General features: G+C 65.1%; 63 protein-coding genes and 1 pseudogene (1 of these 64 only partly in view). 13 read left to right on the top strand and 51 right to left on the bottom strand.

The genetic code is table 11. The features are described from left to right. From truB to NTV05_00920, 4 genes are all read left to right on the top strand, one after another. Positions 1-432, top strand: the 3' portion of a protein-coding gene (truB, locus tag NTV05_00935; protein ID MCX6542959.1) for a tRNA pseudouridine(55) synthase TruB. 501 nt of this gene lie to the left of the window's left edge; only the last 432 of its 933 coding nucleotides appear in the window; its start codon lies beyond the left edge, outside the window; its stop codon occupies positions 430-432. Positions 433-527: 95 nt separating this feature from the next. Beyond that, on the top strand, positions 528-797 hold the full coding sequence (rpsO, locus tag NTV05_00930) for a 30S ribosomal protein S15 (GenBank protein MCX6542958.1): 270 nt from the start codon (positions 528-530) through the stop codon (positions 795-797). Positions 798-911: 114 nt separating this feature from the next. Then, positions 912-3,152, top strand: coding sequence for a polyribonucleotide nucleotidyltransferase (gene pnp / locus NTV05_00925; GenBank protein ID MCX6542957.1), 2,241 nt, complete (start codon positions 912-914; stop codon positions 3,150-3,152). Between the two features lie 76 nt (positions 3,153-3,228). Further along, entirely contained in the window at positions 3,229-3,627 is a 399-nt protein-coding gene (locus NTV05_00920; protein MCX6542956.1) for a cupredoxin domain-containing protein, read from the top strand. Between the two features lie 143 nt (positions 3,628-3,770). Here NTV05_00920 and NTV05_00915 read toward each other — a convergent pair whose 3' ends face one another. From NTV05_00915 to NTV05_00900, 4 genes are read right to left on the bottom strand one after another with little or no spacing between them, the layout of a single operon-like run. Next, positions 3,771-4,961 carry a M48 family metalloprotease gene (locus tag NTV05_00915; GenBank protein MCX6542955.1) on the bottom strand — a complete coding sequence of 397 codons (1,191 nt, stop codon included), beginning with the start codon at positions 4,959-4,961 and terminating at the stop codon, positions 3,771-3,773. 42 nt (positions 4,962-5,003) lie between these two features. Beyond that, positions 5,004-5,858 carry a DUF4097 family beta strand repeat-containing protein gene (locus NTV05_00910; GenBank protein ID MCX6542954.1) on the bottom strand — a complete coding sequence of 285 codons (855 nt, stop codon included), beginning with the start codon at positions 5,856-5,858 and terminating at the stop codon, positions 5,004-5,006. Between the two features lie 60 nt (positions 5,859-5,918). Further along, on the bottom strand, positions 5,919-9,641 hold the full coding sequence (smc, locus tag NTV05_00905) for a chromosome segregation protein SMC (GenBank protein ID MCX6542953.1): 3,723 nt from the start codon (positions 9,639-9,641) through the stop codon (positions 5,919-5,921). 7 nt (positions 9,642-9,648) lie between these two features. Next, entirely contained in the window at positions 9,649-11,271 is a 1,623-nt protein-coding gene (locus NTV05_00900) for a S41 family peptidase (protein MCX6542952.1), read from the bottom strand. Positions 11,272-11,476: 205 nt separating this feature from the next. Here NTV05_00900 and tatA point away from each other — a divergent pair, with 205 nt between their 5' ends. Genes tatA through NTV05_00885 form a run of 3 tightly spaced genes read left to right on the top strand, consistent with a single transcriptional unit; the run spans position 11,477 to position 13,641 of the window. Continuing rightward, positions 11,477-11,737, top strand: a complete 261-nt coding sequence (gene tatA / locus NTV05_00895) for a twin-arginine translocase TatA/TatE family subunit (GenBank protein ID MCX6542951.1) — start codon at positions 11,477-11,479, stop codon at positions 11,735-11,737. Between the two features lie 19 nt (positions 11,738-11,756). Beyond that, on the top strand, positions 11,757-12,605 hold the full coding sequence (gene tatC, locus NTV05_00890; GenBank protein ID MCX6542950.1) for a twin-arginine translocase subunit TatC: 849 nt from the start codon (positions 11,757-11,759) through the stop codon (positions 12,603-12,605). Between the two features lies 1 nt (position 12,606). Beyond that, positions 12,607-13,641, top strand: coding sequence for a hypothetical protein (locus NTV05_00885; protein MCX6542949.1), 1,035 nt, complete (start codon positions 12,607-12,609; stop codon positions 13,639-13,641). Here the strand turns inward: NTV05_00885 and proS are convergent. Beyond that, positions 13,638-15,098 (bottom strand): proline--tRNA ligase, encoded by a 1,461-nt coding sequence (proS, locus tag NTV05_00880; GenBank protein ID MCX6542948.1) that lies wholly within the window; start codon positions 15,096-15,098, stop codon positions 13,638-13,640. The genes NTV05_00885 and proS overlap by 4 nt on opposite strands. A 194-nt stretch (positions 15,099-15,292) precedes the next feature. Here proS and aroB point away from each other — a divergent pair, with 194 nt between their 5' ends. Beyond that, positions 15,293-16,399, top strand: coding sequence for a 3-dehydroquinate synthase (aroB, locus tag NTV05_00875; GenBank protein ID MCX6542947.1), 1,107 nt, complete (start codon positions 15,293-15,295; stop codon positions 16,397-16,399). Here aroB and NTV05_00870 read toward each other — a convergent pair. From NTV05_00870 to pilB, 15 genes and pseudogenes are all read right to left on the bottom strand, one after another. Next, complete coding sequence (locus NTV05_00870; protein ID MCX6542946.1) at positions 16,396-16,995, bottom strand: hypothetical protein; 600 nt, start codon at positions 16,993-16,995, stop codon at positions 16,396-16,398. The two genes, aroB and NTV05_00870, sit on opposite strands and share 4 nt — an antisense overlap. 84 nt (positions 16,996-17,079) lie before the next feature. Continuing rightward, positions 17,080-17,835, bottom strand: a complete 756-nt coding sequence (locus NTV05_00865; GenBank protein ID MCX6542945.1) for a pilus assembly PilX N-terminal domain-containing protein — start codon at positions 17,833-17,835, stop codon at positions 17,080-17,082. Further along, the gene (locus tag NTV05_00860; GenBank protein ID MCX6542944.1) at positions 17,807-18,979 is read right to left on the bottom strand and encodes a hypothetical protein; all 1,173 of its coding nucleotides are present in this window, start codon (positions 18,977-18,979) and stop codon (positions 17,807-17,809) included. Before NTV05_00860 ends, NTV05_00865 begins: the two co-directional genes overlap by 29 nt. Next, positions 18,973-19,488, bottom strand: coding sequence for a hypothetical protein (locus NTV05_00855; GenBank protein ID MCX6542943.1), 516 nt, complete (start codon positions 19,486-19,488; stop codon positions 18,973-18,975). The genes NTV05_00860 and NTV05_00855 overlap by 7 nt, the downstream gene beginning before the upstream one ends. 259 nt (positions 19,489-19,747) lie before the next feature. Continuing rightward, positions 19,748-20,512 (bottom strand): prepilin peptidase, encoded by a 765-nt coding sequence (locus tag NTV05_00850; protein MCX6542942.1) that lies wholly within the window; start codon positions 20,510-20,512, stop codon positions 19,748-19,750. Then, positions 20,512-21,459 carry a hypothetical protein gene (locus tag NTV05_00845; protein MCX6542941.1) on the bottom strand — a complete coding sequence of 316 codons (948 nt, stop codon included), beginning with the start codon at positions 21,457-21,459 and terminating at the stop codon, positions 20,512-20,514. Before NTV05_00845 ends, NTV05_00850 begins: the two co-directional genes overlap by 1 nt. Beyond that, complete coding sequence (locus tag NTV05_00840; protein MCX6542940.1) at positions 21,456-22,268, bottom strand: ABC transporter permease subunit; 813 nt, start codon at positions 22,266-22,268, stop codon at positions 21,456-21,458. Before NTV05_00840 ends, NTV05_00845 begins: the two co-directional genes overlap by 4 nt. Then, positions 22,268-23,236 (bottom strand): ABC transporter ATP-binding protein, encoded by a 969-nt coding sequence (locus NTV05_00835; protein MCX6542939.1) that lies wholly within the window; start codon positions 23,234-23,236, stop codon positions 22,268-22,270. Before NTV05_00835 ends, NTV05_00840 begins: the two co-directional genes overlap by 1 nt. A 3-nt stretch (positions 23,237-23,239) precedes the next feature. Further along, entirely contained in the window at positions 23,240-24,466 is a 1,227-nt protein-coding gene (locus NTV05_00830; protein ID MCX6542938.1) for a thioredoxin domain-containing protein, read from the bottom strand. 578 nt (positions 24,467-25,044) lie between these two features. Then, positions 25,045-25,128 (bottom strand): annotated as a pseudogene (locus NTV05_00825) (prepilin-type N-terminal cleavage/methylation domain-containing protein). A 291-nt stretch (positions 25,129-25,419) separates the two neighbouring features. Next, positions 25,420-26,835 (bottom strand): sigma-54 dependent transcriptional regulator, encoded by a 1,416-nt coding sequence (locus NTV05_00820; GenBank protein MCX6542937.1) that lies wholly within the window; start codon positions 26,833-26,835, stop codon positions 25,420-25,422. Between the two features lie 6 nt (positions 26,836-26,841). Beyond that, positions 26,842-28,518 (bottom strand): ATP-binding protein, encoded by a 1,677-nt coding sequence (locus tag NTV05_00815; GenBank protein MCX6542936.1) that lies wholly within the window; start codon positions 28,516-28,518, stop codon positions 26,842-26,844. Between the two features lie 13 nt (positions 28,519-28,531). Then, the gene (locus NTV05_00810) at positions 28,532-29,746 is read right to left on the bottom strand and encodes a type II secretion system F family protein (GenBank protein MCX6542935.1); all 1,215 of its coding nucleotides are present in this window, start codon (positions 29,744-29,746) and stop codon (positions 28,532-28,534) included. 16 nt (positions 29,747-29,762) lie between these two features. Continuing rightward, positions 29,763-30,869, bottom strand: coding sequence for a type IV pilus twitching motility protein PilT (locus NTV05_00805; protein ID MCX6542934.1), 1,107 nt, complete (start codon positions 30,867-30,869; stop codon positions 29,763-29,765). 42 nt (positions 30,870-30,911) lie between these two features. Next, positions 30,912-32,651, bottom strand: a complete 1,740-nt coding sequence (gene pilB / locus NTV05_00800) for a type IV-A pilus assembly ATPase PilB (protein MCX6542933.1) — start codon at positions 32,649-32,651, stop codon at positions 30,912-30,914. Between the two features lie 327 nt (positions 32,652-32,978). On the opposite strand from pilB, the gene NTV05_00795 reads away from it, so the two are divergent. The 5 genes from NTV05_00795 to fusA all read left to right on the top strand — a co-directional run bounded on the left by NTV05_00795 (position 32,979) and on the right by fusA (position 39,872). Next, positions 32,979-33,722: a YIP1 family protein gene (locus tag NTV05_00795; GenBank protein MCX6542932.1), complete on the top strand. Its 744-nt coding sequence runs from the start codon at positions 32,979-32,981 to the stop codon at positions 33,720-33,722. After that, positions 33,719-35,050: an efflux RND transporter periplasmic adaptor subunit gene (locus NTV05_00790; protein MCX6542931.1), complete on the top strand. Its 1,332-nt coding sequence runs from the start codon at positions 33,719-33,721 to the stop codon at positions 35,048-35,050. The genes NTV05_00795 and NTV05_00790 overlap by 4 nt, the downstream gene beginning before the upstream one ends. Positions 35,051-35,054: 4 nt before the next feature. Next, entirely contained in the window at positions 35,055-36,278 is a 1,224-nt protein-coding gene (locus NTV05_00785) for an ABC transporter permease (GenBank protein ID MCX6542930.1), read from the top strand. Next, on the top strand, positions 36,278-37,591 hold the full coding sequence (locus NTV05_00780; protein ID MCX6542929.1) for an ABC transporter permease: 1,314 nt from the start codon (positions 36,278-36,280) through the stop codon (positions 37,589-37,591). The genes NTV05_00785 and NTV05_00780 overlap by 1 nt, the downstream gene beginning before the upstream one ends. A 181-nt stretch (positions 37,592-37,772) precedes the next feature. After that, positions 37,773-39,872 carry an elongation factor G gene (gene fusA, locus NTV05_00775; GenBank protein MCX6542928.1) on the top strand — a complete coding sequence of 700 codons (2,100 nt, stop codon included), beginning with the start codon at positions 37,773-37,775 and terminating at the stop codon, positions 39,870-39,872. Positions 39,873-39,883: 11 nt separating this feature from the next. On the opposite strand, the gene rplQ is transcribed toward fusA, so the two are convergent. The 31 genes from rplQ to NTV05_00620 form a co-directional block, all read right to left on the bottom strand. Then, a complete protein-coding gene (gene rplQ / locus NTV05_00770; protein ID MCX6542927.1) occupies positions 39,884-40,492 on the bottom strand; it encodes a 50S ribosomal protein L17 in 609 nt (202 codons plus the stop codon). A gap of 109 nt (positions 40,493-40,601) precedes the next feature. Continuing rightward, entirely contained in the window at positions 40,602-41,588 is a 987-nt protein-coding gene (locus NTV05_00765) for a DNA-directed RNA polymerase subunit alpha (GenBank protein ID MCX6542926.1), read from the bottom strand. Between the two features lie 84 nt (positions 41,589-41,672). Beyond that, complete coding sequence (rpsD, locus tag NTV05_00760; GenBank protein ID MCX6542925.1) at positions 41,673-42,302, bottom strand: 30S ribosomal protein S4; 630 nt, start codon at positions 42,300-42,302, stop codon at positions 41,673-41,675. Positions 42,303-42,335: 33 nt separating this feature from the next. Further along, entirely contained in the window at positions 42,336-42,770 is a 435-nt protein-coding gene (gene rpsK / locus NTV05_00755) for a 30S ribosomal protein S11 (GenBank protein ID MCX6542924.1), read from the bottom strand. 4 nt (positions 42,771-42,774) lie between these two features. After that, entirely contained in the window at positions 42,775-43,149 is a 375-nt protein-coding gene (gene rpsM, locus NTV05_00750; GenBank protein MCX6542923.1) for a 30S ribosomal protein S13, read from the bottom strand. A 4-nt stretch (positions 43,150-43,153) separates the two neighbouring features. Next, positions 43,154-43,267 carry a 50S ribosomal protein L36 gene (rpmJ, locus tag NTV05_00745; protein MCX6542922.1) on the bottom strand — a complete coding sequence of 38 codons (114 nt, stop codon included), beginning with the start codon at positions 43,265-43,267 and terminating at the stop codon, positions 43,154-43,156. Positions 43,268-43,345: 78 nt separating this feature from the next. Then, a complete protein-coding gene (infA, locus tag NTV05_00740; protein ID MCX6542921.1) occupies positions 43,346-43,564 on the bottom strand; it encodes a translation initiation factor IF-1 in 219 nt (72 codons plus the stop codon). Positions 43,565-43,593: 29 nt separating this feature from the next. Further along, the gene (gene map, locus NTV05_00735) at positions 43,594-44,379 is read right to left on the bottom strand and encodes a type I methionyl aminopeptidase (GenBank protein ID MCX6542920.1); all 786 of its coding nucleotides are present in this window, start codon (positions 44,377-44,379) and stop codon (positions 43,594-43,596) included. Positions 44,380-44,435: 56 nt separating this feature from the next. Beyond that, positions 44,436-45,824, bottom strand: a complete 1,389-nt coding sequence (gene secY, locus NTV05_00730; protein ID MCX6542919.1) for a preprotein translocase subunit SecY — start codon at positions 45,822-45,824, stop codon at positions 44,436-44,438. A 27-nt stretch (positions 45,825-45,851) separates the two neighbouring features. Further along, complete coding sequence (gene rplO, locus NTV05_00725) at positions 45,852-46,292, bottom strand: 50S ribosomal protein L15 (GenBank protein ID MCX6542918.1); 441 nt, start codon at positions 46,290-46,292, stop codon at positions 45,852-45,854. Between the two features lie 22 nt (positions 46,293-46,314). Then, positions 46,315-46,509, bottom strand: a complete 195-nt coding sequence (gene rpmD / locus NTV05_00720) for a 50S ribosomal protein L30 (protein MCX6542917.1) — start codon at positions 46,507-46,509, stop codon at positions 46,315-46,317. A gap of 90 nt (positions 46,510-46,599) precedes the next feature. Then, entirely contained in the window at positions 46,600-47,106 is a 507-nt protein-coding gene (rpsE, locus tag NTV05_00715) for a 30S ribosomal protein S5 (GenBank protein ID MCX6542916.1), read from the bottom strand. Further along, complete coding sequence (gene rplR / locus NTV05_00710) at positions 47,107-47,481, bottom strand: 50S ribosomal protein L18 (GenBank protein MCX6542915.1); 375 nt, start codon at positions 47,479-47,481, stop codon at positions 47,107-47,109. It lies immediately after the preceding gene. Between the two features lie 132 nt (positions 47,482-47,613). Beyond that, positions 47,614-48,150 carry a 50S ribosomal protein L6 gene (rplF, locus tag NTV05_00705; GenBank protein ID MCX6542914.1) on the bottom strand — a complete coding sequence of 179 codons (537 nt, stop codon included), beginning with the start codon at positions 48,148-48,150 and terminating at the stop codon, positions 47,614-47,616. 21 nt (positions 48,151-48,171) lie between these two features. Continuing rightward, positions 48,172-48,585 carry a 30S ribosomal protein S8 gene (gene rpsH, locus NTV05_00700; GenBank protein ID MCX6542913.1) on the bottom strand — a complete coding sequence of 138 codons (414 nt, stop codon included), beginning with the start codon at positions 48,583-48,585 and terminating at the stop codon, positions 48,172-48,174. A gap of 24 nt (positions 48,586-48,609) precedes the next feature. Next, positions 48,610-48,795: a type Z 30S ribosomal protein S14 gene (locus tag NTV05_00695; GenBank protein MCX6542912.1), complete on the bottom strand. Its 186-nt coding sequence runs from the start codon at positions 48,793-48,795 to the stop codon at positions 48,610-48,612. 5 nt (positions 48,796-48,800) lie between these two features. Then, complete coding sequence (gene rplE, locus NTV05_00690; GenBank protein ID MCX6542911.1) at positions 48,801-49,343, bottom strand: 50S ribosomal protein L5; 543 nt, start codon at positions 49,341-49,343, stop codon at positions 48,801-48,803. Then, on the bottom strand, positions 49,340-49,672 hold the full coding sequence (rplX, locus tag NTV05_00685; GenBank protein MCX6542910.1) for a 50S ribosomal protein L24: 333 nt from the start codon (positions 49,670-49,672) through the stop codon (positions 49,340-49,342). Before rplX ends, rplE begins: the two co-directional genes overlap by 4 nt. A gap of 4 nt (positions 49,673-49,676) precedes the next feature. Beyond that, entirely contained in the window at positions 49,677-50,045 is a 369-nt protein-coding gene (rplN, locus tag NTV05_00680; GenBank protein ID MCX6542909.1) for a 50S ribosomal protein L14, read from the bottom strand. A gap of 12 nt (positions 50,046-50,057) precedes the next feature. Further along, positions 50,058-50,321 carry a 30S ribosomal protein S17 gene (gene rpsQ, locus NTV05_00675; protein MCX6542908.1) on the bottom strand — a complete coding sequence of 88 codons (264 nt, stop codon included), beginning with the start codon at positions 50,319-50,321 and terminating at the stop codon, positions 50,058-50,060. Between the two features lie 6 nt (positions 50,322-50,327). Continuing rightward, on the bottom strand, positions 50,328-50,513 hold the full coding sequence (gene rpmC / locus NTV05_00670) for a 50S ribosomal protein L29 (protein ID MCX6542907.1): 186 nt from the start codon (positions 50,511-50,513) through the stop codon (positions 50,328-50,330). A gap of 1 nt (position 50,514) precedes the next feature. Then, a complete protein-coding gene (gene rplP / locus NTV05_00665; GenBank protein ID MCX6542906.1) occupies positions 50,515-50,937 on the bottom strand; it encodes a 50S ribosomal protein L16 in 423 nt (140 codons plus the stop codon). An 18-nt stretch (positions 50,938-50,955) separates the two neighbouring features. Further along, entirely contained in the window at positions 50,956-51,642 is a 687-nt protein-coding gene (gene rpsC / locus NTV05_00660) for a 30S ribosomal protein S3 (protein ID MCX6542905.1), read from the bottom strand. A gap of 9 nt (positions 51,643-51,651) precedes the next feature. Continuing rightward, positions 51,652-52,083, bottom strand: a complete 432-nt coding sequence (gene rplV, locus NTV05_00655) for a 50S ribosomal protein L22 (GenBank protein MCX6542904.1) — start codon at positions 52,081-52,083, stop codon at positions 51,652-51,654. A gap of 2 nt (positions 52,084-52,085) precedes the next feature. Beyond that, positions 52,086-52,406, bottom strand: coding sequence for a 30S ribosomal protein S19 (rpsS, locus tag NTV05_00650; protein MCX6542903.1), 321 nt, complete (start codon positions 52,404-52,406; stop codon positions 52,086-52,088). Positions 52,407-52,430: 24 nt separating this feature from the next. Further along, positions 52,431-53,255 (bottom strand): 50S ribosomal protein L2, encoded by an 825-nt coding sequence (rplB, locus tag NTV05_00645; protein ID MCX6542902.1) that lies wholly within the window; start codon positions 53,253-53,255, stop codon positions 52,431-52,433. A 13-nt stretch (positions 53,256-53,268) separates the two neighbouring features. Further along, entirely contained in the window at positions 53,269-53,559 is a 291-nt protein-coding gene (locus NTV05_00640) for a 50S ribosomal protein L23 (GenBank protein ID MCX6542901.1), read from the bottom strand. After that, positions 53,556-54,176 (bottom strand): 50S ribosomal protein L4, encoded by a 621-nt coding sequence (gene rplD / locus NTV05_00635; protein MCX6542900.1) that lies wholly within the window; start codon positions 54,174-54,176, stop codon positions 53,556-53,558. The genes NTV05_00640 and rplD overlap by 4 nt, the downstream gene beginning before the upstream one ends. Positions 54,177-54,178: 2 nt before the next feature. Next, a complete protein-coding gene (gene rplC, locus NTV05_00630; GenBank protein ID MCX6542899.1) occupies positions 54,179-54,856 on the bottom strand; it encodes a 50S ribosomal protein L3 in 678 nt (225 codons plus the stop codon). A gap of 2 nt (positions 54,857-54,858) precedes the next feature. Further along, positions 54,859-55,194 carry a 30S ribosomal protein S10 gene (gene rpsJ / locus NTV05_00625; protein ID MCX6542898.1) on the bottom strand — a complete coding sequence of 112 codons (336 nt, stop codon included), beginning with the start codon at positions 55,192-55,194 and terminating at the stop codon, positions 54,859-54,861. A 129-nt stretch (positions 55,195-55,323) separates the two neighbouring features. Next, a partial coding sequence (locus NTV05_00620; GenBank protein ID MCX6542897.1) for a hypothetical protein occupies positions 55,324-55,410 on the bottom strand: 87 nt, incomplete at its 5' end.

The raw sequence follows: 55,410 nt of genomic DNA, 5'->3' as shown, positions 1-55,410 counted from the left end.
ATGGAGGGCGACCTGGTCGACATCCGTCTCACGTGTTCAGCGGGCTTCTACGTCCGGTCGCTCGCCCACGACATGGGCGTCTCACTGGGAACGGGAGCCTCTGTTGAGAGCCTTCGCCGGACACGAAGCGGAGCGTTCGGCCTGGATTCGGCGGTGACGCTGGATGCTGTGCCGGATCAGCGGGAGACCCTGCTGACGCGGATGATCCCCCTCGACACGCTGCTACAAGAGTTCCCGGCCGTCGTCGTCACCGAGGCCGGAGTGCAATACGTGAGGCATGGGCGCAATATCGGACCGTCAGAGCTTCGCGACGCGGCCAGCGGGCGACCATGGCCCGATCGCGTGAGGCTGGTCGGACCCGACGGGGCCCTGCTGGCCATCGCGGAGCCGGCACCGGGGCCGGTTTTGCATCCGGCGGTCGTGGTGATGTAACATATTCCTTTTGAAGGTGCAGGAAATTCTGTGACGGCGGTGCCGGGCCGAGTCGGGAGACGAGGATCTGGACCGTTCGTGGAGGCGAAACTGACGTGGCCCTGACCAAAGAGCGAAAGACCGATCTCATCAAGTCGTTTGAGACGCACGACGGCGACACCGGTTCCCCCGAAGTCCAGATTGCGATCCTGAGCGAGCGCATCAACTACCTGACCGAGCACTTCAAGGTCCACGCTAAGGACCATCACTCGCGCCGCGGCCTGCTGATGCTGGTCGGCCACCGTCGGCGCCTCCTGGACTACGTCAGAGGCAAGGATAACGCGCGGTACGTGACGATTATCCAGCGCCTTGGCATACGCAAGTAGGTGGCCGGGCCGGCAGGCAGGTGTTTCCCGTCGGCGGCCGTCTCGTGCCTGGGATCCGTACGCGACGGTGGCAGGTTTCGGGACTGACGATTCCTTTGCAGAAAGACAGACATCATGCATAAGAAAGAACTGACGCTCGGTGGCCAGACGCTGTCGATCGAAACGGGCCGGCTCGCCAAGCAAGCGAATGGCTCGGTCATCGTCCGCTACGGCGACACGGTCGTGCTGGTCACGGCGTGCAAGGCCGCCAACCAACGCGTCGGCATCGACTTCCTGCCGCTCACGGTCGACTACAAGGAGTACACGTACGCGTCGGGTCGGATTCCGGGCGGTTTCTTCAAGCGCGAAGGCAAGTCCACCGAGAAGGAAGTGCTGACCAGCCGCGTGATTGACCGGCCGCTCCGGCCTCTGTTCCCGTCGGGCTGGCATTATGAGACGCAGATCATCGCGCTGGTGCTGTCGGCCGACAAGAACTACGACCCGGACGTGCTGGCCCTGACTGGCGCCTCGGCGGCGCTGGCAATCTCGGACATTCCGTTCCAGAAGACCCTGGCCGGCGTGCGCGTGGGCATGGTCGATGACGCACTGGTCATCAACCCGACCTACGAACAGCGCAAGCGCAGCCTGCTCGATCTGGTGGTCGCCGGCACGCGCGACAGCATCGTGATGGTCGAGGCCGGCGCGAAGGAGATCAGCGAAGAGCACATCGTCAAGGCGCTCGAGGCGGCCCACGCGGCCATCAAGGAAATGGTGGACGCGATCGACGAGCTCGCGAAGGTGTGCGGCAAGCCCAAGGCGACTGTCGAGACCCCGGCAATCGGCCCCGACTTCTATCGCGAGGTCGAAGAGCAGATCTTCGTCCCGCTCAGCGAGGCCATGCACGTCCGGGGCAAGCTCGAGAGTTACGAGCGCGTCGACCAGGTGCTCGACGACCTGGTGGCGTCGATTCCGGAAGAGGAAGTCCAGCGGAAGACCGAAGCCAAAGTCATCTTCAAGGAACTCAAGGAAAAGGTCCTGCGGGAAGAGATTCTGGAACGCGGGCTGCGGCTCGACGGTCGCGCGTTCGACGAGATTCGCCCGATCTGGTGCGAAGTCGGCCTGCTGCCCCGGACGCACGGATCGGCCGTGTTCACGCGCGGCGAGACCCAGGCGCTCGTCACCACGACGCTCGGCACCTCGGACGACCAGCAGAAGATCGAGACCGTCGACGGCGAGACCTATCGGCGGTTCATGCTGCACTACAACTTCCCGCCCTTCTCGGTCGGTGAAGTGGGCTTCATGCGCGGTCCCGGTCGTCGCGAGATCGGGCACGGCGCGCTGGCCGAGCGGGCGCTGCTGCCCATGATGCCGGCGGAGGACAGGTTCCCATACACGGTTCGCGTGGTCTCCGACATCCTCGAATCGAACGGGTCCTCGTCGATGGCCAGCGTGTGCGGCGGGACGCTGTCGATGATGGATGCCGGCGTGCCGCTCAAGGCGGCCGTCGCGGGCATTGCGATGGGCCTCGTCATGAACGAGACGACCGGTAAGTACGCCGTGTTGACCGACATCGCGGGCGCCGAGGATCACTACGGCGACATGGACTTCAAGGTGGCCGGCACGGCGGAAGGCGTCACGGCCCTGCAGATGGATATCAAGGTCACCGGCGTCACGACCGCGGTGATGACCGCGGCGCTGGCGCAGGCGCGCAAGGGCCGTCTCGAGATCCTCGAGAAGATGAGACAGACGCTGGCGGCGCCGCGCGCCGATGTGTCCTCGTGCGCGCCGCGCATCGTCACGATCAGGATTCCGGTTGACAAGATCCGCGACGTCATCGGGCCGGGCGGCAAGATGATCCGGAGCATCATCGAGCGGACCGGCGTGAAGATCGACGTCGAAGACGACGGCCAGGTGAACGTGGCCTCGGCCGACGACGCGTCGGCCCGCAAAGCGATTGGGATCATCCAGGAGCTCACGGCGACGGCCGAACTCAACAAGACGTACATGGGCAAGGTCCAGCGCATCACGGATTTTGGCGCGTTCGTCGAGATTATGGCCGGCACCGACGGTCTTTTGCACGTCTCGGAAATCGCGCGTCATCGAGTCAAGGATGTCCGCGAGGAGCTCGAGGAAGGCCAGCAACTGCTGGTCAAGGTCATCAGCATTGATCCGTCCGGGAAGATCCGCTTGAGCCGCAAGGCGCTGCTCGAGGAAGAGGGCGGGCCTGCCGCCGAGGATGGCGGAGAACCGACCCCGGCGCCGTCGGATGGCAGCGCGCCGCCGCGAACGGATCGCGAACAGGGGCATGGGGGCCATCACGATCGCGAACGCGGCGGACGGCCTGGTGGGCCTCCGCGCGGACGGGACCGACGGTAGGAAGGCTTGTCAACCGGTAGAATCGGTACTGCGGCCGTGTGACCGCGCCGGGCGTCTCAATGAGAGGAGGCTGCCGATGACACTGCACGTGCTGGCTCGCCGGATTTTAGTTCTGATCGTGCCTCTGGCCGTGGCGGCCGCCGTGATTGCCGGCGGGGCCCGGCCGGCCGACGCTCAGGAACCCGCTCGCCACGTACTCGTCATCAAGGTCAGGAAGTACCAGTTCTCCGTCCCTCGAATCGAAGTCGCACAGGGCGATGTCGTCCAGGTCACGCTGGTTGCCGAAGACGTGCCGCACAGCTTCACGGTGGACGAGTACCGCATCGCGAAGCGCGCGTCGCCGGGCAAGCCCGTCACGTTCGAGTTCCGGGCCGATCGCGCCGGCACATTCCCGTTCTACTGCAACCTGACAAGCGATGACGCCGGCTGCAAGCAGACGCGCGGCCAGTTGATCGTCTCCGCACGCCGGCCATAGAGGCGATCCTCGTGTCCACCCTGCAATAGGGCAACCCGAGGGGATCGCCCCTCCCTGGATTCGTCATTCCGGCCAGTCATTCCGCCGTCGCCTTGACGCGATAGAGGGGGCGAAGGCGAAACGCCGGTAGTTTTCCGATCCGATCACGACTCGGTGGATTGTCGGGCGGCCCAGGCGCGGGCAAACGCCAGCCGGTCGCTCAGCGGCGGATGTGTGTAGAAGAACAGGCGGGCGAACGTCGAAGGGGCCTCCTCCGCCAGGTTGGAGGCACCCAGCCGCTTCATCGCGGTGATGAACGCGGCGGGACTGCGCGTGGTGTCGAGCGCAAACTGGTCGGCGCGGCGCTCCCGCCAACGCGAAATGGCATTCAGCAGAGGCAGCGAGAGTGCCGACACGCACATCGCCGTCAACAGCAGCAATGGCAGCCCCGCCGGGTCGGCTTCGCCCAGGAGACCGAGCCACGGGACCAATCGGCCGAGGACGATGTTGCCGGCCCAGAAGCCGAGACCGACGAAGACCGCCTCGAGCCCGAGCGCCCACCAGAGGTCGCGGGACACGTGATGAGACAGCTCGTGGGCGAGGATGACCTCGATCTCGTCCTCCGAGTAATCTTTGACCAGCGTGTCGGACAGCAGGATCCGTCGTGTCCGGCCGAATCCTGTCAATGCCGCGTTCGCGCGCGACGTCCTGTCGCTGAGCCGCCATTCGTAGATGTCGGTCGCTCCGGTGCCGACGCGCTGACACAACGCCGTCAGCCGCTTTCGCAGCGAGTCGTCCTGGAGCGGGTTGAGCTTGAAGAACAGCGGAATGAGCACCACTGGTGCCAGCCACGTCAGGATGACGCTGACCACGACAGCCCCCGCCGTCGCGACGAGCCACCATCCGTCGCGCCAGAGCGTCAACGTGAGATAGACGAATCCGGCCGAGAGTCCCCAGAACAGCAGGCCAATCGCCAGGGCCTTGAGATGATCCCGACCCCACTCACCGACCGTCTGGCGCGACAGGCCGTACCGCCGTTCGAGGACAAAACCGGTGAACAACGCCAGCGGGAAGGCGACGATCTCGTGGGCGAGCGCAACGGCGAGCGCGCAGAGAAAGGCCACCGTCGGCACAAACACGAAATCGGGCAGGGCCGACGCGTTCAGCGGGGTGGTGGCCCAATCGGCCAAATGGTGCGGCCCGCCCGGCCCCAGAAGCCCGGCAGCCCAGCCTCGCAACCGGAGGGACCCGCCCGTCACGAGCAGCAGCGCCAGCAGCGAGACAGCCCACGCCGCCGCTATGATGGCGGAGCGGCGACGAAGTCGATGGAATCGTGTGGCTTTATCCTCGTTCATGCGTCGCAGGGCCGTGTCAGAACGAGGGAGCCCCGGGCCGGCCTACTTGCGGCTGTCCCTGGCCTTCTCCTCGTCGCCAGCTCCGGCCAATCTTACTCGAATGCCCCCGTTGACGGTCTCGAGTCTGAGCAAGGCGCCGCCCCCATTGATCTTGCCGTCCACGCGACGCGAGTTGCTGCCGGAGTCCTTCTCGAACGGCAGGTCCGTCACGGAAACGCCGCCGTGCACGCACCGCGCGGCAACTGTCGCCTTGGCGCCAGCCGGAAGCCTGAGCTCGATCCCGCCGTTTGTTGTTTCGAGCCTCACGCCGTCCGGTCCAAGGCTGGCCATCTGGATGTCGAGACCGCCGTTGGTCGAGGAGACGTCCACAGAATTCCCGAGTCCACGAGCCTTGACGCCTCCGTTCGTGGTTTCGGCCGTCACACCGCCCATCATGCCGGTGACCTCAATCACGCCGTTCACGTTCTGCAGGTTGACCTTGACGGACCGCGGCACGCGCAGCGTGAACTTGACGCCGACAGCGTTGCGAGAGCGGGGATGCCTGGCCTCGAGTCTGAGCCGGCCTGGCGTCGCGTCTTCCTTGATTTCGACCTGCTTGAGAGACTCCTTAGCGGCTTCCTCTGTCGCGCCTCGGGCCGTAATCGTCGCCTTCACATCGACGGTGTCGCCATCGACGGCTTCCACCGTGATCGGCCCGTTCGTATTCACGAGTTCGAGGGCCGCGGCGGGCCCATCGAGCTTGAACGTCTTGGCGTAGACCCGTTCGGCTTTGGCCCTGCCGCCGCCGAACTCCCCATCCATCTGGTTGATGACCACGTCGCAGGCCACGAGGCTGGCGGCGGCTCCCATCACGATCGCGGCCGAGCACATTCGTCGAATCTGGCGCAGGTACGGCATGGATCCCTCCCCACCCAATTTTGACGACTCCCGCAATCCGGATGTTCCCGAACCTGCCATTCAGTTGAGCTTGACGGAGATCAGCTTCGACACGCCGGGTTCCTCCATGGTCACGCCATACAGCCGGTCGGCAATCTCCATGGTCTTCCGGTTGTGAGTAATCAGGATGAACTGGGTCTGCGCCTGCATGACCCTCAAAAGATCGAGGAACCTGCCGGTATTGGCGTCGTCGAGCGGCGCGTCAATCTCGTCGAGCACGCAGAACGGGCTTGGCTTGAACCGGAAGATGGCGAACATCAGTGCGATCGCGGTCAACGCCTTCTCGCCGCCCGACAGCAATTGGACGTTCTGGAGGCGCTTGCCCGGCGGCTGCGCGATGATCTCGATGCCGCTCTCGAGGACGTCGTCTTCGTCGAGCAGCGCCAGACTGGCTCGGCCTCCGCCGAACAATGACACGAACATGTCCTGGAAGTGCAGATTGATCGCATGAAACGCTTCGCGGAACCGTTCGCGGGTCGTGTGGTCGATCTTCTTGATGGCCTCGCCGGTCGAGGCGATCGAATCGATCAGGTCCTTCCGCTGCGTCGTGAGGAACGAGTGCCGCGACTCGAGTTCGTCATACTGCTCGATGGCCATCATGTTGACCGGGCCGAGCTTGTCTATCTTGCGCCGGAGTTCGGTGATGGCGTCTTCGGGTGTCAGCGCACGCGGCGCCGGCTCTGCCACCGGCGTGCCCTCCACGGGGGCCGCTCCCGTGTCGGCGGGCGCCTGGATCCGCTCGCCGTCCTCCGCCGTTTCGTCCTCAGGTTCGTCGGCGTAGATCGCCCGCCAGTCGGGACTCACCTCCCCGTCCCGTTCCAGTTGCTCGACTTCGGTCACGACCGACGCGAGATCGGTCTGGAGCGTCTCGACGCAGAGAGACGTGAGATGCGTCAGGTCGCTCTCGGCCTTGGCGCGCCCAATCTCGGCCTCTGACAACGACGACCGCACCCCGTCCAGCGCTCGCCTGGCCTCGCGGATGGTCGATTCCTGCTGGTCGCCCTGCTGCCGGACGAGCCCCGCCGCGTCGTCGGCGCTCCGCACCGTCTCGCGCGCGGCGTCCAGCGCCGCCAACGCGATGTCGAGGGCTCGCGTAGCCTCGACCAGTTCCTGACGGAGACGATCCTGTTCGCCGCCGATCTGCTGCTGCTCTTCGCGTCTGGCCAGGAGTCGGGCTTCGATTTCCCGGCAGGCTTCCTCGAGGCGTCCGGCTTCGAGCGAGACGGTCGCCGCCCGTTCGACCAGCCGTGCGTGTTCCGCCATCGCGTCTCTGACGAGTTCGCCTCGCAGTCGTGACTCGTCGCGTGCATCGAACAGACGGCGCTGGGCCGCGCCGAGTTTCTCATCAACCAGGCGCTGCTCGTCGGCCAGACGCGCCACCGACTGCCTGGCTTCCGCCTGTCTCGCCTCGAGACCGGCGATCTCTTCGTCTCCGCGGCGAATGTCGAGCGCCACGACCGATCGCTTCTGATCCACGCGCTGGGCCTGCTCGGACGCCTGCGCCACTCGCAGTTCGAATTCGACGATCGCCTTCTCGTAGACGTGGACCTCGTCAGACATCGCGTCAATCGCGGCCGTCGCCTCTGCCGCGCGGCGATCGACATCGGCAAGTGTCGATGCCGACCTCGCCACATGGGCGCGCTCGATCTCGAGGCGTTCGCGGGTCTGCCGGATGTCGCCCTTGGTCTGGAGGATGCCCCCCTGATCGTGGTGTCCGGCCCCACCCCACACCAGATTCGCGCCGCGACAGACCTCGCCGGCTCGTGTCGCGACGGGCATGGTGGTCTGACGTGCCGCCGCGACCGCCTCGGCAAACGTCTCGGCAATCCAACCGCCGGTGACAAACGGGCGCAGGGCTCCGGCACAGGCCCCGGACACCGAGACCACCGCGTCGAGTGGCGTCAGGCCTGGCAACGCTTCTGCCGGCGTTCGTCCGGCCGGGATCGCCGGTGCCCCATCGACGACCACGAACCCACAACGCCCGGCGCCTCTCGTGCTGACCAGACCCAGGGCGCGCTCCGCCTCCTCATGGGTGGGCACGACCACGAACTGCAGCGTATCTCCCAGGCACGCCTCCACGGCGTGCTCGAAGCCGGGCTTGACGTCGAGATAGTCGGCCACCGAACCAAGATGACGGACCTCGCCCGCCGACTCGGCCAGCACGAGTCGGGCGGCGTCGCCGTAGGCGGTGCGGGCGGATTCGAAACGTTCGAGCGAATCGAGTCGGGCCGCCAGGCCCGCCAGTTCCTGCTCGGCGTCGCGGAGCGTCTGGCCCGCGCGTTCCCGCTCTGCCTTCAGGCCAGTCAACTCGACGTCGCGGGCCCTGCGTGCCCCGTTGACCGCATCCAGCCTGAGGCTGGCTCCGGCAAGCGACGTCGCGGCGCCGTCGTGGTCGGCCTGTGCCCGGGCCGCTTCGACGTCCAGATCGGAGACTTCCGCGGTCCAGCGGGCAATATCCCGCGACACGCGCTCACTGGCGCTGCTGGCGTTGTCGATCGCGTGCTGAAGCGCCGACGCGGCACTGGCGGCGGCGAACTGCTCGCTTCGCGCCGCCTCGACATCGGCTTCGAGGCCTTCAAGCACGCCCTGGACGGCGGCGTGGGCCTGATTGGCCTCAGCGAGCGCGGCCGCGGCCGACTCGCGGTCCTGTGCGGCGCGTTCAGCTTCCTGCTGTTTGGCGGCCGCCCCTTCGGAAGCCGGTCCCCGCCGCAAGCCGAGCGTCTCGATTTCCCCCGCGATGTCGGTCGCGCGCCGGCCGAGCGACGTAACCTGCTCCTCGTCGTTCTGAATGCGCTGCTCGAGACGCCCAATCTCGACTTCGTGGGTATGCGCGGCGTCGCGCGCAGTGCGGGCCGCGCTCTCCAGTTGCACCAGTTCGAGGCGAAACCGTTCAAGTTCGGATTCCAGATGCGCCAGGTGTCCGGAAGCGCCGACTTCGGCCTCTTTGATCTGGACGATGCGCGCTTCGGCGGACCGAATTGCCTGGGCCAGCACGCGCTGGCGCCTCGCCACCTGCACCTTCTCCCACCGCCGCAATTCGTCGCGCAGCCGCTGGTGGCGCCGGGCCTTGGCCGCCTGCCGCTTCAGCACGCCGCGCTGCTTCTCGATCTCGAAAACGATGTCGTCGATTCGCGTCAGGTTCTGCTGTGACGCTTCGAGTTTCAGTTCCGCCGCCCGGCGGCGAGCCTTGTACTTCGTGACGCCGGCCGCCTCCTCGATCAGTTGACGCCGGTCTGTCGGTCGCGAACTCAGGATGAGGCCGATCTTCCCCTGCTCGATAATCGCGTAGGCCTTGGCCCCCAGCCCCGTGTCCATCAGCAATTCGTGGACGTCCCGCAATCGCACGATCTCGCCGTTGATCAGATACTCGCTCTCGCCAGACCGGTACAGGCGGCGGGTCACCTCGACCTCGCGCACCATCGGCCGTCCTTCGTCATCGACCAGATCTGGCGTCGTGCCCGTCCCGCGCTCGGGCAGGACCGGGACGCCGGCCAGCATCAGGCGAACCTCCGCCGCGGCGTTCGGCTTGCGGGCGTCGCTGCCGCCGAAGATCACATCCTCCATGCGATCGCCGCGCAGGCTCTTGGCGCTCTGCTCGCCGAGCACCCACACGATCGCATCAGCGACGTTGCTCTTGCCGCAGCCGTTCGGGCCGACGATCCCCGTGACGCCACGGTCGAACGACAGCTCGGAACGGTCACAGAAGGACTTGAAACCGGTGATTTCCAGACGCTGCAAACGCATCGGGCCGCTATTTCTCTCCAGGCGTGGACTTGGCGTGGGCCATCCTGGCCAACCGCTCGGCCTCCGGGAAGAGGCCCAGGGCGAGTTGTGCCTGAGGGTCGGTGGCAATCAGGTGACGCCGGGCGTCGCTGACGGTCCACAGGTTGAGGTCGATCTCGTAGCGAATCATCGACTTGATGAACACGAGATCCTGGGCAAAGGCGGTTTCGTCAATCTTGACGTGCTCGGCCTGCAGGTACTGGCGGAAATCCTCGACCATGGCGTCATCAACGACAAAATCCTTTGCCACGGACTTGCGGTCGTGGGATGCCGCGGCGATGCGCGTGTCGCCCACCGCAGAAAACTTCTGAGCGTAGAACGAAAACGACTGGCGCGCGTAGAGCGATCGTCCGAATCGCGACGGGTTGAATCCTTCGATCGGGCCCTCGAGACGATGATCGGGTTCGATGCCGCCGCCGCCGTACACCTTGCGCCCGGAGTCTGTGTAGCGCAACTGCGCCGACGGGTGTTCGCGCTCCACACTCTGGTCTTTCATGCCGTAGTTGAGGTACTCGTCAAATGTGCCGTCCCACGGGCGCTGAATCAGCCGTCCGCTCGGAGTGTAGTAGCGCGCCGTGGTCAACGCCAGGCCCGCTCCCTCGCTGATCCGGTAGACCGACTGCACGAGCGCCTTGCCGAACGTCGTCTCGCCAACGATGAGCCCGCGATCGTGGTCCTGCAGGGCACCGCTCACGATCTCCGCCGCGCTGGCGCTGCCGCGGTTCGTCAGCACGATCAGCGGCACCGCCGTGTACTCGCTCTTGTCGGCGGCGCGGAAGTCCTGATCGGAATTCGGCACGCGGCCGCGCGTGTACACGACCATCTGGCCGGGCTGGAGGAACTTGCTCGACACCTTGATGGCCTGATCCAGCGGCCCGCCGGGATTGAGGCGCAGGTCGAGCATCAGCCGCTTCATGCCCTTCTCAGTGAGCGCCTTGAGCGTTGCGGTCAGGTCGTTGTCGGTCTGCTGCGCGAAATCCTGCAGGCGGATGTACCCCGTGGTCTCATCAATCATGAACGAGGCGGGAATGGTCGGGATGTTGATCTCGTCGCGCGGCACGTCGAGTTCGATCAACTGGTCGAAGCCCCGGCGCTTGAGCGACAGGTGCACCAGCGTGCCTCTGGGACCGCGCATCCGTTTGGCCGCCTGGTCGGAGGTCCACCCCTTCGCGCTGTCGCCGTCGACCTTGGCGATGACGTCCCCGCGGCGCACGCCCTTCTTGTAAGCGGGCGAGCCCTCGAACAGAGCCACCGCGGTCACGTCGCCGTCGATCGTCTGGATCGTGATCCCCAGACCGAAGTACCGCCCGCCCTGCCGTTCCTGCATCTGCGCATACGTGCGCGGATCGAGAAACGTGGAATGCGGATCCAGCGTCTGCAGCATGCCGGCGATGGAACTGTAAACCACGCGATCGGCCGGCGTCTTCTCGACGTAGGTCGTCTCGATGAGCCGAACCGCGGTCGTGTAGGCGCGATAGCGCTCGGGCAGCCGCTCCTGGCTCACGACCGTGGATCGGCCCACCCAGCCGCCCGCCACGGCCGACACCACGAGCACCAAGAACACCAACACCACCAGTCGCGTTGTCCGCATGAGGAAATCGTACCAGATAACTGCTGGTGCGGCAACGAGTTCGCCTCGATCCAGCCGCGCCGCCTCCTTGACCGTTCGGTGCCAGGGTTCCTATAATTGAGTTGGTGCTCTTGCGATCCTCATTCCCGTGACCCGTGGGGTTCGGACGGTCAGACGCTGGCCACCCGAGGCCGGGCATGCGGCGCAGGAACCCATTGGAGTTGTCATGGGTCCCATCGGCATGCCGGAGTTGATCGTCATCCTGGTCATCGCGCTGATCATCTTCGGACCGCGGAAGCTGCCCGAGCTCGGCCGATCGCTCGGTAAGAGCATCGCCGAGTTCAAGCGTGCTTCGAATGATCTGAAGAATACGCTCGAAGAGGAAATCCGAGTCGAGGAGGGAAAAGCGACGTCCACCGCGAGGCAGGTCCCTCCCGCCGAGCACGTGACGCCACCGTCTGGGCCGACGTCCGGCCAGATCTCGTAGATCGCCCTAGCGCCGATCGATGGACCTGCCATTTCGCCGTCACCCGCCGACCGAGATCGGCCCGCCCCGCTCTGCCCTGCTCGCGCCGGTTGATCCGGATTATCCGGATGAGGCCGACGATGACGGCGCCGGGAAGATGTCGTTTCTCGAACATCTGGACGAACTCCGGAAACGGCTGACCGTGTCGGCGATCGCCCTGGCCGTGGGTGTGGCCATCGCGTTCCTCTTCATCAACCGCATCTTCGACTTCATCATGCTGCCGCTCGCCAGCGCGATGCCGAAGGGATCGAGCCTGATCGCCACCGAGCCGACCGAGGCCTTCATGCTGTACATGAAGATCGCGTTGCTGGCCGGCGTCGTCATCTCCGCGCCCGCGATTACGTGGCAGCTGTGGCTGTTTGTCGCGCCTGGACTCTACTCGAAGGAGAAGCGCTTCGCGATACCCTTCGTCTTCCTGGCGTCGGTGTGTTTCGTGGCCGGCGCGGCCTTCTCGCACTACTTCGTCTTTCCGTGGGCGTGGGCATTCCTGTCCAACTTCAAGCCCGAGTACATGCTGTTCATGCCGAAGATCGAGGCGGTCTTCTCGCTGTACTCGGTGATGCTGCTCGCCATGGGCATCATCTTCGAGATGCCCGCGGTCGTCTTTCTGCTGGCACGCATGGGCCTGGCCACTCCGGGCTTCCTGTGGCGCAATCTCAAGTACGCCATCCTCATCATCTTCATCGTCGCGGCGGTCATCACGCCGAGCGGCGACATGATGACGCAGACGCTGATGGCCGCTCCCATGATCGGGCTCTACCTCATCAGCATCATCATCGCCTGGGTGTTCGGGAAGAAGCGGAAGGTCGAGGCGACCGAAGAGGAGTAGGGTGACGATTCGCAAGTCGGCCGCTTCGGAGATCCGACAGGTTCTCGCACATTTGAGCGACGCCGACCCCCTGGCGCGGGAGGCCGCGCTGGCCCGCCTCAGCGTGGCGGGTGTCCGCGCGGTGCCGCATCTGCTCGATGCGCTGGATTCGACGACCTCTCCGGTGGCGCGGGCGCTCGTGTTGAAGGCGCTCGAAGCCTCTGGCGACAGGCGATCGGTCGATGCGGCGCTCGGGGTGCTGCACTCGCGCGCCACCGACCCCAAGGTCGCCTCGGCAGCCGTTCGATTGCTCGGCAGCCACCTTGACGCGGCGGAATCCGATCGCGCCCTCGACGCGCTGAGTGCGATTGTGCTGGATCCGGCGTACCGGCAGGCCCTCCGCCTCGAGGCCCTCGCCGAGCTCGAGCGCCTGCCCGCCCGGCTGATTGCGCCCATCCGGAAGTGGCTCGAGGCTGATCCGGACGAAGCGATCCGGCGCCGCGCCGGAGTTCAGGGCGCCTCAGACGAGACGAAGCCAGACGATCAACTGGCGCGGCTTGACCTGGTGGCCGACGGTCAGCCCGCCGATCCCGCGGCGTTGAGACGGTGGGTGCAGGCCGCCGGGGGCGACGCGTCACTCTCGACGCTGCACCGCCTGGTCGAGACGGCCCGCGCGCGGGAACAGCAGGCGCCATCGGCGGCAGACGGCGATGAATGGCGCGCGGTGCGCGGCGTGATCCACCTGGCGCTGGCAACTCGAGGCAGCCGCGTCGCGATCTACGACCTGCGCGAATCGCTGGCCCAGGCCAACGCCCCACTATCCGACGATTTCGTGGCGGCGCTGCGCCTGGTGGGTGACGCGACGTGTCTCGAACCCATCGTGGCCGCGATCGCCCGGATGCCCATCGACATTGAGACACGGGATCACCGGAGCCGTGACGGCCTGGTGGACGCGGGCCGCGCCATCGTCGCCCGAGAAGGGTTGACCCGACGGCACGCGGCCGTGAAGAAGATGCTGAAAGCGTGGCCTGACGCGGGCGCTCAAGTGTTTTCTTAGTACGCTTTCGCGAACCGGGCGTCCGCCACCGCCGGCTTGCCGCACTTGATGCACGTGCCACCCGCCGGCCCGCCCTCCATCGGCAAATTGCGTATCGTGGCCTGAGTCTCCGTCTTGATTTCCGCCTCGCACGCGTCGGTGCCGCACCACGGCGACACGACAAAGCCGGGACGGCCGTCCATGATCTGCTTGAACTCGTCGTACGAGGACGTTTCGGTCGTGTGATCGCGCTGGAACGCCAGCGCCCGATCGAACAGGTTCTGCTGGATCGCGTCGAGCAGGTCCTTGACGCGGCCGGTCAGTCCGTCCATCGGCGTCGGAATCTTCTCGCGTGTGTCGCGCCGGGCGAGCATCACCTGGTGCTTCTCGATGTCCTTCGGCCCGATTTCGAGCCGCACCGGCACGCCGCGCAGTTCCCACTCGGAGAACTTCCAGCCTGGCGTGTAGGCGTCGCGGTCATCGAGCATCACGCGCATCCCGCCGGCGACCAGCGCGGCCTTGATCTCCTGCGCCCGCGGCAGGACGGTCTCGCGCCAGTTCCCGCGAGGGATCGGCACAATGACGACCTGGTACGGCGCCACGCGCGGCGGCAGCACCAGGCCCGTCTCGTCGCCGTGCACCATGATGACGGCGCCGATCAGCCGCGTCGTCATGCCCCACGATGTGCCCCAGATGTACTGCAGCGACTTGTCGCGCGCCTGAAACTGAATGTTGAACGCCTTGGCGAAGTTCTGGCCGAGGTTGTGAGACGTTCCGGCCTGCAGCGCACGCCCGTCGCCCATCAGCGCCTCGATCGAGTACGTGCGCGACGCCCCGGCGAACTTCTCGCTGTTTGACTTGCGGCCAGCCACGACTGGCATCGCCAGTTCGGTTTCGCAGAACTCTTTGTACAGCGCCAGAATCTTCAGCGTCTCTTCTTCGGCCTCTTCCGCCGTCTCGTGCGCCGTGTGGCCTTCCTGCCACAAGAACTCGGTGGTGCGCAGGAACAGGCGCGTCACCTTCTCCCAGCGAATGATGTTGGCCCACTGGTTGATCAACACGGGCAGGTCACGCCACGACTGGATCCACTTGGCGTACATCGTCCCGATGATCGCTTCAGACGTCGGGCGCAGCAACAGCGGTTCGTCGAGCTCCTCGGTGCCGCCTTTCGTCACCCAAGCCACCTGCGGGGCAAACCCCTCGACGTGCTCCGCCTCCTTCATCAGGAGGCTCTTGGGAATCAGCAGCGGGAAATACGCGTTGACGTGGCCCGTGGCCTTGATGCGATCGTCCAGCCCGCGCTGGATGAACTCCCAGATGGCGTAGCCGTACGGCCTGATCACCATGCAGCCCTTGACCGGCGAGTAGTCGGCCAACTCGGCACGACGGACCAGATCCGTGTACCACCTGGAGAAATCCTCAGACTGTGGCGTAATCGCGGTGATGAGCTGTTCCTTGTTGTCGTCTTTCTCGGCCATCTTTGTTGATCCTGCTAGAGAGCTGCATGCACATCATCGTGCGGAGCGAAACGCGTATTCGGCACCCCGGATTCCGGCGTACGCCGGAATGACGGGTCGGGAATGCGCTTCCTTCGTCGGCGTCAACTGCAGATGTTATCCTACCATTGACCGCGCGGTGCCCGGGACACTCCGAGGACGCGCCTTTCGTAGCTATGCCATCACCGATTCGCATCGATGTCGTGACTCCGTCGCGTTCGTACCCCGTGCTGGTGGGATCGGGCCTGCTCCCGCAGCTGCGGCACGCACTGGACGAAGCCGGGTGCGGGACCCGCCGGTTCGTGGTGTCGAATCAGACCGTCTGGCGCTTCTGGGGCGACGCGGTTCGCGAGGCGCTGCCTGGCGCCGAAGCGATCATGGTGCCCGACGGTGAGCGATTCAAGATCCTGCCGACGGTGGCACGGATCTACGAGACACTGCAGCGGGCCGGCGCGGATCGGTCCTCGGCGCTCATCACGGTCGGCGGCGGGGTCGTCGGCGACATCGGCGGTTTCGCGGCGGCCACCTACATGCGCGGTATCACGCTGGTGCATGTACCGACGACGCTGCTGGCCCAGGTGGATGCGTCGGTCGGCGGCAAGGTCGGCGTCAACCTGGCCGGCGGCAAGAACCTCGTGGGCGCCTTCCATCAGCCGGCGCTCGTGGTGACCGATCTGGATACGCTGCGGACATTGCCGCGCCGGGAGTTTCGCGCAGGGATCTACGAGATCATCAAGTACGGCGTCGCGTGCAGCCCGAACCTGTTCGTTCAGCTGCAGGGAGGTCTCGGCCCGATCTCAAAACGCGACGTCGCCACGCTGATTCCCGTCATTGCGGACTGCTGCCGGATCAAGGCGGAGATTGTCGGAGGCGACGAACGCGAGGCCGGCCCCCGCAGACTGCTGAATTTCGGTCACACGGCGGGACATGCGTTCGAGTCGCTGACCCGCTACCAGCGCTTCCTCCACGGAGAGGCGGTGGCGTACGGCATGCTGGTCGCCGCCGAACTGGCGGTCGCGCGAGGGCTGATGCGCGCCGATGATCGGGACGCACTGGCGAGCATGATCGCGCAGCTCGGGCCGCTGCCTCCACTTGGAGATCTCTCGGCTCCCCAGACAATCGAGCTTATGCGGCGGGACAAGAAGGTCCACGAGGGACGCCTGCACATGGTCCTTCCCTCCACAATCGGAAGGGCCACGATCGTCGAAGATGTCGGTGACGACGAACTGATGCGGGCGCTGAGCGCTGTCGGTCTGGCCGAAACGGCCGAGGGCTCTTCTTAGCGCAGCCAGCCCGGGGGAACACCAGCCCGCCGAGCCTCTTCTTCGATCGCCGCCGCCTTGTTCTGGAGGTCCTGCTGTTCCTTCGTGAGCCGGTCCAGCTCATTCAAGGCTCGCTGGCGCTCGCCGGCAATCACGGCGCGCTGGGCCGGGTCGTCGCGCGAGGTGAAGTCGGCCCACAACCCGTTGATCCGGCTCTGGAGTGAATCGAGGTACACCTTGTTCCGATCGATCTGGTCTCGAACATCGCCGATCCGTTTGCGCCAGTACTCCGGGGTCGTCGCGACGTCACCTGGCGGCGTCGCCGCTGAAGCGCCGGTGGCCGCCGCGGCACCTGCGGCCGGTTTCGCCAACGGGTCGTCTGCGGGCTTTGGCGTGACAGGTGCCGGCCCGGGAGGCGTTGGAATCGTTTCTCCCGGAACCTGGACGAGATTGTCGTTCGTATAAACCTTGGCCGGGCCTTTGACGGCCTTCCGGCGTGCCGCTTCCTGACGCGCGGCCTCGACCAGCGACTGGGCGGATCCCGGACGCACTCCGCCACAGAAGGCGGCCATCACGCCGATTCCAACCACGATGCGCCAACGCGGGGTGATCGTCATTCCTGCTTTGCTCCCGAAGCGGCCAGGAGACACTCCCGGACGATCTCTATTATCGGTCGAATCCATGCTGGTGAATAGTCAGCCCTACCGGACTGCCCGCCACGCGACCGCACGGGGCCTCGAGTCCGCTCCCGGAGAACGGCTGATGGTCGCGGTGACCACCCTGTGGGCGCCGCGGATGCCAAATCCTTCCGCGCGAAGCATGATGACGCCAGCGCCCGGCCGACGCGCGCCATCTGGGGCGGGCTCACTGTCGCGAAGCGGGTCGCCGTCCAGTTCCGCTGGATCATCACCGACCCAGACGATCACCTCGCACGGAAGCGGCGCGAGATCGAAGGACCCGAGTTGATCCAGTCGGGTGTGGCCGAACACCTGCCACCGGGGATTGTTCGGACCCCACGGCCGATCTGTCGTGAAGGCGTCGAGTTCCAGGTTGGTGCAGGCTGCGGCGTGGCCGCAATTGGCGAGATTGGTGAGGCTTCCCACATCGGCCTGGGTGCCGTCCGGAAGGAGCAGGCCAGTGTCGGCAGCGGTCTGGAGAATGGCGGATCCGACCTGCCCAGATAGCACCAGGTTCCAGTCGGCCACGCCGCCAAGTTCATGGAGCGCGATAGCCAGGCCAGCCTCAGCCGCATACCCGCAACTGAGGGACGCCTCGTGCGCCGACGCGATGGCCGGTTCGAGACTGGTGGTGAGCGCGAGGCCCAGGCCGATCGTCGAGACCAGCATCAGCATGGCCAGCACCGTGATGAGGGCGGCACCGCTCTGCTGTGTCCGTCGGGTCTCGCGGGGCTTGCCGCCGCCCGCCGCGTCACCTGCGCATCGATCGCGGGACCACATCGAATGTCACCTCCACGTCCGGGACAAGGCGTGTCGAGTCGCGCGCCAGGCCGGGATGGCTGAACCACGCTGCGGACAGGCCCCGGACGCTGGCCGACTGGGCCTGCAGTCTCAGGGTCACGCGAAGGAGCCGAATCCGGAGCAGGTCCGCATCGTATCGGTTCGGTGAGCCGGGGTCAGGGCACCAGGGACCATCGGCAAACATCGATAGCGGCAGTGGAGCCAGCCTTGAAGCGTCAGCCGGCAATGCCGCCAATCTCGGCACCTGGTGTTCTCCGTCATCGGCGAACATGCAGTTCTCTCCGGCTGGCCAGGCGTCGAGCGGATTATCCGTACCCCTGAGTGGCGGACTCGGGCCGTACGAGACGGTCCGCCTCACCGGGTCGTCCGGACTGATCACAACCGGAGGCGCCGGATCGCCGAAGTACTGAAACGACAACGAGACGACGTGATCGACCACCGGGAGGCTGAGACCTGCGCCCTCGGATCGGCGCAGTTGCGGGATGCCTGTCGCCGATTCGACGGCGCGGTAGTAGCTTCGCGCGCTGACTTCGCCAACCAGGGCCCCGGCTGCGTAGAACCCCGATAGCGGGTTGGAGGCATGGGTCACCTGACCACCATCAGGGGAGACGGCTGTGGCCGTAAACAGGTCAAAGGCCGACGTGCCATCGGCGATGAGCATCAGGCTGCCGGCGTGAAGCCGGCACGCCGCTCGCTCCAGAGTGCACGCCGATGCCGGCACGAGCCCGATCGGCAAGACGGGATCGTTGACGACCACATCCGTGAGTGCCTGAGGCGCCTCGGACGCCATCGACAAGAGCGTGATGCTGTCGGCCCTCGCGCACCCGCCGGCGACCGACGACAGCGGCACGCCGGTCCATCGGCACGGCAGCACGGCTGGCCACGTCAACGCGCCCGCGGCGCCCCATCCGAGGCTGAACCCTCCGCCGGCCGAGGTGAGATCGGACCTGAGCGCATCGGCGGCCACGCGGATGCGCTGTTGAAGGTCGGCCGCTTCGGGCAGCGACTGGAACGCCCCGGTGGCCGGGATGACCAGCACGACCGCCAGGCTCACCGCCACCAGGGTCACCGCGGCCGAGACGATGAACTCAACGAGCGTAAATCCGCCGGCCCGCTTTACCATGCCTCACCCGACCGAACGGTGGCGAGTCGCACCGTGCCACGGGCGTCGCCGCATTCGCCGGCGCTTGCCGCCGCCCGACGGCACGGCGAGACGGCAACGTGGATCAGATGGAGAGACGGATCAGCCTGGAGCGCAGTTACCGCCCAGCGGCGTACGTAACGCGCGCTGCGCGCTGCATCGCCGGAGCCCACGATCGCACCGGAGGCATCGAGGTACTCGACGAACCCGGCTGCGTCGTGGCTCACTGCGTCTGGCGGCGAAGGCGACAGCGGCCCTGGTGCGGCGGATAGCTCCTCCAGTTTTTGTGCCGCCAGAATGGCCGCGGCGGTGCGCTCGCCTGTCAGCGCGATCGTCCGAACGGCGACCGAGGCCAGCCCCGCAAGCGACACGATCGCTGTCGTGAGAATGGCGATCGCCACCAGTGCCTCAATCAGGGTCGATCCGGAGTGGTCGAGCGGGCGCTGCACGACGATGGGCACTGCAATCGGCAGGCCAGAAGTCGGGGTCAATTCGCCTTCCGCGCGCTCGACGAATGTCGCCCGAAGAAATGGGCCGTTCGCAGCCGTGCAGGTAAGCGAGGCGAAAGACGCGGGATCGGTGAGATGGCAGAAACTGCGACGTTGGGCGACGCGGCGGACTGCAGGAAGTGCATCCGAACCCGCCACGCCAAAGGGGCGGGCACGGCATGCCGTGCCCCTACGACACGTCGGTCGGTTTCATCCTGTAGGGGCGCCATTCATGGCGCCCTTTCGATGACATTGTTCTGCGCTACCGATAGAACCCGAGGTACCAGGCGATCACCGAGTCTCCGGCGGTCGCGGCGAACATGGCGGCAATGGCGAGAAAGGTGCCGAACGGCATCGACGCCTTCATGTCGCGCTGGCGGATCGCGAGGGGCAGACCGACGATCGAACCAAGAAGAGACGCGACCACCAGCGTCAGCAGCACCTGCGGCCAGCCGAGAAACGCGCCGACCAGCGCGAGCATCTTCACGTCACCCATGCCGAGGCCTTCGATCCGGCGCACCCTGTAGTAGATCTCCGCGACCACAAGCGGAATCAGCCCGCCGACCACCAGCCCGATGAGCGACGACACCCAGCCTGGCGGCGCCACGAAGCTGAACAGGAAACCGATGACGGTGCCGGGGATCGTAATCCCGTTCGGCAGAATGCGATGTTCGAGGTCGATGAAGAAGAGCACGATTAGCGCGCAGCCGAACACCAGCCGCGACGCGAGCAGCCAATCGATGCCGTACTGCCAGGTCGCCCACACGAACATCACGCCGGTGAACGCCTCCACGAACGGGTAGACGACGGAAATGCGCGTCCCGCACGATCGGCATTTTCCGCCAAGCGCCAGCCACGCGACGATCGGCACGTTGTCGTACCACTTGAGCGGCTGCGAACAGGTCGGACAGTGCGAGGCCGGCCACGCCAGCGACTTCTCGAGCGGCAGCCGATAGATGCACACGTTGAGAAAACTGCCGATGCACAAGCCCAGCACGCCTGCCAGGGTCAACAGCCAGAGAAGCATCACGATGGCGGACCTGCCTTTCGCACAAACTGAGGCGGCAGCGGATAGAGTTTCGACGACTGAGCGATGGTGACTCCGCCAGGCTGCGTCGGGTCCAGCACGTACGGCGCGCCCGACGGATCGGATGGAATCGCACCGAGCAGGCCAGAGGCGCGCAAGGCCTCCCAGCCCGCCGGGAATCGACCGGCGATCTGCTGATATCTGGCCACCCGGACGGCGAGTTGGTCCATCTCGTCAAGCGCGTCGAGTTGGGCGAGTCTGAGCCGGGAGGTGGTCCTGACCCAGTCGTTCTCCGCGGTCTCGTACAACTGCATCCACAGCACTCTGGACGACCGCCGATCGCCGCCTTGTGCCAGGGTTGTCGCGGCCAATGATCGCAACCACCACGGTGCTCCCTCGATCTGGCTCGCCTTGTCGAACCACATCGCCGCCTGTTTGTAGTCCTGCAGCCACCAGTAATACACGAAGCCGGCATCCTGCGCGTACTGCCACTTCGCAGGCTCGGCGGCGAGTCCTTTGTTCAGCAGGGTGATCGCCTGGTCCACCCGGCCCGGGCCGCCGGGAAACGGCTCCGCCAGGAACATCGCGCCAAAACGGTACGCGACGGTGAATTGCGGATCGAGGCTGGTCGCCAGGTCCAGCAGCGGGTAGAGCGCTGAGTACTGCTTGTTCGGACTGGTTGACAGTCGGGTGTCGCCGTAGTGCTGAATCGCCCGGATCCAGTACACGTCGGCGAGAAGCGCATGGAACGACAACGCCAGGCGGTTCGCGGACGCCCCCGACGTGACGTAGAGCAACGTGGCGTCACCCGATTCGATGCGATAGCGGGTCTCTCGCACGGCCTGCAGGCCGAGGGCGGCGCCCGTCAGCAACGCCCAGGCAACCAAGGCCACCACTATCTGGCGTCGGTTAGGCCGGCCCGAGAGTGCCGCGGCGTCAGCGCTCATTTGAAATCGCGCCTGGCAAATACCAGCATCGCCAGCCCGAGGACGGCAGCCGCATAGAGCAGGCCGTACCCGCTCGTCAGCAGCAGGTAGCCAGCCGGGACCGCCTGGCCGTGCACCACCGCCGTCTTGATATCGAATGGCGCGAGATTCGGCAACAGGTAGTAGAGCGCACGCGCCAGTTGCGCGGCGGCTCTCGACTTGACGACGTTCTCGAAATGCGCCAGGTCGGCGTTGAAGTGGCCGACCACGTACAGACCAAAGGTCAAGGCGGCCGACAGCATCGGGCTCGAGAAGGTCGAGAAGAATAACGCCAGCGCGGTGACGACGAGCAGCTGAACGTAGATCAGCAGGAATGCCTTGAGCAGGTTCGGGTCAACCACTGGCGCATCGACCATGGCGGCGTTGGCCAACGCCGGCTGCGTCCAGGCCATGACGGCCAGCACCAGGTAGACGGCGGTCGCCATCACGGCGAGATTGACCAGCAGTGTCAGGGCCAGGCCGATGAACTTGCCGACGATGAAGTGGTGGCGGCGGAGCGGCTTGACCAGGACGTTATAGACGCTGCGGCGATCGACTTCTTTCCAGACCAGGCCCACGCCGATGAAGACGGCAATGAACAGTCCAAACACGGCGCTGGCCGCCAGGCCGAGATCCTTGATGATTTTGATGTCCTGCCCCGCCGTCAGTTGCCCGACCAGGTACGACGCCGAGATCATCAGCGTCGCGAACAGGACGAGGTTGTACAACACCTTGTCCCGCACGGATTCCTTGAAGACGTGGTAGGCGACAAGCAGGATGACGCGCGGCATCAACCCTCCGGCATGAACCGCCCGGCCGGCGCCGCGGTCTGGCTGGCTTTGACTTGTTGCATGAAGACATCTTCGAGTGTCGCGCGAAGCGGATTGAGCGAGACCACGCGGCCGCCTCGATCGTGAATCGCCGCGATGACGCGTTCGGGCTCGCAGTCCGGCGCGAGGTCGACCGTGCATCGACCATCGGCAGCCTCCGCGACGCCGCGCACCGCTCCGCCGAGCGTGCCAAGCGCGACCGGATCGATGCCGGTCGCCACCAATTCCCACCCCTCGACCTTGAACGCAAGCATCTCCGCCATGCTGCCGGCCGCCACCATCCTCCCGCCGACCAAGATGCCCACGCGGCTGCAGAGCGTTTCGGCATCCGACAGGATGTGCGAACTGAAGAACACCGTGCACCCGCGGTCGCGGAGGCTCAGGATGATGGTGCGGACGTCGCGGCGCCCGATCGGGTCGAGTCCCGACATCGGCTCATCGAGGAACACGACCTCGGGTTCGTTGATCAGAGCCTGTGCGAGGCCGACGCGCTGCAGCATGCCTTTGGAGAACTTCCGCATCGGCAGCCGCCGTTCGCCGCCGATGCCCACGCGATCGAGCAGATCGCTGACCCGTCTCCGGCGTTCCGGATTCCTGATCCCGAACAGTCCGGCAAAGTACTCGAGCAGTTCTTCGGCCGTCAGGTAGTCGTAGAAGTACGGGGCCTCCGGCAGGAACCCGACGCGGCGCCGCACGTCGAGATCGCCGGCGGGCCGGCCGAGGATCGAGATGCGGCCGGACGAGGGATAGATCAACTGCATCAGCAGCTTCAGAGTCGTCGTCTTGCCAGCGCCGTTCGGGCCGAGGAAACCGAAGACCTCGTTGGCTTCCACGCGCAGCGTCACGCCGTCGAGGGCCCGGTACGGACGCGGGCGCCAGAAGCCGACGGCATAGTCCTTGGTGAGACTGTCTGTCTGGATTGCAGCCATTGATCAGGGCTTGATCTTGCCGGCCTTCTTCAGTTCGTACTGGAGGGCCAGCTCGAAGTACTGAGGCGGAAGCGCGCCCTCGTTCCGGACGTACACGACCGTATCTGTGCCGGGATCGCGGTGTCCGATAAAGAAGGTCGGTGTCCGGTTGATGCCGAGGATCGTCGCCAGCCCGATATCGCTCTTCACCTGATTCAGCACCAGTTGATACTGCTCGTCGAAATCCGGCACGCCGCCGATGTCACGCGCGGCCTGCCGTACGATGGGGGGCGTAAGCGCCTGGTTTCGCGTATACAGCCAGTCTTCCATCGCGTCGCCCCGCCCCTTGAGCCGCGCCAGCCGCACCGCGACTGCCGACTCGCACGACGCGAGGTGCAGATCCTGCCTTAGGTTGGCGTTGCACTCCGTCTCGAGCGGGTAGTCCTTCGTGATGAACTTGACCACGCCGGCGTACTCCGCCCGGTACTTCGCCAGAATCGGCTTGTCGTCCAGGTAACTCTGCGCGCACGCCGGGCACATGTAGTCGGAGAACTTGACGATGACGACACTCGCGCCTTCGGCCGGGACCGGCACCTGCACACGCGGCTGGGATTCCCAGAAGCGAATGAACTCGCTGGTGCGATCGCCGCCAGCCTGCTGGACGGGTGACGCCTGGAGTTCGCCATGGCGAGGCATGAAGGCGATCGCCGCGGTCGAAGACGCAATGAACACCAGGACAACACCTATGGCGGACGGGCTGGTCAGCGCCGTCCTGAAATCCTGCCAGCATCGGCGGGGAATCGTGATCATGGGGAACGGTATCCTTGCACCTGAAGTGAGAAATACACCAGTCACCGCGACATAGGTGATGATGCACATCGCGCAGACGATCTTGAGGATGACAAGCGACGCGTACGCAAAGTAAAGCACGGCACCAAGGCCCAACACGCTGAGTACGAAGACGTACCCCACGGCGCTTTCGCGCAGGCTCGGCCAGCCCCAGCGCGACCCGGCCAGCAGCACCATCACACCCGCGTACCACAACGCGCCGAACAGCGCGACCGGCACGCCCGCCACGTTGGCGTACTGGCTTTGGTACACCTGTGTGCAGCTGACCGCCGCATTCACGTCGCAGAAGCTGACGTAGCCTGGTTGTCGCAGCAGTTGAACGTGCACGTACAGCGATGCGAGAGACGAGGCCAGTCCGACCAGGGTCAACAGAAGGAGGATGCGGCGGACGACTTTCGACATGGTAGGAATGGCACCCCTTGCCTCCCGCAGTTGTAGCGGCTTTAGGGCTTGTCGTCAAGCGCTGGCAACAAAAAGGGGGACGCCCCACACGGGCATCCCCCGAAAACCTCACGCCCGGGGCGTGGTTACTGAATCACAGTGACAGTGCCGGCCACGCCGAGCGGCTCAGTCGGCGCAGTCCCTGCGGTTTCCTGGAAAATCGTGCCGCCCTGGTTCGTCGCAAACCCGCGCTGGCCAGACGTGCCTACGGTCAAGGCCACCGCCGTCGCGTAGTAGCCGGTGACAGTGTCTGTCCCGTTGCAGTCGACCGGACCAGCCACCGCCGCCGGGTCGGTCGCCGCTGCCATCGTGATCCTGTAGCCGCTCTTGTCGTTCGTGTCGAGGGTCGTGAGATCGGCCGAAAGGAACCCCTCGCCAACGTGAACTGCACCACCGCACGGCCTCGAGAGCGTGATGAGAGAGGGCGAGTAGCCGCCGCTCGCGGCCGACGCGGCGTAGGTGGCCTGGCCGCTGTTAATCGCACGCAGCGAACCGATCGCTGACGTCTCGTTGCCGGCCATGCGTGCACGCATCAGGCCGGGGATGGCGATGGCGGCGATGATGCCGATGATCGCGACGACAATCAGCAACTCGATGAGTGTAAAGCCCTTGTTGCTACGGATTCTCATGTTCCTGCTCCTTCTTCCTTCGTTCCTGCTCGGTTGACGGATTTGCGTGATTCCTGTTTAGCCGCAGTCACCCGCGCGAACGTCGCGCCCGGTGGCTGCCTGGCGCCAACCTAGAAAGCAAACCTGGTACCACACGGTCGCCTCGGAACATAGACACGCGTAACTCGTTGTGCACAAAGGCGTTGGTCGATACAGCACGAGACGAATGCTGCCGGTCAGCGACACGCCAATGACAACGTGCGGCGTCTTGAATGCCAAGAAATGTCACTGAGATGGCGCGAACGTCTACCTGAGCTGGTGCTTGTCGAGGAGGTATCGGAACTGGCGTGGGCTGATCGCCAGCAACTGGGCAGCGCGGTCGTGCCGGCCGCCAGCCTGGCTGAGCGCCTGTGCTACGTATTCCCTCTCCTGCGCCTCCAGGAGTCGAGGGAGGTCGAGGCCCTGAGGCGGCAGCTGGGTTGCGCCTTCGCCCGGCTCGGCCGAGCCAGGGGCGACGGCAGGCACGCGAAGGTCCGCCGGGAGGCTGTCGAGCTGAATGACGGGGCTTCGCTCGAGCGCAACCGCACGCTCGATAACGTTCTCGAGTTGCCGGACGTTGCCAGGCCACCCGAACGCCTCCAGGCACGTCACCACGTCGGGCGAGATTCCCTCGATGGACTTTCCCATCTGGCCTCGGTACTTCGCCAGAAAGTGTTCGGCCAGCAGCGGAATATCCTCCCGCCGCTCGCGCAGCGGCGGCAACGCGATCGGAATCACGTTGATTCGATAGAACAGGTCCTCGCGGAACTTCCCCTCGGCGACCAGCCGCGACAGATCGCAGTTGGTTGCGGTGATGATCCGGATGTCGGCGACAATTTCCTCTGCCCCGCCGAGCCGGCGGAACGTGCGCTCCTGCAGGACGCGAAGCAGCTTCACCTGCATCATCGGACTCATCTCGGAGATTTCGTCGAGAAACACGGTGCCGTGTTCCGCCATCTCGAGCAGCCCCTTCTTGGTCACGGCGGCTCCTGTGAAGGCGCCGCGCATGTGCCCGAACAACTCCGATTCCAACAGGGTCTCTGGCAACGCGCCGCAGTTGAGCGCGACAAACGCCCGATCACGCCGCATGGAGTGCACATGAATGGCCCGGGCGACCAGTTCCTTGCCGGTGCCCGATTCGCCCGTCACGAGAATCGTGCTGTTGGTGGGCGCGACGGTCTCGATCAGATCGAAGACGGCCTCCATGGGCTTGCTGCGGCCGACGATGTTCGAAAAGACCGACCCGGTGCGCAGGGTCCGCTTGAGCAGCACGTTCTCCTGGCGCAGGCTTCGACGCTCGAGCGCGTTGCGGACTTTGGCCTTCAGTTCCTCCACATCGAACGGCTTGGTCAGGTAGTCGTACGCACCCAGACGCAACGCCTCGACGGCCGTCTCGGTCGACGCGAAGGCGGTAATCATGATGCCGACCAGATCCGGGTCGTTCTGCTTGGCGGCCCGCAGCAGCTCAACCCCGCTGATGTCCGGCATCCTGATGTCGGAAATCAGCAAATCGATGGGCTCCCGCTCCAGCGTGGCGAGAGCGGTCTGGCCGTTCTCCGCCAGAAACACGGTATAGCCCTCACGCCGCAGCACGATGTGCAGCAATTCCCGCATGGATCGTTCGTCGTCTACAACCAGGATGCGGCCGCGCGGGTCCGTCGGGGCTGGGGTGTCGGTCGTCATCAGTGGTTACGCTCCCTGGGCTTGTGCCTGAACGGCGACCTTGACCTGGACGGGAAGTCTGACCTGGACGGTTGTCCCCGCTCCCGGCTGCGACGTCACCCGGATCTCTCCGCCGTAGTCGTTGACAATGCGATAGACAATCGCCATCCCGAGTCCGGTCCCCTGCGCGAACCCACTGCGAAACGGCTGGAAGATCGTGTCGAGTTCGCCTTCGGAAATGCCGACCCCATCATCCTGGACTTCGAGAATCGCCTCGAGCTGGTCGGGACCGAACCGCGCGGCCAGGCGAAGACGACCGCCATCCGGCATGGCGCGGATCCCGTTGGTGGCGAGGTTCCACAGGATCTGCTTTACCTGCCCTTCATCCGCCTCGCACCAGACGGCATCCGGCGGCACATCGACGTCGATTGAATGGCGCTCATCGACGCCGGTGCCATGTCGGAGCAGGAGAGCCGTATCGCGAACCGCCAGCCGGACGTCGAAGCGCGCGACGTTGAAGCGCCGGGGCCTGGCGTAGGCCAGGAACTGGCCAATCGTCCGGTTGAGGCGATCCGATTCGCGCAGCACGATGTCCATCAACTGCGCCTGGTCCTCGGTCAACTGCAGTTCCTGACGAAGCAACTGGATCGACCCCGACATCGATGCCAGGGGATTCCGAATCTCGTGGGCAATCCCGGCCGCCATTTCGCCAACGGCCGCCAGCCGCTGATGCATCCGGGCATCGCGTTCGAGCTTTCGGAACAGCGTCACGTCCTGGAACGAGAACACGAACCCGGCGCGCACGTCGGCAGCGAGAAACGGCGCGACGCTGAGGCCTAGGTCGATGGTGGTGCCGTCCGCGCGCTCGTACCGATAGTCGGCCCGGCGGTTGCCCGCCAAGTCGGCGTGCCCGTCGAGTTGGGCCGCGAACGCCGGGGGCAACTGCAGCACGTGCGCCGCCTGGCTGCCCAGCGTGTCTGAGGCCCGTCTGCCGAGAATGGCCTCGGCTGCCCGATTGAACGTCAGGACGCGGCCGCCGGTATCGGTGGTGACAAGCCCCATCGTCAAACTGTTGATGATGTGGTGGCTGAACGCCTGGAGGCTGGCGATCTCGGTTGACGCCTCGGCCAGTTGCTCATCGCGGCGCTTGAGGCGGCCTGCCAGCGAGGCACTGAGCGCCCCAACGGCCAGGAACCCCACGGCGTTGATCGCTACGGTGTAGAGGGCCACCTGCCAGCTGGGGAGCGGAAGCGAAATCCCGGCCCAACCGACCCACGAGGCCGCGCCTGGAACGGCATACTGGACACTGACCATGGCGGCGTAGAGCAGCACACCGAGCACGACGACGAGGAGCGTGCCACGCCGATGCTGGAAGATGCTGGCCGCGATGATCGGCAGCGCGAACAGGGAGGAGAAGTAACTCGTGATCCCGCCAGTAACCCAAACGAACGCCGCCACAGTGAGCGTGTCGAGGGCCAACTGGAGGTCGAGCGACCAGGGGTGCCGAGCCGAAGGCTTCAGAACGGTCGCGTACAGGATCGAGAGCGCGAAGGTGAGCCCAATCAAGCCATAGAGCGGCCAGAGCTGGCTGCCGGGTGCCGCGCTCCACTGGATGAACGCGGCGGATCCCAGCAACACCGCACTGATGACGAGGCGGACGATCATCAGCGCGATCAGCGTTCGCCGCAACAGACCCTCGGCCATGCCCTGCCCCCGATCAGGTGAGCTTGCTGATCAGATCGAAGATCGGCAGGTACATCGCGATCACGATCCCGCCGACCGCGCCGCCGAGGAAGGCGATGAGCATGGGTTCCATCAACGTGAGCAGGCCGGCGACAGCCGTATCGACCTCCTCCTCGTAGAAGTCGGCGATCTTGGCGAGCATCGTGTCGAGCGCGCCGGTCGCCTCACCAACACCAATCATCTGGCTGACCATGCTCGGAAACACGCCCGTTTCCTTGAGCGGCTGCGCGATGGTCTCGCCGCGCTCGATGCTGGCGCGCGTCTTCAGAATCGCGTCTTCGATGATGGCGTTGCCCGACGTCTTGGCGGTGATGTCGAGGCCATCGAGAATCGGCACCCCCGAACTGATCAAGGTCGACAATGTCCGGCAGAATCGGGCGACGGCAATCTTGCGCAGGATCCCGCCGATCACGGGAGCGCGCAGAGCCAGCCTGTCAATCGTATGGCGCCCGCCGTTCGTGCGGTAGTACTGCTTCAGCCCGTAGCTGCCTCCCACCGCAAAGATGATGATGACGGGCATGAACGTGACGACCGCGCCGCTCAGCCAGATGACCACGCGGGTGGGCAGCGGCAGTTGCGCGCCGAGACCCGCGAACAGGGCGGCGAACGTCGGGATAACCTTCCAGAGGATGACGATGATGACGATGACCGCAATCGAAATCACGGCGACCGGGTAGATCATCGCCGACTTGACCTGACCCTTCAGCTTGACGTTCTTCTCGATGTAGACCGCCAGCCGCTTGAGGATGGCGTCGAGAATACCGCCTGCCTCGCCGGCGGCCACCATGTTCGTAAACAGGCCGTCGAACGCGCCCGGGTGTTTCCGCATCGCATCGGCCAGCGACGCGCCGGATTCGACGTCGCCGCGCGTTTCCAGAATCGTCTGCGCGAAGTGCTTGTCCTCTTCCTGATTGCCCAGGATCTCAAGGCACTGCACCAGCGGCAGGCCGGCGTCGATCATCACGGAGAACTGGCGGGTGAAGATCGCCAGATTCTTGGCGTTGACCTTCTTGCCTCGCTTGAGGGCCTTGACGACGGGCAGGGCCTTGGCGTCGACCGCTTTGATCCTGGTCACCAGGATCTGTTCTTTCCGCAGTGCGGCGACAGCATTCTCCGTCGTATCGGAGACCTGTTCGCCGCTGACGATCTCTCCGCTACGCTTCCGTCCGGTATACGCAAATGTGGCCATGATGCCTTATCCCCGTTCACGTGTTCCAGCGCGCCCGACAGGCCGTCCGGTCCCTGCCCCCGGCACCGTGCCGGCACCCCGGTTGATCATCCTTCGACGAAGACGCCGCGCGCGCGACGTCGAGTGAGATTGCGCCAGCATAGTACAAACTGGCCAGCGACTGGTTGAGCGTCTGCGACCCCGCCTTTTCCTGGCCGGCCTGCATCGACGAGTAGATCTGGTGGACCTTGTCCTCGCGGATCAGGTTCCGAATCGCCGTCGTCGGGATCAACACCTCAACGGCGACCACCCGCCCCTTGCCGTCCGCCCGTGGAAGCAGCGTCTGGCAGACGATCCCCTCGAGCACCATGGACAACTGTGTCCGGATCTGGGTCTGCTGATGCGCCGGAAACACGTCGACGATCCGGTTGACCGTCTGGGAGGCCGAGTTGGTGTGCAGCGTGGCGAACGTCAGGTGGCCGGTCTCCGCAATGCGGAGCGCGGATTCGACCGTCTCGAGGTCGCGCATCTCGCCGATGTACACCACGTCGGGGTCTTCGCGCAGGGCGGAGCGCAGCGCGGCCCCGAATGTCTGGGTGTCACCGAGCAGTTCGCGCTGGTTGACCAGGCAGTTCTTGTGCTCGTGGATGTACTCGATGGGATCCTCGATTGTCAGGATGTGGTGATGCCGCTCAATGTTGATCTTGTCGATGATCGCCGCGAGCGTCGTGCTCTTTCCGCTGCCGGTTGGCCCGGTTACCAGGACCAGGCCGCGGGGTCGATCGGCGAGCATGGAGACGACCTGGGGGAGTCCCAGGTCCTTGAGATTCCGGATCAGTTCCGGAATCACCCGGTACACGGCTCCGACGGCGCCCCGCTGGCTGAACACATTGCAGCGGAAACGCGCCAGGTTGCGCATGCCAAACGAGAAGTCCAGCTCGAGCGTCTCCTCGAAGCGCTTCTTCTGCAGGTCGGTCAGCACGCTGTAGGCGATCTGCTTGGTCTCGGCCGGCGTCAACACCGGCATCTCGAGACGGACCAGGCTGCCGCGGACACGGACCTGGGGAGGTGTGCCGGCGGTGATGTGCAGGTCGGACGCGCCCATTTCGATCGCCTTCTTCAGCAGATCCGGAAGCATCGCCATGTCTTGTCTTCTCCCCCACGCGGCCGCCCTCGCGGGCCGCCCTCAGTTGACCGTCTCTCTCAATACCTCTTCCATCGTTGTCACGCCGGCCTTGATCTTCTCGAGGCCGCTCCGCCGCAGCGTAATCATCCCTTCCTCGACCGCCTTGCGCCGGAGCTCCTGGCTCGAGGCGCCGACCAGCACGAGTTCCTTCAGCGACTCCGTAATGTCCATGACTTCGTACAGGCCCACGCGGCCCTTGTAGCCGGTGCTGTTGCACTTCTCGCAACCGGCTCCGCGCTGGGGCACGACCGTTTGGGCGTCATCGGCGTCGAACCCGGCCTTGGCGAGCGCCGGCGGGGGCACCGGGGCCGGCTGCGCGCAGGCCGCGCACACGCGCCGCACGAGCCGCTGGGCGCAAATCAGATTGACCGAGCTCGAGACCAGAAAGGGTTCGATACCCATGTTCATCAGTCGGCTGATCGTGCTCGGCGCGTCGTTGGTGTGCAGGGTCGACAGCACCAGATGTCCGGTCAGCGCCGCCTTGACGGCAATCTCGGCCGTCTCGAAGTCGCGGATCTCGCCCACCAGGATGATGTTCGGGTCCTGCCGCAGAAACGCGCGCAGCGCGGCGGCGAACGTCAGGCCGATGCTCTCACGAATCTGGACCTGATTGATACCGACCAGGTTGAATTCGACCGGATCCTCGGCCGTCATGATATTGGTTTCGGGGGTGTTCAAGCGGGAAATCGACGAGTAGAGCGTATTGGTCTTGCCGCTGCCGGTCGGCCCAGTCACCAGCACCATCCCCCACGGCCGCTGGATCGCGGCCTCGTAACGTGCCAGCGGTTCCGGGTCGAACCCGAGCCGTGTCATGTCGAGCATCAGCTTGTCGCGATCGAGCAGCCGCATGACGATCTTCTCGCCAAACAGCGTCGGCAGGACGGAGACGCGGAAGTCGATGTCCTTGGACTTGCCCTGGTCGTTGTAGCGAATCTTGATGCGTCCATCCTGCGGCAGGCGCTTCTCGGCGATGTCGAGCTTCGCCATGATCTTCAGCCGCGACGCGATGGCGTCCCGGAACTTCATCGACGGATTCATGATGGTGTAGAGCACGCCGTCGATGCGGTACCGCACCCGGTACTCCTTCTCGTACGGCTCGATGTGAATGTCGCTCGCGCCCTTCTGCATGGCCGACATCAGGAGCACGTTGACCAGGCGGATGATCGGCGCCTCCTCCCCCTGCTTCAACAGCGCGTTGACGCTGATCTCCTCGAGATCCCCGACCACTTCGACGTCCGCATCGCCCGCAATGGGCATTTCGTCGAGCACGCGTGAGGCCATCTCGAGCGCCGTCTCGCCCCCGGTCTGGGCCGCCGCCGTCGCGTAGTACTTCTGGATGGCCTCCATGACCGCCGACTCCGACGCCACCACCGGGTCGACGTTGTAGCCCGTCATGAACTTGATGTCGTCCATGGCGAACACGTTGGTCGGATCGGTCATCGCGATCGTGAGCGTCGCGCCCGTGCGGCTGACGGGAATGACCTGGTACTTCTGGGCGGTTTCAACCGGGATCAGCTTGATGACGGCCGCATCGATCTCGAACTGGGGGAGGTTGATGGAGGGTACGCCGTACTGCCGGCTCAGCAGCGCCGTGATGTCTTCGCCTTTCACGAAGCCCAGTTTCACCAGGGCAGACCCCAGCTTGCCGCCATGGGCCTTGTGGTAGGCCAGCGCTTCCTGGAGTTGGTCCGGTGTGATGCGCCGCTCCTTGAGGAGCAGCTCTCCGATGCGTACAGCCATGGATCCGTCAGGCTTATTCTAGGCCATTCAACAGAGAACGAACGCGTACGGCCCGGCGCTGTCCAGTCAGGTGACACCCGGCTCCGTCTACGTATTTTCGGCGCTTCTCCCTGTGTTCTTGAGTCCGTCCCCCAAGAATGCGCCACGAAAGCCGCTTTTCATCCGACACTCCTGCCAACTCCGGGCCAGACTGGCCCTACGTCCAAACCGGAACCAGAAAGCACTGGAAATCGTCTACACTAAACAGGTTGTGCCATCTCCGAGTCCGGTTCCCTTGGAGCGACCTTCCACAAGAGATTGCAGTTTCTCCCAGAAAGGCCACGAGTCATGAGTGAAGTTCTCGCACCCGCGCCAACCAGCCAACCGCCGTCTGGCTCGAACGTGTTCGCCCGATTCTGGGGGATTCTGGTGTCGCCGCGGGCGGCGTTCGCTGACGTCGCGGCCAAGCCCCGGTGGTTCGGGATGATGGCTCTTGTGATCATCGTCTCGTGCGTCCTGACGGGCGGGTTCCTGTCGACCAAGATCGGCCAGCAGGCCTATCTCGACCAGGCGGTCAGGTCGGCCGAAATGTGGAGCAAACAGCCGGTCACCGACGCCCAGTACGCGTTGTACGAGAAGCTGGCGAAGTACGCCGGGGCGATGTTCGCCGGGCAGATTATCATCCTCAGCCCGATCATGACGCTCATCATCGCCGGCATCCTGTTCGCGGTGTTCAACGCGGCGCTGGGGGGCGACAGCTCGTTCAAGCAACTGTTCGCGGTCGTCGTGCACGCCGGATCGGTCTCGGTGGTCCAGCAGGTGTTCGTCACGCCGCTCAACTACGTGCGCGAGTCGATGTCGAGCGCCACCAACCTCGCCGTGTTTCTCCCGATGCTCGACGAGGGGAGTTTTCTGGCGAAGCTGCTGGGCACGGTCGATTTGTTCCTCGTCTGGTACGTCATCGTCCTGGCCACTGGTCTGAGCGTGCTCTACAAGCGCAAGACCGGGCCCATTGCCACGGCGCTGTTCGTGGTCTACGGCATTATTGCCGTCATCATCGCCGCGGTCACGTCCGGCCGCGCGGGGGCATGATCGTGAATCGCAAGAAGATTATCATCGGCATCGTCATCGTCGTGCTGGGGGCCGCGCTGGTCGGGGCCAACCTGTATTTCAAGCGCGATACCGGGCTCAGCGTGCAGGTGGAAAAGATCCAGAAGCGGAACCTCGAGTCGATTGTCTCGGCCTCGGGCAAGGTGCGGGCCAGGACGACAGTGAACATCAGCGCCAATACGATGGGCCGGGTGACCAAGCTGGCCGTCGAGGAAGGCGCGCGGGTCAAGGCGGGTCAGTTCCTGATGGAGATCGACCCGCGGCAGCTTCGTACCCAGGTCGAACGTGGCGACGCGGGTCTGTCGGCCCAGCGCACGGCGGTCGAGCAGGCGAAGACCGCGCTCGAGTCCGCCAAGCTCCAGCTGAGCCTGGCGAAGGACACGCTGAAGCGCCAGCAGGACCTGTGGAAGGAACAGCTGACGACCAGGGAGGCGCTCGATCGCGCCGTCAACGACGTGGCGCTCCGGGAGCGTGATGTCGAGGCGCGGGAGTCCGGGATTGTCTCGGAAACCACGCGCATCCGCCAGACGCAAGCGGACCTGGCGAACGCCCGGTACAACCTGAGCCAGGTGACGATCGATTCGCCGATCGACGGCATCATCACACGCCGCAACATCGAGTTGGGCGAAAACGTCATGATCGGCACGATGAACAACGCCGGCACGGTGCTGCTCACGGTGGCGGACATGTCGGTGATTGAAGCCGAGCTGGAAGTGGACGAGACCGACATTCCCAACGTCAAGATCGGCCAGCCGGTCAAGGTCACCATTGACGCCATCCCCGACAAGACCTTCGCGGCGAAGGTGACCGAGGTCGGCAACAGCCCGATCCAGACCGCGGCGTCGGCCAGTTCGCAGGCGATCAATTTCAAGGTCGTGGTGACCATGGACGGGCAGATTCCAGAGGTCCGGCCGGGCTTCACGTGCACGGCAGACATCACGACGGCAACACGGAAGGACGTGGTCTCGCTGCCCATCCAGGCGACGACCGTGCGGGAGCTGATCTACGACGAGAAGGGCAACGTGGTGAAGCCGCCTGCGACCGACTCGAAGACCCGCCGGCCCGTGGCGACCGCGGCGGCGGCGGAGTTGAAGCCGGGTCAGACCAAGAAGGAAACCGAGGGCGTGTTCATCGCGAAGGACGGGAAGGTCGCCTTCGTGCCGATCAAGACGGGCATAGCCGGCGAGAAGTACTTCGAGGTGCTCTCGGGTCTGAAGGAGGGCGACGAGGTCATCACTGGGCCGTTCAGCGCCGTTCGCGAACTGAAGGACGGCGTCGCCGTCAAGATCGACACGACGGCGAAGAAGTAGCGTTATGGGTCGCATTCTCGAAGGGGTCGCGATCGCGCTCCGCGCCATCTGGGGGAGCAAGCTGCGCTCGTTCATGAGCGTGCTCGGCAATATCGTGGCCGTCACGTCGATTATCGCCGTGGTGTCCCTCATCCAGGGGCTGAACGCCACAGTCACCGAGGCGATCGTGTCGGATGTGGGCGCCGACTCGTTCGTGGTCGACCGCTACGGCATCACGCGCAGCGAGGAGGACGCAGAAAAGGCGAGGAGCAATCCTCGCATCACCATGCAGGATGCCGAGGCCATCCGGCGCTACAGTCCGCTGGTGCGATCGGTGATGGCCGAGAGCGGCAGCAACGGCCAGGTGTCCTACAAGGAGAAACTGCTCGAGAGCGTCACGATCCGAGGCGTGTCGGCCGAGTACGTGAACTTCTCCTCGTACAACGCCGAGCGAGGCCGCCTGATCAGCCCGAGCGAGGTCGACCGCAACCGCAACGTCGCCCTCCTGGGCTGGGGCACGGCGGACCGCCTCTTTGGCGAGCGGAACGCGCTGGACCAAATCATCAAGATCCAGGGCATCCACTATCGGGTGATTGGCGTCAACGAGAAGAAGGGGGCCATCTTCGGCCAGTCCCAGGACGAGTTCGCGGTGATCCCGCTGGGCTCGTTCCAGAAGATTTTCGGGTCGCGCCGGAGCATTCAGCTGAACGTGAAGCCGATCGATCCGTCGGTGGTGGACCAGGCCATGGACGACGCGACCATCGCCCTGCGCATCGAGCGCCGGCTCAAGCCGAAGCAGAAGGACAACTTCGGCATGTTCACGTCGGAGTCGATCCTGGCGATCTACCGCCAGGCCACTGCCGGCATTTTCGCGGTGTTGATCGGCGTGGTCGCGCTGTCGCTCGTCGTGGGCGGCATCGTCATCATGAACATCATGCTGATGGTGGTGACGGAACGCACGTTCGAGATCGGGTTGCGGAAGGCGCTCGGGGCAAAGCGGCGCGACATCATGCTGCAGGTGCTGGCCGAGTCGGTGACGCTGTCGGTCGCCGGTGGGATTGTCGGCACGTCGCTCGGGTTCCTGTTGGCGCTGGCGATCGCGAAACTGAGCCCGCTTCCGGCCGCCGTGCAATTGTGGTCGGTGATGCTGGGCATTGGCATCACGGCGTTTGTCGGATTGGTGTTCGGGGTCTATCCGGCCATGCGGGCGGCCCGGCTCGACCCGATCGAGGCCTTGAGGAAAGAGTAATGGCGATGCGCTTCGCGCTTCTGTCGGACGTGGTCGTGATGGCGTACGACACGCTGCGCGGCAACAAGATGCGGTCGGCGCTGACGGTTCTGGGAGTCGTAATCGGCATCACCGCGATCGTCGGCATGACCTCGATCATCCGGGGCTTCGACGAGTCGCTGCGCGACTCGATCCGGGAACTCGGACCCGACACCATGTTTGTCGCCAAGTTCAGCGGCCTGAGTTTCGCGTCGGGCAAGGAATTCAAGGATCTGATCAAGCGGCCGGTGCTAACCGTCGCTGATGCGAAGGCGATCGAGCGTGACGCGCCATCGGCCGGCAAAGTCGACGTGTGGCTTGGCGCCTGGATGGCCGGCACCCGAGAGCGCGTCTACTACAAGGGCGAGAAGACCAAGCAACTCGGCATCATCGGGGTGTCGGAGAACTATGCCGCCGTCAACTTTCTGAAGCTGACCGGCGGGCGGTTCTTCGTCCAGGCCGAGGTCGAGCACCGGCGCAATCTTGCGGTCCTCGGAGATTCACCCGCCAAGGCCCTGTTCGCGAATGTCGACCCCGTCGGCAAGGTGGTTCGCATCGCCGGGGACGAGTACGAAGTCATCGGCTACGTCGCGCCGCGCCCAAGCGTCGGTGGGCTGGGGGGCGGCCAGGACGACTTCGTGGTCATTCCGTACACGACCTATCAGAAGCAGTTCGGGTGGCGCAACATGTCCGGCAATGTGCACGTGGGGGGAACGCAGACCAACGCCAACGCCATGAGAAGCGCCATGATCGCCGTCGTACCCGCCGAAGGCGCCACGCGCGACCAGGCGATGGCCGAGGTGGAGCAGGTCATGCGCGTCCGGCACGGACTGAAGCTGGAGCAGCCCAACGACTTCGATATCATCACGCAGGATGCGGCGCTCAAGATGTGGGATCAGATCTCCGGCGCGACGTTCATTGGCCTGGTCGTCATCTCATCGATTGCCCTGATGGTCGGCGGCATCGGGGTCATGGCGATCATGATGATCTCGGTGACCGAGCGCACGAGGGAGATCGGCGTTCGCAAGGCCCTCGGGGCCCGCCGCCGCGAGATCCTCTGGCAGTTCCTGTTCGAAGCGGTGTTCCTCACGTCGGTCGGGGGGATCCTGGGCGTCGCCCTTGGCGCTTCGATTGGCGTCGGCGTGCACTACCTGACCGGCTTCCCGGTGTCGCTTCCCTGGTGGAGCTTCGCGCTGGGCCTCGGTTTCTCTGGCGGCGTCGGCATCTTCTTCGGTCTGGTGCCGGCCATCCGCGCCTCGCGTCTGGACCCGATCGAAGCGCTCAGGTACGAGTAGGGGCGCGATTCATCGCGCCCGAATCCCCAATCCCGGATCCCGCTTGTCCGCCGAAGCCGGTCTCGCTCATGCCCGGCGAAGGCGGAAATCCCCTCTAAGTTGTAGCCCCCGTCCCCCACCCCCTAGTAGAATGAGTTCTTTGGCGTTCTTCGGATTGACGGCAGAAAGAGGGCTACCGCATATGAAGGTCTATGACGCCGCAAGCATCAGGAATGTCGCGCTTGTCGGTCACAGCGGGTCAGGCAAGACCCAGTTGGCGTCCGCCATCCTGTTCGACGCCGGAATGGTCAACCGCTTGGGCAAGGTGGACGAAGGCAACACGGTCACCGACTTCGACGAAGAAGAAATCGCCCGCAAGCACACCCTGTCGGCCAGCATCAGTTACGCCGAGTGGAACAAGACCAAGATCAACATCATCGATACGCCCGGGTTCGCGAACTTCTTCAGCGATACCCGGGCGGCGCTCGGCGTGGCCGATGGCGCCATCGTGGTGATTGACGCGGTGTCCGGCGTTGAAGTGCAGACCGAGAAGGTGTGGGAAGCAGCCGAGGCGCAGGAACTCCCGCGGATTGTCGTGCTGAGCCGCATGGACCGGGAACGCGCGAGCCTCGCTCGCACGCTCGAGTCCATCCAGGCGTCGTTCGGCCGGATGGTCGTCCCGATCCAGATGCCGATCGGCGACGAGAAGGACTTCAAGGGCGTCGTCGACCTGATCGGCCTGAAGGCCTACACCTTCGCCACCGACGGCTCCGGCAAGATGGCCGAAGAGCCGGTTCCCGCGGATCTCGCCGCTGCCGTGAACGCCGCGCGGGACGCGCTGGTCGAGATGGTCGCTGAAGCGGACGACACGCTGATCGAGAAGTTCTTCGAGTCCGGCACGCTGACGCAGGACGAACTGATTGGCGGGCTGCGCCGGGCAGTCGCCGGGCGCAAGATGTTCCCGTTGGTGTGCACCTCCGCCATCAACAACGTCGGCGTGCAGCCCGCGCTCGACGCGTTGCTCGCCTACTTCCCGGCGGCATCCGACCGCTCATTCAAGGCGACCGACAAGGCGGGGGCCGACGTCGCCATCACGGTCGCCGACAGCGGGCCGCTCTCCGTCTTCGTGTGGAAGACCATCGCCGACCCGTTCGCCGGTCGCATCAGCCTGTTCCGCGTCGTCCGTGGATCGCTCAAGGCCGACTCGACGGTGCAGAATCTGTCGCACGAATCGGCCGAGCGCGTCGGCCATCTGACGTTGCTGCAGGGCAAGACGCCGACCGACGTGCCCGAGATCAAGGCCGGCGACATCGGCGCGGTGGCCAAACTCAAGGACACGCAGACCAACCACACGATCGGCGACAAGGACGGCGGCGTGTGCTTCAAGCCTCTCGTGTTCCCCGATCCGGTGCTCTCGTACGCCATCGAGCCGAAGACCAGAGGCGACGAAGAGAAGATCAGCACGGCGCTGCACCGCCTCCTCGAAGAGGATCCGACGGTCCGGTACAGCCGGGACCAGCAGACCAACGAGCTGCTGCTCGCCGGACAGGGCCAGATGCACATCGAAGTGACGGTCGCGAAACTGAAGCGCCGGTTTGCCGTCGAGGTCAACCTGAAGCTGCCGCGGATCCCCTACCGGGAGACGATCACGCAGGCGACCGAGGCGCACGGGCGGCACAAGAAACAGACCGGGGGTCACGGGCAGTTCGGCGATTGCACGATCAAGATGGAACCGCTCCCGCGAGGATCCGATTTCGAATTCGTCGACAAGATTTTCGGCGGGTCGATCCCGCTGAACTTCCGCCCGGCGGTCGAAAAGGGCATTCAAGACACCCGCGTGCGCGGGTATCTGGCTGGCTACCCGGTGCTCGACTTCAGGGTCACCCTGCTCGACGGCAAGTTTCACCCGGTCGATTCCAACGAGCTCTCGTTCAGGATGGCGGGGCGGCTGGCGTTCAAGGATGGCATGACGCGGGCCAAACCGACGATCCTCGAGCCGGTGATGAACGTCGAGGTGTACGTCCCGAGCGATTTTGCCGGAGACATCATGGGCGACATCAACAGCCGGCGCGGGCACGTCTCGGGGATGGACACGCGCGGGTCCACGACGGTGGTCAAGGCGCAGGTGCCGATGGCCGAGATGCTCACCTACGAACAGACACTGACGTCGAACACCGGAGGCCGCGGCACGTACCACATGGAGTATTCCCACTACCAGGAAGTGCCGTCTCACCTGCAGGCGAAGATCATCGCGGCCGCCAAGGCCGAGAAGGGCGAGGCGGCCGAGGAAGAAGAAGAGTAGGGGGTCTCCGGTTAGCTTCCTTTGTTGCCGCCGGTACGGCCAGTCTGACGCGGTTTTGCCGTGGATCGGGTCGGGGCCTTCGTGCGCTCGTGCACCGGAGCGCCCGTCTCGTCGGCGTCGGCCTTGCGACCGCGGACCCGCTCGGCCACGCGGCGCAACCGGCCGGCCATGCCGCCCTGCTTGCCGTCCTTGGCGGCGGCCTTGCCGTCCTTGCCAGCCGCCTCGGCCTTCTTCGGATCGAATTCGCTGCCGATTAACTCGACCAGCGCCACCGGGGCGGCGTCGCCCTTGCGAACGCCAGCCTTCAGGATGCGAACGTAGCCGCCGGGCCGTTCGGCAAACCGCGGCGCCAGCGTATCGAACAGCTTCTTGAGGACGTCGCGGTTGGCGATATCCTGGCCGACCATTCGTCTGGCGTTCAGCAACTGCAATCCACCCGCCGCCACCCCGCGCTTCGCCACGCTGATCAGGCGCTCCACGTACGGCCGCAGTTCCTTCGCCTTGGGCACGGTGGTGATGATGTGCTCGTGCTCGAGGATCGCGGTGGCCTGATTGCGCAGCAGGCTGATGCGGTGCTCGGTGACTCGTCCCAGCTTCCGATGGGCAACTCGATGACGCATATTTCGTTCTCACTCAGAAGCAAGAATTCAGAAGCAAGGAGCAGGAAGGAATTCCTGCCCGCGGCTGCTCGCCTTCTTACTTCTTACTTCTTACTTCCAGATTCTTCCGTTACTCCGCTGCCGTCCTGGCCGCCGAGTCCACCCGCATGCCGAGACTGAGGCCCATCGTCTGCAGGATGTCCTTGATCTCGTTGAGCGACTTCCGGCCGAAGTTCTTGGTCTTCAGCATCTCGCCTTCACTCTTCTGCACGAGCTCGCGAATCGTCCGGATGTTCGCGTTCTTGAGGCAGTTGTACGACCGGACCGAGAGTTCGAGTTCCTCGACGCTCTTGTCGAGGTGCTCGTTGCCGGCGGTCGGTCCGGGCGCGGATCCCTGGCCGTCCTCGCCCTGCTCCATCGATTCTTCGAGGTTGACGAAGATGTTCAGGTGGTCCCGCACGAGCCGGGCGGCCAGCGACACCGCATCGCGCGGCGTCACGGCGCCATTGGTCCACACATCCAGCGTCAGCTTCTCGAAGTCGGTGGTCTGCCCGAGGCGCGCGGCCTCGACCAGGTAGTTGACCTTCCTGACCGGCGAATGCACCGAGTCAATGGGGATCCAGCCGATCCCGAGGTCCTCATCGAAGTTGCGGTCCGCGGTGACGTAGCTCCGTCCCCGCTTGATCCGCATCTCCATGTGGAGTTTGCCGCCCTCGGACACCGTCGCGATGTGGGCATCCGGCTCGAGAATTTCGATGTCGGCATCGGGCTCGATGTCGCGGGCCCTGACCTCGCCGGCTTTGTCGACCCGCACGTACAACGTCTTCATGTGATCGACGTGCATCTTGAGCGGGATCTGCTTCAGGTTGAGGATGAGATCGGTGGCGTCTTCGACCACCCCGGGGATGGGCGAGAACTCGTGCAGCACACCGTCGATCTTCACCGCCGAGCAGGCTGCGCCTTCGATTGACGACAGGAGCACGCGCCTCATCGTATTGCCGATAGTCGTGCCGAATCCCCGCTCAAACGGTTGAGCGTAGAACCGGGCGAACCGGTCGTTCAGAGTGTCACGCTCGAACTCCAGCCTCTTCGGCCGCTGGAAACCCTTCCACAGCATCGTTGGCGATCCTTTCTACAGGTCCAGTGTCCCTGACGTCCGGGCCGCTCGCCGGAGCCGCCCGCCAGCCCGATCTGGCCTTGATTACTTCGAGTAGAGTTCGACGATCAGCTGCTCCTGCACCGGCAGGTTGATCTGCGCGCGGCTCGGCAGCGCGACCACACGACCGGACATCTGCTCCGGCTGCGCCGAGAGCCATTCCGGAATGCCGCGCCCCTTGACTTCCTCCATCGCGTGCAGCACGAACACGTTCTTCTGGCTGCCTGCCCGCACGCCCACCACGTCGCCTTCGCGGACCAGCCGCGACGGGATGTCCACCTTCCGGCCGTTCACCGAGAAGTGCCCGTGGCGCACCAGCTGCCGGGCCTGCGACCGCGAGGTCGCGAAGCCCAGGCGGTACACCACGTTGTCCAGCCGGCACTCGAGCTTCTGGAGGAGCAGCTCGCCGGTGATCCCGCGCTGGCGATCGGCCGCCTCGAAATAGCGGCGGAACTGGTTTTCGAGCACGCCGTAAATGCGCTTGACGCGCTGCTTCTCGCGCAGCTGCAGGCCGTAGCCCGCCAGCTTCGCCTTGCGCGCCTTCCCGTGCTGGCCGGGAGGGGTGTTGCGCTTCTCGATCCCGCACTTCTCCGCGTAGCACCGCTCGCCCTTGAGGAACAACTTCATGCCCTCGCGGCGGCACATGCGGCAAACAGGTCCAGTGTATCTAGCCATGCGTATCTTCCGTGTACCTAGGTTTCCGTCGTCCTACACCCGTCGGCGCTTGGTGGGCCGGCACCCGTTGTGCGGAATGGGCGTGATGTCACGAATCGACTTCACTTCGATGCCCACCGTGCTGAGCGCCCGGACGGCCGATTCGCGGCCGGCCCCGGGGCCCGTCAGGCGCACCTCGCAGGAGCGCATGCCCATGCCCTTTGCCACGTTGGCCGCAGCAAGCGCCGCCTGGGTCGCCGCAAACGGCGTGCCCTTGCGCGACCCCTTGAACGAGACCGCTCCGGCGCTCGACCATGCGATCACGTTGCCCTCGGTATCGGCAATAGTGATGCTGGTGTTGTTGAACGAGGCGTGAATGCTGACGATGCCATGGTGCACCACCCGCTTCTCGCCGCGCTTCTTGAAGGCCTTCTTGGGCTTGTCGGCCTCAGTCTTTTCGCCGCCCTCGTGTGCTTCTGTCTTGGCCATGTGGCTACACCGTCTTCTTCTTGGCAATAGCGCCCTTGCGCGGCCCCTTCCGAGTGCGCGCGTTGGTTCGCGTCCGCTGGCCCCGCACCGGCAAACTGCGGCGATGCCGCAGGCCGCGGTAACAGCCGATATCCATCAGCCGCTTGATGTTCATGGAGACCTCCTTGCGAAGGTCGCCCTCGACGCCGCCCTGCGCTTCGATGACGCGGCGGATCTTCCGCACATCGTCTTCCGACAGATCCTTCACCCGGACGTCGGGGCTCACCCCGGCGACCTTGCAGATCCCGGCGGCCCGCGTGTGGCCGATGCCGAAAATGTAGGTCAGCCCGATCTCTACCCGCTTGGTCCGCGGCAGGTCCACACCCGCGATACGTGCCATGACGTTACCCCTGCCTCTGCTTATGCTTTTGGTTCGTGCAGATCACCCTCACCACCCCGCGGCGGCGGACAATCTTGCACTTGTCGCAAATCCGTTTGACCGACGCTCTGACCTTCATAGCCCTGGTCCTTCGTTTCCGGGCCGCGCCCGGTCCCTCTGTCGCCTGCCCGGCAGGCTGCCCGCTCCCGGCGCCGCCCTACTTGTACCGATACGTGATGCGGCCCCGGCTCAAGTCGTACGGCGACAGCTCAATCAGCACCCGATCACCCGTCAGGATCCGGATGAAATGCTTCCGCATCCTGCCCGACACGTGCGCAAGCACCGGGTGCTTGTTCTCCAGTTCCACACGGAACATCGCGTTCGGGAGCGACTCGAGCACAATCCCCGTGACTTCAATCGTGTCGTCTTTCGGCACCAGTTCGGCTCCACACTCCAACGTGACAGTTACGTGGCGTCGCCTCGACTCGTCTGCCCGGCCGCGCCATTCCGGCCCGTCATGATGACCGGTCCTCCTGCGGTGACGGCCACGGTATGCTCGAAATGTGCCGCCAGGCTCTGATCCTTGGTCACCGCCGTCCAGCCGTCCCGAAGCACCTTCACCGCTCCCCGTCCCATCGCCACCATCGGTTCGATGGCCAGCGTCATCCCCTCGGTCAGCCTCGGCCCGCGTCCGGCCGGGCCGTAGTTGGGCACCTGGGGTTCCTCGTGCAGTGCCGTCCCGACTCCATGGCCGACGAACTCGCGAACCACCGAAAAGCCGTGGGCTTCAACATGCCGCTGGACCGCGTGGCCGATGTCCGACACCCGCGCGCCCACCGTGGCCTGCTCGATCCCGCGGTAGAGAGACTCTTCCGTCACTCTCAACAGCTCGGCCACCCGGCTGTCGATCGGCGCCAGCGGCACCGTAATCGCCGCATCCCCGTAAAAGCCGTCCAGCAGGACGCCCAGGTCGATCGACACGATATCGCCGATCTTGAGCGCCCGCGCCGACGGGATTCCGTGAATCACTTCCTCATTCACCGATGTGCACAGCGTCGCAGGAAACCCGTGATAGCCCTTGAACGCCGGCACCCCGCCTGCCGCCCGCACCCGCTCTTCGGCAAACCGATCCAGATCGCCTGTCGTCACGCCCGGCCGGACCATCTCCCGCAACTCGGCCAGCACATCGGCCACCAGCACGTTGGCCGCCCGCATCCGCACCAGCTCCGCCGCCGACTTGCACACGATCATCGGCCAGCCTCGCTAAATCGCCCGAACCGCTGCGTCACCCGTCCCGTCGGCTCCATCTACCCCCGGCGCCCGCGAATCCGCGTCTTCTTCATGAAGCCGTCGTAGTGGCGCATGATCAGCTGGGACTCGATCTGCTGCACGGTATCCATCGCCACGCCGACCACAATCAGCAACGACGTGCCACCGAAGTAGAACTGCACGTTCAGCCCTTCGGTGATGAACCGGGGCAGCACAGAGTCGAGCCACTCGCCGATGAACGGAATCGGCGCGACTTTGAAGCCGACGAGCAGGAACTCCGGCAGAATCGCCACCAGCGCCAGGTAGACGGCCCCGGCCAGCGTGATCCGCGTCAGAATCGTGTCGATGTGCTCGGCGGTCCGCTTGCCGGGACGAATCCCGGGGACGAACCCGCCGTACTTCCGCATGTTCTCGGCGACGTCATCCGGGTTGAAGATGATGGCCGTGTAGAAATACGCGAAGAACACGATGCCGAGCACGTACAGCAGGTTGTACAGCGGCATCCCGTAACTGATCTGGTGGATGACCGTCTGGCCCCAGCTGCCCTGCGGGAACATGCCCGCAATCGTGGCAGGGAACGCAAGAATGGATGAAGCAAAGATCACCGGAATGACGCCGCCCGTATTGACCTTGAGGGGAATGTGCGTGCTGGATCCCCCGTACATCCGGCGCCCGACCACGCGCTTGGCGTACTGGACGGTGATGCGCCTGTTGCCCCGCTCCATGAAGATGATGGCGGCAATCACGACCCCGGCCATCACGAGGAGGAACAGGACCGTGAACAGGCCAATCTGGTTCGTGCTCATCTGGCTCAACGTCGCGATCACGGCCCGCGGCAGCTGTGCCACGATGCCCGCGAAGATGATGAGCGACATGCCGTTGCCGATCCCGCGTTCGGTGATCTGCTCGCCCAGCCACATGATGAGCGTCGTGCCCGCCGTCAGGGTCAGTACCGTGAGCAGCTGGAACCGCAGCCCGGGCGCGTACACCAGCTGCATCCCGCCGGCGATCTGGGTCTGGTGTTCGAGGTAGATCGCGATGCCCCACGCCTGAATCACGCTCAGCAGGATCGTGCCGTAACGCGTGTACTGCGTGATCTTGCGTCGGCCGAGGTCGCCTTCCTTCGACAACCGTTCGAGGTACGGCCACACCACGGTCAACAGCTGCAGGATGATCGACGCGCTGATGTAGGGCATGATGCCCAGCGCGAAGATCGTCACCTTCGACAGACTGCCGCCCGAGAACATGTCGTACATGCCGAACATCGTGTTCTTGGTCTGTTCGGCCAGCTGCTGCAGCGCGGCGGTGTTGACGCCAGGCGTCGGAATGTGGTTCCCGACGCGGTACACGCCAAGCATGGCCAGCGTGAACAGCACCCGCTTGCGCAGGTCCGGGACGTTCCAGATGTTCCTGATGCTTTCAACCATACGGTCTCGACCGTCGATCCCGGACGACTAGAGCGTTTCGATGGACCCGCCGGCGGCAGCGATCTTTTCGGCTGCCTTGCCGGAGAACTTGTGCGCCTTCACCGTAAGCGCGATGCCGATGTCGCCGCGCCCCAGCACCTTGATCGGCAGCTTCCTGGTCACCAGGCGCATCTCGTGCAGGGCGTCGGGCGTGACCACGGCGCCGGCCGCGAACCGCGCCGCCAGATCGTCCAGGTTCACGACCGCGTACTCGACGCGGAACAGGTTGTGGAACCCCCGCTTCGGCACGCGGCGGTGCAGGGGCATCTGGCCGCCCTCAAACCCCCGCTTCTTGTGATAGCCCGACCGCGACTGGGCGCCCTTGTTCCCGCGCCCCGCCGTCTTGCCCTGACCCGACCCCGGGCCGCGACCCACACGCTTCCGCTTTCGGGTCGCACCCTTTGGCGGTTTCAGATTGCTGAGATCCATATACGTCCGACCTCTGGTTCGGCTACTCGACCGTGACGAGATGCCGGACCTTGTGAATCATCCCGCGCACCTCTGGGGTGTCCGGCACGTCAATCGTGTGGCGGATGCGCCGCAGCCCCAGGCCGCGGACCACCAGCGCCTGCTTCTGATTGAAGCCGATGGTGCTCTTCACCAATGTCACTTTCAGTCTCTTTGTCGCGCCGCGATCACCGCTCATGTCGCTGCCTCGTCTCGCTTCGGCGGGCCACAGTCCCGAGCCGGGTGCCGCCCGGGCGCCCGTGTCGAGGGATGTCAGGCCGGGGCCCGTCTACAGTTCCGCCAGCGTGCGTCCGCGCATCCGGGCCACCGTCACGGGGTCCTTCAGCGTCATCAGTCCGACAAACGTCGCCCGCACCACGTTGTGCGGATTCGCGCTGCCGAGCGACTTGGTCACCACGTTCTGGATGCCCGCCGACTCCACCACGGCGCGCACTGCGCCGCCGGCGATGATGCCTGTGCCCTCGGGTGCCGGCTTGAGCAGCACGCTGCCCGCCCCATACTTGCCGGTGACGATGTGCGGCACGGTCGTCCCCACCAGCGGGACCCGGATGAGCCCCTTCTTGGCGGCCTCGATCCCCTTCTTGATGGCCGACGGCACTTCGCGCGCCTTCCCGACGCCGAAGCCCACCACACCGTGCCCGTCGCCGACGACGATCAGCGCGCTGAAGCTCAGGTTCTTGCCGCCCTTGACGACCTTCGTCACGCGATTGATGGCGACGACGGTGTCCTTCAGCTCCAGCTGGGACGGATCGATCTTTTCTCGTGTTCTGAACATCTAGAACTCCAACCCTGCTTCGCGCGCGGCATCGGCCACGGCCTTGACGCGTCCGTGGTACAGGAACCCGCTGCGGTCGAACACCACGTGCATGATGCCCCTGGCCCGCAGCCGTTCGGCGATCGTCTTGCCGATGGTCTTGGCCCCGTTCAGGTTGCCGCCCTTGGCCCCGCCCGTCAGGACGGCCTTGAGAGCCGGCTCGGTCGTCGCGGCCGAGGCCAGTGTCTGCCCGGTCGTGTCGTCGATCGCCTGCACGTACATGTGTTCCACACTCCGGAAGACGCTGAGGCGCGGGCGCACGCCCGTTCCATGGACGCGCTTCCGGATGCGCATCTTGATGCGCCGGCGACTATCGAGCTTGGTCTTGATCTTCATACTCAGTGCTTCGACTCGCTATTGCGGTTACGTATCTTCGAGAAACGACCCGCTTACTGTCCTCGCTCAGCACTGAGTCCTGAGGGCACAAAGGCGTCACCGTCTTTGTGCATCGAAGGACTCAGTCGGCTCCTACGCGCCGGTCTTGCCGACCTTCTTCTTCAACACCTCACCGGTATAGCGCACGCCCTTCTGCTTGTAGGGATCGGGCTTGCGCATCCGGCGGATGTCAGCGGCCACCTGGCCGACCATCTGACGGTCGACACCAGTCACCGTCACGTGTGTCTGTTTGTCGACGGTCACATCGATCCCGGCCGGAATGTCGAACACGATCGGGTGCGAGTACCCGAGCGCGAACGTGATCTGGCGCCCCTTCAGCTCGGCACGATAGCCGACGCCGACGATGTCCAGTTCCTTCTTGAAGCCGTTCGAGACCCCCTCGACGGCGTTCGCCACCAGGCTCCGGGCCAGACCGTGAAACTTGCCGAGTCCGCGGGCATCGCTCTCCGGGATGGCGCACAATTCGGCGCCCTTGAGCTCGAAGCTGATGCCCTTGGGAAACGACTGGCGCAGTTTGCCCTTCGGGCCCTGCACGTCGACAGCACCGGCGTGGACCTTGACGGTCACGCCGCTGGGAATCGCAATCGGTTTCTTGCCAATACGAGACATGGACGTCTACCTACGCCTTCACTACCAGACGTTGCACAACACTTCGCCGCCAACGCCGCTTTTGACGGCCTCGCGCCCCGTCATGACGCCGCGCGACGTCGTCAGGATGCTGATGCCGAGGCCACCCAGCACGGGCGGCACTTTGTCGTGGCTGTAGTACACGCGGCGACCAGGGCGGCTGACGCGCCGGATCCCGCTGATCACGCCCTCGCCGCGAGGGCCGTACTTCAGGAAAATGCGCAGGTGCCGCACGGGCGTCTTGCGCACGCTGTCCGAGGGTTCGTCGACCATCTTGAAGCCGGCGACGTACCCCTCATCCTGAAGGATCCGCGCGATCTCGGCTTTCAGCGTGTTGGCCGGAACGTCGACACGCGCGTGCTTCGCCTGTACGGCGTTGCGGAGGCGCGTGAACATGTCAGCAATCGGATCGGTCATGGCTTCTCAACTCTGTGGTCGTGCTTACCAGCTGCTCTTGATGACCCCGGCCACCTCGCCCCGGAGCGCCAGCTCGCGGAAACAGAGACGGCACAGCGCGAATTTGCGAAAATACGCGCGGGGGCGCCCGCACAGCCGGCACCGGTTACGGTGACGGATCTTATACTTGAGGACGCTTGCTTCCTTGGCGATCTTCGCGGTAGTAGCCATAGTGTCTAGCTCGTCCGGAACGGCAGGCCGACCAGCTGCAGCAGCCGCCGGGCCTCCTGGTCGGTCCGCGCCGTTGTGCAGACCGACACGTTCATGCCGCGCGCCTTGTCGACGCGCATGTAGTCGATCTCCTGGAAGATCAACTGGTCGCGCAGCCCCAGCGTGTAGTTGCCGCGGCCGTCGAACCCTTTGGGCGAGATGCCCTTGAAGTCGCGCACACGGGGCAGTGCAATCGCGATCAGGCGATCCAGGAACTCGAACATCCGGACCCCCCGCAGCGTGACCATGGCGCCAATCGGCATGCCCTCGCGCACCTTGAACTGCGCGATGGACTTGCGCGCCCGTGTCACCACGGGCTTCTGGCCCACGATGCGTCCGAGTTCGTCCTGGGCGACGTCCACGATCTTGGCGTTCTGGGTGGCTTCCCCAAGCCCCATGTTGACCACCACCTTGGTGATCCGGGGAACCGCCATCACGTTCGTGTAGCCGAACTCCTTCATCAGGGCCGGCACGACGTCCCGGACGTATTTCTCCTTCAACCGGTTCATTTGTCGACTACTCCCTCGCACTTGCGGCAGATCCGGACCTTGCGCCCGTCTCCGAGCGTCCGGCGGCCGATGCGCGTGCGGGCGCTGCACTCGGGGCAGATGATCTGCACGTTGGACGCGTGCAGAGGCGCCTCGCGCTTCATGATGCCGCCCTTGATGTTCTTGCTCGGGTTCGGCCGCGTGTGACGGCTGATGAAGTTCACGCCTTCAATGACGAGGCGGTTCTTCACCGGCAGGACCTTGAGCACGCGCCCGCGCTTGCCGCGATCCTTGCCGGCCGTCACGATGACGGTGTCGTTTCGACGGATGGGTGTAAGCAACCGTGACATGACGCTAAATCACCTCGGGCGCGAGTGAAATGATCTTCATGAACTTCTTCTGGCGCAACTCGCGCGCCACCGGCCCGAACACGCGGGTGCCGATGGGTTCGCCCTCATCGTTGATCAGCACCGCGGCATTCCGGTCGAACCGGATGTAGCTGCCATCCTTGCGGCGCTGCTCCTTCCGGGTCCGGACGACGACGGCCTTGACGACCTGGCCCTTCTTGACGTTCGAAGCGGGCGTCGCTTCCTTGACCGACGCCGTCACGATGTCGCCGAGCCGCGCGTAGCGCCCCACCGAACCGCCAATCGGGTTGATCACCGAGATCTTCCTGGCGCCGGAGTTGTCGGCGACATCGAGGATCGACCGCATCTGAATCATGGTTCGTTCCCCTTACTCGGCGGACGCGCCGGCCACCCGCTGCACGATGCGGGTAATCACCCAGCGCTTGCGACGCGACAGCGGGCGGCTCTCGACCATCGCCACGACGTCCCCGGTGTGCGTCTCGTTCTTCTCGTCGTGCGCCATGAACGTCGTGGTCAGCCGCTGGGCCTTCCCGTACATCCCGTGACGCACGTGGCGCTCGATGGCTACCACGCGGCTCTTCGCCATCTTGTCGCTGACGACCTTCGCCGTGATTTCAGTTGTTGCCGCCATAGGTTCCTACCGTTTTTCCCTGAGGACCGTCTCGACACGCGCCAGTTCGCGCCGGAGCGTGCGCACCTTGTGCGGCGTGTCCAGCTGGCCCATGGCCTTCTGGATGCGCTGCCGGAAGATCTGATCCTGCAAATCCCTCACTTTGCCCTGCAGGTCGCCGACGTTGAGCGCGCGGATCTCCTGGACCTTCATCTCACACCTTCTCCTGGGCGAACCGCGTCGCGAAGCGGGTCGGGATCGGCAGCTTCGCTGCCGCCCGGTCGAACGCCTGGCGCGCCTCGAGCTCGGTCACGCCCTCCATCTCGAACAGGATCTTGCCCGGCCGCACGACGGCCACCCAGAATTCCGGCGCGCCCTTGCCCTTGCCCATGCGCGTCTCGGCCGGCTTCTTGGTCACCGGCTTGTCGGGGAACACGCGCACCCAGATCTTGCCGCCGCGCTTGATGAAACGGGTCATCGCGACGCGGGCCGCCTCGATCTGCCGTGCCGTCATCCAGCACGCTTCCATCGCCATCAGCCCGTACTCGCCGAACGACACGTCCGACCCGCGCCAGGCCTTGCCGCACCGGCGACCGCGCTGCTGTTTCCGGTACTTGACTTTCTTCGGCATCAACATCGCTTATGCCACCTCGCCTTACGCTGATGCGCGCGGTGCGCGCCGCGGCGTCCGGTACTCTTCTTCGCGGCCTGTCCGCGGCACGAGACGCTCGCCCTTGTACAGCCATACCTTCACGCCGATCCGGCCGTACGTCGTACCCGCCTCCGCCTGGCCGTAGTCAATGTCGGCGCGCAGCGTCTGCAGCGGCAACTGGCCGTGCAGATACCATTCGGACCGCGCAATCTCGGCGCCATTCAGCCGGCCCGACACCCGCACCTTGATCCCGCGTGCGCCAAACCGCAGGGCCGACTCGACCGCCTTGCGCATCGCCCGCCGGAACGCCACGCGCTTTTCGAGCTGCATCGCCACCGATTCGGCGATCAACTGCGCGTCGAGCTCAGGCTTCTGGATCTCCTGGATGTTGATGAAGACCTCGCGGCTCGTCCGCTTCTGGATCTCCTGCTTCAACTTGTCGACTTCCGTCCCCTTGCGGCCGATGATGATGCCCGGCCGCGAGGTGTGGATGTCGATCTTCAGCTTGTTCGCTGCGCGCTCGATCTCGATCTTCGAAACGCCCGCATGCTGGAACCGCGCCTTCAACGACGAGCGCAGCGCCAGATCCTCGTGCAGCAGTTTCGCGTAGTCGCGATCCGCGTACCAGCGCGAGCGCCAGGTCTTGTTGAAGCCCAGCCGGAACCCGTATGGGTGAACCTTCTGACCCACGTCTCGCTCCTACTCCTGCGCGGCGGTCTCGCCGTGAGCCGCCTTGGTTGCCTTCCGGGCCCGGGCTGGCGCGCCAGCCTTCACAGCACCCGTACTCTCTGGACGCTCCGACACCCTGACTGTCAGGTGCGCGGTGCGCTTGACCACACGGAACGCGCGGCCCATCGGGGCCGGGCGAACCCGCTTCTGCGACGGCCCCTGGCCGGCATAGCACGCCGAAATGAACAGCCGCTCGACGTCGCCGCCAAATCCGGGCTTCTGCTGCGCGTTGGCGATGGCCGATCGCAGCACCTTCTCGATGTCCCGCGCAATCCGCTTGGTCGAGAACCGAAGGGTGGCCAGCGCCTGATCGACCTCGCGCCCCCGGATCAGTTCAAGCACCAGGCCCGCCTTCTGCGCGGATGTGCGAACATATTTCGCCGTTGCCTGCGCTGCAATCATCGCTAGCTCCCCGCCTTCGGAGCGGCCGGCGGCGCCGCCGCGGCCACCTGTGCGGCCTTCTCCGACTTGGTGGTGTGGCCTTTGAAGCCCCTGGTCGGCGAGTACTCGCCGAGCTTGTGCCCGACCATGTTCTCGGTGACGTACACCGGGATGAACTTCTTGCCGTTGTGCACCGCCAGCGTGTGCCCGAGCATCTCTGGAAGCACCGTCGACCGGCGCGACCATGTCCGCACGACCTTCTTTTCGCCAGCCCGGTTCATCACTTCCACCTTCTCGAGAAGGTGGGTGTCCACAAACGGGCCTTTACTCAAGGATCTGCTCATAACCTACCCTGAAGCTCCGGCGCCCTACTTCGGCCGCCGCTGGATGATGAACTGATCCGTCGCCTTGCTGTTGCGTGTCTTGAAGCCCTTGGTGGGCATGCCCCACGGCGACACCGGATGCCGGCCGCCCGAGGTTTTGCCCTCGCCGCCGCCGAGCGGGTGATCCACCGGGTTCATCGCAACGCCGCGCACGTGCGGCCGCTTGCCGAGCCAGCGGCTCCGGCCGGCCTTGCCGAGCGACACGTTCTCGTGATCCAGGTTCCCCACCTGGCCCACCGTCGCCCGGCACTCGATGTTGATGCGCCGGAGTTCGCCCGACGGCATCTTCACCGACGCATACTCGCCTTCCTTCGCCACCACCTGCACAGCCGCCCCGGCGCTACGCGCCAGCTGGCCGCCTTTCCCAGGCCGCAGCTCCACGTTGTGGACCTGCGTCCCGAGCGGGATGCTCTTGAGCGGGAGCACGTTGCCCGGCAGGATGTCGACCGCGTCGCCAGCCACGATGCTGTCGCCGACCTTGAGCCCCACCGGGTGGAGGATGTACCGCTTCTCGCCGTCGGCGTACTGCACCAGCGCAATACGGGACGACCGGTTCGGATCGTACTCCACCGTGACAACCTTGGCCGGAATGCCGATCTTGTCCCGTTTGAAGTCGATGATCCGATAGAGCCGACGGTGCCCGCCACCGCGCCACCACATCGTGATCTCGCCGTGGTTGTTGCGACCGCCCGACTTCTTGAGGTTCTCGGTCAGCGGCTTATAGGGCTTCGCCGACGTGATTTCGGCGTAGTCCTGCACCGTCTGGAAACGCCGCCCCGGTGATGTCGGTTTATAACTGCGGATTGCCATCACTCACCCCGCTCTACGCGCCTTCCAGGAACTCCGGCATCTTCTCGCCATCGCGAAGCCGGACGTACGCCTTTTTCCAGTCGGACCGCCGTCCGACAAATCGCCCCTGGCGCTTTTCCTTGCCATGCGCGATTGCCGTGCGTACGGTTGCCACCTTGGCGCCGAGCAGATGCTCGATGGCGCGCCTGATTTCCACCTTCGTCGCCGCCGCCGCCACATGAAAGACCACCGTCTTGCCATCCTCACGAAGGATGGAGGTCTTCTCCGTAATCAGCGGCCGCCGGATCACATCCGTGAGATTCATGATCCCAGCACCTCCTGCAACCGCTCCACTGCGGCCGTGGTCGCGATGATGCGCCTCGCGAACATCACGGCCCGGGCCGTCAGACGCCCGCTCGGCAGGCACTGCGTCCCGGGGATGTTCCGCAGCGCGAGGGTCAACGCCTCGGCCGGCTTCACGTCCACGACCAGCGCCGGCCCCTTGGCACCCAGTCTCGCCAGCATCTCGACCGCCGCCTTCGTCTTGACCACGTCCGCGAACGCGTCGACCACCGTCACGTCGCCCGCCTGGAACTTCGCCGCGAGCGCTTCGCGCAGCGCGCCGCGTTCCTGCTTGCGCGGAATCGCGTATTCGTAACTGCGCGGCTGCGGCCCGAACGTCGTGCCGCCGTGGCGCCACAGCGGGTTGCGGGCCTCGCCGACCTGCGCCCGCCCGGTGCCCTTCTGCTTGTACGGCTTCTTGCCGGTCCCGCTGACCATCGCGCGGGTCTTGGTCGCGTGCGTGCCGCGCCGCTTGCTGGCGTTCTCGCGCACGACCGACTGCCAGATCAGGTCGCCCTTGACGCGACCGCCGAACAGTTCGTCGCGCAGCTCGAGCGAGCCAATCTTCTCGTTCTGGGCATTCACTATGTCGAGCGTCATGGCTACTTCTTGCCCTTCTTCGGCTTCTCGGCCTGCGGCTTCGGCTCGGGCTTACGCGCGGCGGCCTTGCGAACCATGATGTAGGATCCCCGCGCACCAGGTACGGCGCCGCGCAGCAGCAGCACGTGCTGGTCCACCTTCTCAACCAGCAGATTCAGCGTCGTCACCCGCTCGGCACCCATGTGGCCCGCCGCCCGCATGCCCTTGATGACACGCGACGGATACGACGAAGCACCAATCGAGCCAGGCGCCCGGTGGAACATCGACCCGTGTGTTGCGGCTCCGCCAGCGAAATGGTGCCGCTTGACCACGCCCTGGAACCCCATCCCGCGGCTGGTTCCGGTGACATCCACCCGTTCGCCGTCCTTGAACAACGACTCCACCAGCACCTGATCGCCCGCCTTGAGCGCATCGGCGCCCGCGGCCAGCTTGACCTCGCGCCGCACCCGCGTGGGCGGCACGCCGGCCTTCTTGTAGTGGCCCGCGAGCGGCTTGACGACTTTGGCCGGCTTCTCCTCGACCAGCCCGAGCTGGACCGACTGGTAGCCGTCCTTCTCGACCGTCTTCGCCTGCACGACCACGCACGGCCCGGCCTTAATCACCGTCACCGGCTGCACCGTCCCGTCGGGACGGAAGACCTGCGTCATGCCGAGCTTCTTGCCGATGATGCCTGTGACCATGGTCACTTCCGATCCTTCCCGAACGCCTTGATCTCGACGTCCACGCCAGCCGGCAGGTCCAGCTTCATCAGCGCGTCGACGGTCTGCGACGTGGGCTCGAAGATGTCGATCAGCCGCTTATGCGTCCGGATCTCGAACTGCTCGCGCGACTTCTTGTCCACGTGCGGCGAGCGGTTGACCGTCCACTTGTTCTTCTCCGTCGGCAGCGGAATCGGACCCGCCAGACGGGCGCCCGTCCGTTTCGCGGTCTCCACGATTTCGGCCGTCGACTGGTCGAGCACGCGGTAGTCGTACGCCTTGAGCCGGATGCGGATCTTGTCGCCGAATGCTGTCGCCATAACTGTGTCCTACTGCCCTACGTGCTTCGATTCGCCAGCGCGCCTTAGCCCTTCCCGATGCGCGGCGGTTCACTCAGCACGTAGCCCTGAGCGCCCAAACACCTGCTCAGTGTTCAGGCCGTCGAAGGGCTACGCCAGTATTTCCGTGACCGTGCCGGCGCCCACCGTGCGGCCGCCTTCGCGGATCGCAAACTTCGACCCCTTCTCAATCGCCAC

The organism is Acidobacteriota bacterium (assembly GCA_026393755.1).
In the GTDB taxonomy this organism is placed as follows: domain Bacteria; phylum Acidobacteriota; class Vicinamibacteria; order Vicinamibacterales; family JAKQTR01; genus JBAXOX01.
This window is presented reverse-complemented; position numbering and strand designations above follow the sequence as displayed.

Coding starts and splice junctions, on each gene's coding strand:
- rplF (MCX6542914.1), bottom strand. CDS start 48,150: ATGTCTCGTATTGGCAAGAAACCGATTGCGATTCCCAGCGGCGTGACC.
- rpsK (MCX6542924.1), bottom strand. CDS start 42,770: ATGGCCAAGACAGAAGCACACGAGGGCGGCGAAAAGACTGAGGCCGAC.
- NTV05_00785 (MCX6542930.1), top strand. CDS start 35,055: ATGGGTCGCATTCTCGAAGGGGTCGCGATCGCGCTCCGCGCCATCTGG.
- tatA (MCX6542951.1), top strand. CDS start 11,477: ATGGGTCCCATCGGCATGCCGGAGTTGATCGTCATCCTGGTCATCGCG.
- rplQ (MCX6542927.1), bottom strand. CDS start 40,492: ATGCGTCATCGAGTTGCCCATCGGAAGCTGGGACGAGTCACCGAGCAC.
- NTV05_00695 (MCX6542912.1), bottom strand. CDS start 48,795: ATGGCTACTACCGCGAAGATCGCCAAGGAAGCAAGCGTCCTCAAGTAT.
- rplV (MCX6542904.1), bottom strand. CDS start 52,083: ATGATTGCAGCGCAGGCAACGGCGAAATATGTTCGCACATCCGCGCAG.
- rplD (MCX6542900.1), bottom strand. CDS start 54,176: ATGACGCTCGACATAGTGAATGCCCAGAACGAGAAGATTGGCTCGCTC.
- rpsH (MCX6542913.1), bottom strand. CDS start 48,585: ATGACCGATCCGATTGCTGACATGTTCACGCGCCTCCGCAACGCCGTA.
- NTV05_00795 (MCX6542932.1), top strand. CDS start 32,979: ATGAGTGAAGTTCTCGCACCCGCGCCAACCAGCCAACCGCCGTCTGGC.
- pnp (MCX6542957.1), top strand. CDS start 912: ATGCATAAGAAAGAACTGACGCTCGGTGGCCAGACGCTGTCGATCGAA.
- rpmC (MCX6542907.1), bottom strand. CDS start 50,513: ATGAAGGTCCAGGAGATCCGCGCGCTCAACGTCGGCGACCTGCAGGGC.
- fusA (MCX6542928.1), top strand. CDS start 37,773: ATGAAGGTCTATGACGCCGCAAGCATCAGGAATGTCGCGCTTGTCGGT.
- NTV05_00865 (MCX6542945.1), bottom strand. CDS start 17,835: ATGTGGTCCCGCGATCGATGCGCAGGTGACGCGGCGGGCGGCGGCAAG.
- NTV05_00920 (MCX6542956.1), top strand. CDS start 3,229: ATGACACTGCACGTGCTGGCTCGCCGGATTTTAGTTCTGATCGTGCCT.
- NTV05_00765 (MCX6542926.1), bottom strand. CDS start 41,588: ATGCTGTGGAAGGGTTTCCAGCGGCCGAAGAGGCTGGAGTTCGAGCGT.
- NTV05_00830 (MCX6542938.1), bottom strand. CDS start 24,466: ATGTCGAAAGTCGTCCGCCGCATCCTCCTTCTGTTGACCCTGGTCGGA.
- NTV05_00640 (MCX6542901.1), bottom strand. CDS start 53,559: ATGAATCTCACGGATGTGATCCGGCGGCCGCTGATTACGGAGAAGACC.
- rplB (MCX6542902.1), bottom strand. CDS start 53,255: ATGGCAATCCGCAGTTATAAACCGACATCACCGGGGCGGCGTTTCCAG.
- rpsJ (MCX6542898.1), bottom strand. CDS start 55,194: ATGGCGACAGCATTCGGCGACAAGATCCGCATCCGGCTCAAGGCGTAC.
- NTV05_00780 (MCX6542929.1), top strand. CDS start 36,278: ATGGCGATGCGCTTCGCGCTTCTGTCGGACGTGGTCGTGATGGCGTAC.
- NTV05_00840 (MCX6542940.1), bottom strand. CDS start 22,268: ATGCCGCGCGTCATCCTGCTTGTCGCCTACCACGTCTTCAAGGAATCC.
- NTV05_00870 (MCX6542946.1), bottom strand. CDS start 16,995: ATGACGATCACCCCGCGTTGGCGCATCGTGGTTGGAATCGGCGTGATG.
- rplN (MCX6542909.1), bottom strand. CDS start 50,045: ATGATTCAGATGCGGTCGATCCTCGATGTCGCCGACAACTCCGGCGCC.
- NTV05_00845 (MCX6542941.1), bottom strand. CDS start 21,459: ATGAGCGCTGACGCCGCGGCACTCTCGGGCCGGCCTAACCGACGCCAG.
- rplP (MCX6542906.1), bottom strand. CDS start 50,937: ATGTTGATGCCGAAGAAAGTCAAGTACCGGAAACAGCAGCGCGGTCGC.
- rplR (MCX6542915.1), bottom strand. CDS start 47,481: ATGAAGATCAAGACCAAGCTCGATAGTCGCCGGCGCATCAAGATGCGC.
- NTV05_00805 (MCX6542934.1), bottom strand. CDS start 30,869: ATGGCGATGCTTCCGGATCTGCTGAAGAAGGCGATCGAAATGGGCGCG.
- NTV05_00860 (MCX6542944.1), bottom strand. CDS start 18,979: ATGGTAAAGCGGGCCGGCGGATTTACGCTCGTTGAGTTCATCGTCTCG.
- NTV05_00915 (MCX6542955.1), bottom strand. CDS start 4,961: ATGAACGAGGATAAAGCCACACGATTCCATCGACTTCGTCGCCGCTCC.
- NTV05_00910 (MCX6542954.1), bottom strand. CDS start 5,858: ATGCCGTACCTGCGCCAGATTCGACGAATGTGCTCGGCCGCGATCGTG.
- NTV05_00790 (MCX6542931.1), top strand. CDS start 33,719: ATGATCGTGAATCGCAAGAAGATTATCATCGGCATCGTCATCGTCGTG.
- pilB (MCX6542933.1), bottom strand. CDS start 32,651: ATGGCTGTACGCATCGGAGAGCTGCTCCTCAAGGAGCGGCGCATCACA.
- rpsE (MCX6542916.1), bottom strand. CDS start 47,106: ATGTTCAGAACACGAGAAAAGATCGATCCGTCCCAGCTGGAGCTGAAG.
- rplE (MCX6542911.1), bottom strand. CDS start 49,343: ATGAACCGGTTGAAGGAGAAATACGTCCGGGACGTCGTGCCGGCCCTG.
- aroB (MCX6542947.1), top strand. CDS start 15,293: ATGCCATCACCGATTCGCATCGATGTCGTGACTCCGTCGCGTTCGTAC.
- map (MCX6542920.1), bottom strand. CDS start 44,379: ATGATCGTGTGCAAGTCGGCGGCGGAGCTGGTGCGGATGCGGGCGGCC.
- rpmD (MCX6542917.1), bottom strand. CDS start 46,509: ATGAGCGGTGATCGCGGCGCGACAAAGAGACTGAAAGTGACATTGGTG.
- rpsS (MCX6542903.1), bottom strand. CDS start 52,406: ATGAGCAGATCCTTGAGTAAAGGCCCGTTTGTGGACACCCACCTTCTC.
- NTV05_00835 (MCX6542939.1), bottom strand. CDS start 23,236: ATGGCTGCAATCCAGACAGACAGTCTCACCAAGGACTATGCCGTCGGC.
- rplX (MCX6542910.1), bottom strand. CDS start 49,672: ATGTCACGGTTGCTTACACCCATCCGTCGAAACGACACCGTCATCGTG.
- smc (MCX6542953.1), bottom strand. CDS start 9,641: ATGCGTTTGCAGCGTCTGGAAATCACCGGTTTCAAGTCCTTCTGTGAC.
- secY (MCX6542919.1), bottom strand. CDS start 45,824: ATGGTTGAAAGCATCAGGAACATCTGGAACGTCCCGGACCTGCGCAAG.
- rpsM (MCX6542923.1), bottom strand. CDS start 43,149: ATGGCACGTATCGCGGGTGTGGACCTGCCGCGGACCAAGCGGGTAGAG.
- tatC (MCX6542950.1), top strand. CDS start 11,757: ATGGACCTGCCATTTCGCCGTCACCCGCCGACCGAGATCGGCCCGCCC.
- rplC (MCX6542899.1), bottom strand. CDS start 54,856: ATGGTCACAGGCATCATCGGCAAGAAGCTCGGCATGACGCAGGTCTTC.
- NTV05_00815 (MCX6542936.1), bottom strand. CDS start 28,518: ATGGCCGAGGGTCTGTTGCGGCGAACGCTGATCGCGCTGATGATCGTC.
- rpsD (MCX6542925.1), bottom strand. CDS start 42,302: ATGGCTAGATACACTGGACCTGTTTGCCGCATGTGCCGCCGCGAGGGC.
- NTV05_00900 (MCX6542952.1), bottom strand. CDS start 11,271: ATGCGGACAACGCGACTGGTGGTGTTGGTGTTCTTGGTGCTCGTGGTG.
- NTV05_00820 (MCX6542937.1), bottom strand. CDS start 26,835: ATGACGACCGACACCCCAGCCCCGACGGACCCGCGCGGCCGCATCCTG.
- rpsQ (MCX6542908.1), bottom strand. CDS start 50,321: ATGGCGGCAACAACTGAAATCACGGCGAAGGTCGTCAGCGACAAGATG.
- proS (MCX6542948.1), bottom strand. CDS start 15,098: ATGGCCGAGAAAGACGACAACAAGGAACAGCTCATCACCGCGATTACG.
- rplO (MCX6542918.1), bottom strand. CDS start 46,292: ATGGATCTCAGCAATCTGAAACCGCCAAAGGGTGCGACCCGAAAGCGG.
- NTV05_00810 (MCX6542935.1), bottom strand. CDS start 29,746: ATGGCCACATTTGCGTATACCGGACGGAAGCGTAGCGGAGAGATCGTC.
- NTV05_00850 (MCX6542942.1), bottom strand. CDS start 20,512: ATGCTTCTCTGGCTGTTGACCCTGGCAGGCGTGCTGGGCTTGTGCATC.
- rpmJ (MCX6542922.1), bottom strand. CDS start 43,267: ATGAAGGTCAGAGCGTCGGTCAAACGGATTTGCGACAAGTGCAAGATT.